This is a genomic window from Pedobacter sp. AK013 (assembly GCF_014205835.1).
Classification (GTDB): Bacteria; Bacteroidota; Bacteroidia; order Sphingobacteriales; family Sphingobacteriaceae; genus Pedobacter.
This window is the reverse complement of record NZ_JACHCQ010000001.1, coordinates 173,015-230,685: the sequence shown is the minus strand read 5'-3', so window position 1 is coordinate 230,685 and position 57,671 is coordinate 173,015. Positions and strand designations below refer to the sequence as shown.

Below are 57,671 nucleotides of genomic sequence, written 5' to 3'. Positions count from 1 at the left end.
GTTGAGGCGATTCTTTCTCACGAACTGGCCCACATTAAGCGTAAAGATTACCTGGTGAACATATTACAAAGTTTTATCGAAATCGTTTTCTTCTTTAACCCAGCGGTACTTTGGGTATCACAATTAATAAAAACAGAACGCGAACATTGCTGCGATGATTTGGCCATTGCCTGTGTAAGCGATCGCAAAAACTATGTTCAAGCCCTCCTATTCTGCCAGGAGTTTAAGCAGCGTGCACCTGCTTATGCCATGGCAATAACGGGTAAGAAAGGTAGCCTGTTGCATAGGGCAAGCAGGATGTTATTCAACACCAATTCAACTTTAAACAAAATGGAAAAGACAATATTAACTATCGCTCTGGTATCTGTAGTGGTTTGCAGCGCTGCGTTCAAGAGTGTAGGCAATGCAAAAACGGTTACCAGAAAAGAAATATCCACTTCAATACAAGTTTTACAGGATACAGCGAAAAAAACTAAACCTGCTGAAGGGAAGTCTGGCGATCAATTGGAAAAAGAGATCAATTCGAAAATGGATCGTCAATTGAAACAACTAGCAGAAAATAAGAAAATTAAGCACAATGAAACAGCAGAAGATGTAAAAGCGAGAATTGCTGATGAGCAAGCTAGAAAGGATGATGCTGGAAGGGCAGCAGCAGATGAGAGAACGCGGAAAGAAGATGCCAAAGCCCGGATTGAAGACGAAAAACTTAGGCTAGCAGACGAGAAACTGGCTAAAGAAGATGCAAAGTGGGCCAAAGAAGATGCTAAATGGGCAAAAGAAGATGCAAAGTGGGCACAGGATGATAAAGAAGGCAGGGGTAACCGTACACCAAGAGCACCACGTCCGCCCCGCCCACCTAGAGCGCCAAGGGTACCCCGCACGGCATACGCTGTACCGCCAGTGCCACCATTACCTCCAACCCCGTCAACTCCAACTAATCCACCAGTTCCACCTACGCCCCCAGCACCCCCGGCTTATAACCAAAGAACAAGCACCAGAACAGGTGTACAGCGTACCGTTACTTCGAAAACCGTAACCAATGGAGATGGGCATGATTATACCAATGAAATCAATCAGGAATTGATGAAAGACGGCATTATTACGAGCACCAATAAATTGTCGTACAAACTCAATAAAGATGAGCTGATTGTAAATGGTATAAAACAGAATGCAGATGTTCAGAAAAAGTACAAACAACGGTTTTTGAAAAACGATAAGCATTCGCTGATGTATAACTTCCTGATTGAAAACAACAAAAACTAAATTCTAAAAACGCTAATCCAATCAACACCTCATGAAATTTAAGATCATGGCTTTTTTAGTCCTATGGATGAATATGGCCCTTACTTTTGCTCAAGCTCAAACTCCTCAATCCAGAATTTATGGCCGTGTATTGGATGCCGAAGGAAAAAATATAGAATTTGCAACAGTTGCACTCCTTAAAGATTTGGCATTGGTTAAAACAACCTTTACTGAAAATGATGGAATGTTCAGTTTTGATAGGCTCGGTTATGGAAAATATTTGATTAAAATATCGGTAGTTGGATCGCCAATATACCAAACCGATACTTTGGTGCTGACTGCCACTCATGCCGTTATCGCATTGCCAGATATCAAGATCAAAGCTGGAGCAACCAATTTAAAGGAAGTGAATATTTCGGGGCAGAAAGCTTTTGTGGAGCGGAAAATAGACCGTACTATTGTTAATGTTGATGCTTTGATTTCGAATGCAGGCACAACTGCACTGGATGTGCTAAGCAAATCGCCAGGCGTAAATGTAGATCAGAACGGGGCAATTTCACTGAAAGGCAAAAACGGGGTGGCCATTTTTATTGATGATAAACCAACTTATTTGTCGGGTGCCGATCTGGAGAACTACCTGCGCTCGCTGCCTTCCTCTTCGCTTGATCAGATTGAACTGATGACTAATCCGCCCGCCAAATATGATGCTGCAGGAAATGGAGGAGTTATTAACATCAAAACCAAGAAAACCAAAACTGCAGGATTTAATGGTGGGATTAATGTGAGTTTAAACCAAGGTGAATTAAGTCGCTCGAACAACAGTTTTAATTTTAATTACCGTAAGGATAAGATTAACGTTTTTGGTAACCTGAGCTACAACCTCAATAATAGTTTTACCGACCTTGATCTGAACAGGAAATATAAAAATGCTGATGGTAGTACCAAATCCTACTTTAATCAGAATTCTTATTTTCGCAGGCATGGCAACACCTTTAATTTGAAAACAGGGCTCGATTATTATGCATCAGACCGTACAACCTGGGGCGTGGTGCTTACCGGAATGAACCGGATTTCGAAACAGGTAAACAATAATACCAGTAACCTATCTAATGCATCGATGCAGTTAGACTCGGTTATTAGGGCTGAAAATATAGATCAGATCAAATACCAGAATGCCGGTGCAAATTTAAATTACAGGCACAAATTTAAGCAGGCTGGACGGGAATTAACCTTTGATGCAGATTATCTGCTTTACCGGAACAAAACCGATCAAACTTATTACAACTTCAGTTACCTGCCGAGCGGAACATTAAAATATCAGGATATTTTAACAGGTAATTTGCCTTCGAATATAGATATCTACACCGCTAAAGCGGACTATTCACATCCACTGGAAAATAAGTGGAAGCTGGATGCAGGTGTTAAAACGGCTTATACCAAAACCGATAACATTGCCGATTACTTTAATACCGCAAACGGAAAAACCAATGCCGATTATGAAAAGAGTAATCACTTTTTATATAAGGAGAATATCAATGCGGTTTACCTAAACATGAGCAGGGAAGGAAAGCGGTTTTCGCTCCAGGCCGGCCTGAGGTATGAAAACACTGTCTCTAACGGGCATCAATTGGGGAATCTGATTAAACCCGATTCGAGTTTTAAAAGAACCTATAACAGTTTGTTTCCAACGCTTTATTTCTCTTATAAGCTGGATACCGCTGGGAATAACCAACTGGGACTTAATTACGGAAGAAGGATTGATAGGCCATATTATCAGGACCTTAATCCGTTCTTTTCTCCGTTGGATAAGTTTACCTATTATGTTGGTAATCCTTTTTTAAAGCCTTCTTTTACACAAAGTATAGAACTATCGCATATTTTTAAAAATAAGATTACCACCACGTTTAGTTATAGTTGGGTGAGGGACGAAGTGAACGAAACCATCGAAATTTTAAACGGCACCTATTACAGTAGACCTGCAAATGTGGGTAAAACAAGGGTAGCCAATGTTTCGGTAAATGCAGAGATCGATCTTACCAAATGGGCAAAATTAAATGCCTATATGGAGTTTGGTAAAATAGTTTCAAAGACAGATTTTTATACTGGTTTTTTGGTTACCAATGGCAGTTATTTTAGAACAAACCCCAATGTGCAGTTTAAAATCAGTCCGACATGGAATGCAGAAATTAACATGAGCTATCAGAGTAAACTTTCTAATGTTCAGTTTTTACTGGGTTCGGTGCATGAGTTTGGCGCAGCTGTACAGAAAAAACTCTCGGCAAAAAGCACTTTGAAATTAACGGCAAATGATATTTTCAGAAACCGGATATTTAATGGCGTAATTAATAACCTTGCAGCTACAGAAGCCAGCTGGACAAATAAGCAAGATTCGAGAAACTTTGTTTTGAGCTATAGCTATCGTTTTGGAAAGGCATTTTCTTCGCCAGCAAAACACGAATCTTCTGGTGCCGATGCAGAAAAGAGCAGGGTGAAGAATTAAGATTTTATATATTTTCGTCATTGTGAGAAGGAACGCCGAAGCAATCTATACTTATCGCTACTAAGCGGCCGCTTAAGATTGCTTAGTCGGCTGAAAAAGCCTTCTCGCAACAATTCTTGCTCAGTTTATCGTCATCCCGACTGAAAGCGCAGCGAAATGGAGGGATCTATAGCGTTGACTATTTTTTTGAAAGCAGTACCTGTGGTACTTTGGTTCCGCTAGTCCCGTCCTTTGCTTAATCCTGATAGAAGGAATCAGGATAACGCTGTCGGTCGGGTTTATTTTACCCTGGATAGTAGTACTATTTAGGCCTGCCAAACCTGATCGGAGCGGGATGCCAATTCCTTCCAATTGGCAGAAGCGGGAGCGGGACTGTTTTAGCTTAAAAGCTGCTATAATTGCTTTCCAAAAAACAATACAAATGATAGGTCATCATCCTGACTGGAGCAAAGCGTAATGGAGGGATCTTTGAGCTTAATTTAAGTACAATAGGTAGATTTCTCGGCTTCGTTTCACTCCGCTCGAAATGACGGAATCGCTATACAAACTGATTTAATACCAGCACTCCAACAAGCCCCAAAACAGAAACCAAACTTTCCATCATGGTCCAGGTGCTAAAAGTTTCTTTCAGGCTTAGGTTAAAGTATTCTTTAAACATCCAGAAACCTGTATCGTTTACGTGTGAAAACATTAAACTTCCGGCGCCGACTGATAATACCATTAGCTCTGCGGGTGCTCCGGCCCCAATTAAAGGGAGTACCATCCCGGAAGCGGTTAGTGCGGCCACCGTTGCCGATCCCAGTGTTACTCTAAGTGATGCCGTAATTAACCATGCGAGTAATAATGGCGATAAATTTAGACCACCAGTAAGTTGTTTCACCGTTTCGCCCATACCACTATCAATCAAAATCTGTTTAAAGGCACCACCAGCTGCAATTATAAGGATAATCATGGCGATGCTTTTAACCCCTTCGGCACACGATTCCATAGCTTTTGTAATAGAAGTTTTTTGAAGTGCCAGCGCAGTAATAACCGAAATTAAAAGGGCTGCGGTAGGATCGGCTAAAAATATAAACAGCGGTTTACCAACATAATCTATCTTGAAACTGCTCCCAACGGTTCCGGCGATGATTAAGAATACGGGCAACAATGCAGTAATAAAACTCCTTGAAGCAGAGGGAAGGTTTTCTTCTTCACTAATGCTGAAGTTGTGAACCGTTACCGATTGATCTCGTTTGAGGATTAATCGCGGAAAATAGATTCCTGCAATAATCGCAATAGGTATGCTTAATGTTAATCCATAAATTAATGTTTTACCAATATCGGCATGGAAAATACCAGCCAGTGCAACCGGACCAGGATGAGGTGGTAAAAAACCGTGTGTTACCGAAAGGGCTGTGGCCATTGGGATACCAATATATAATTTTGATAGCCCTGTTGTAGCTGAAATGGCAAAAACCAAAGGGATTAAGACCACGAAACCAGCATTGTAGAATAAAGGAATTCCCACCAATAACCCTGTTAACAGCACAGCCCATTGGATGTTCTTTTTACCAAAAGCGCCAATTAAAATGAAAACGATCTTTTTTGCAGATCCACTATCTTCAATCAGTTTACCCATCATCGCGCCGAGCGCCAAAACCATTACCATACTGCCCAATGTGCTGCCTATCCCGTTGCTAATGGAAGTCATCACTTTGGTAGCGGGCATCCCTAATAAAAGCCCTGTAATAATCGCCACAGCAATGAGGGCAATCATGGGGTTAATCTTTTTCAAGATCAGTACAAAAAGCAACAGGATACCGAAAAGCAGGATAAGTAATGACATTTAGCTAGGAATATTAGGTAATGTGATTAAATATAGGTTTTTAATTAACTATTTTTTAACGGTAATGGTTCTACCGGTAACGAGGTTAAATTCGTAAATCCGATATAAGCCATCGTCATTAACTTCTATGCTTTCTACAATGCCCGTTTTGCTGAAGGTATCGGTTACCATATCGCCAATTTTTACATCCTGAAGAATATCGCTTGGCGTATCGCTGTTTAATCTGATCATGATGTAAAAGTATTATAATTTACCAAAAGCTGTATAAACAGTTTTCAGTTGGCAATTAATAGTTTTCAGTTATATGCAAATTGGCAATTGAGCACTTAAAACTATCAACTGAACTCACTTAACCTTCAGTCCTTAAAATCTTCAACGGTGGTTGGTTCAAAATACTTCTCGTACTTAACACACCTGTAATTACCACAAGTAATACAATCGAACCAAACAACAATAAGGTTGGTACAAGTGGAGGCATAAAGGCCGCATCGAAAGTGAATTTAGCCAATGCCCAGCTTCCGCTGATGGCTAAAATTAATCCGGCACCGGCTGCAAAAGCCCCTAAAAAGAAATATTCAATCGCATTTATCGCTAAAATCTGTTTTCTGCTTGCACCCATGGTTCGCAATAAAATACTTTCTTTTATCCGCTGGTTTTTACTAGTTAACACTGAAGATATTAAAACAATCCAACCGGTAACCATACTAAAGCCGGCCATAAACTGAATCACAAAACCGATTTTGCTTAACAACTCATCCAAGAGTTTTAATACCAGATCTAAATCGATGACAGATACATTTGGGAATTTTTGTACCACCTCACCCTGGAAACGGGCTGAAACTTCGCCCGATGGCACCTTGGTCATCAATACATGAAACTGCGGCGCTTCTTCTAATACCCCCAGCTGGAAAAACAACTCTGAAATTGGTTTGCATCCTGCTCCAGTTTACTTCCCTTAAGCTTCCAACAACCGTTGGGATCATCATCCCCTGGACATTAAAAAGGATTTTATCATTTAGTTCGACATGAATCTGTTGGGCATAACGCTGATCCAGTGAAACATAAACCGTTTCGTTGGGTTTTATTTTTCCTATCCATTTACCTGATGTAATTTTCTCTGCAACGGTTAAAGTGTCCTGATAGGTAGCCCTGATTTCATTGCGATAAGCCCTCATGTTACTGGTATCTGCACTGGCTTTCTTACCGTTAATTTCTTCAATGCGCATAGTAACTACAGGCACCTGATTCATTAATGGCAATTTGAAAGCTTTAGTTAAACTATCCAATCCTTCTTTTTGCGTATTCTGGATATCGAACATCACCATATTGGGTTGGTTGCTGCCAGATGAAAGTGTAACACGACTCATTAATATCCCCTGAACAAAAAATAAGGTGCAGATAAATGCCGTTGATAAGCCTATAGAAACGGTAAGCATCAAGGTTTGGTTATTCGGACGGTAGAGGTTTGCAAATCCCTGTCGCCATAAATAAGGGGATGAATTAGGCAAGAGTTTTCTCACCAGAAACATCAAAAGTTTAGACAGTATAATCAACAGCGTAAAAGCGATGGCAATACTGGCGGTAAAAGCGAGTGTTTGTATCCATGTTTTCATCTGCAAGTGCGTAAAAGCTGTAATAAAGACCGCCATAAGTAGATACACCAGCCAGGTTAGCGGATCTCTTTTTCCACCTGCTTTTTCGAAAGATATCCGGATGGCATTTAAAGGTGAAATCCTTCTAACGGATAGGAGTGAGGGAAGGGCAAAAAGGACCGAAATAATCAGTCCCAATAAAATACCCTGACCAACTGCCAGCCACGAAACCTGCATGGTAATCTCAATCGGCAGAAAATCTTTTAACACCAGGGGAAGCAAAAATTGTATGCCTGTGCCTAAAGCTGCCCCTAAAACAGCCGCAATTAAGCCAATAAAAAAGACCTGGATGAGGTAGATTAAAAAGGCATGACGAGATTTTAATCCTAAACACCTCAATGTGGCAATAGCACTTAATTTCTCCTGGATGTACACATGGATAGCGCTACCAACACCAATACAGCCTAATAGCAAAGCAATAAACCCAGATAAAGCCAGAAAACGATTTACATCTTTGAACGATCTTCCTGTCTGTTCTTTTCTCGATTCAACTGTATCGGCATCGAAGCCTTCTTTTTCTAATCTGCTGTTCTGTTTTTTTACCCATTCATCTATTTTGGACGGATCGTTGTACTTGAAATAAAATTTATTGTTGATTCGGCTTCCGGTTTTAATCAGATTGGTTTTATCGAGCGTTTGTAATGGAATATAAACTGTAGGGGCGATACTTGCACCAATACCGGTTTGCCCTGGTGCTTTGGTTAAAGTACCCATGATATTAAAAATGAGATCGCCTATTTTTACCGAATCGCCAACTTTTGCGTTAAATTGTAGCATCAGGGTTTGATCTACCAATGCGTTTCTTCCTGATTGAAAATATTTTGCTGCCGCTAGCGGAATGGTTTCTATTGTACCATAATAGGGGTAATTTCCTTCAAGGGCTTTCATCTGCACCAAACGGCTGCCCCCACCTTTCTGGAAATAGATCATCGAAGCAAAGGTTTTCTCCTGCGATCGTTCATCGCCAAGTGTATCTAGCATTTTTTGCATGGCTTTGCTTACACCTTTCCGGCTGTCTAGAACCAGATCGGCTCCTGTAAGCTCTTTTGCCTGTGCATCAATATCCCTTTGCAGGTTATCTTTAAACGAATAAACGGCAACAAGGGCCGCAATACCCAAAACAATAGCCGAAATAAAGAGCAATAAACGCGCTCGGTTTTTCCTGCTATCACGCCAGGCCATTTTAAACAGCCAGGAAAACTTAACAGATTGTTTTGGAAGGCTATTGGGCATAAGTAGGGTTTTCGTCTGAAATGATTACGCCGCCTTTAATTTTAATGCTCCTTGCCGTTCTGGCTGCCAATTCAAGATCGTGTGTTACGATGATCAATGTGGTTCCTGCATCTTTATTTAAATCAAAAAGCAATTTGATTACTTTTTCGCTGGTTTCAGCATCAAGGTTTCCGGTAGGTTCATCGGCAAAGAGAATAGCAGGTTGGTTCGAAAATGCCCTTGCTAACGAAACGCGTTGTTGTTCACCGCCCGATAATTGTACGGGATAGTGATGCGAACGATCGGCAAGGCCAACTTTATCCAGTAGTTCTAAGGCGTGCGCGCTGATGTTTTTTGCTCCCCTCAATTCTAAAGGTACCATTACATTTTCGAGTGCGGTTAAAGTAGGCAACAGCTGGAAGTTCTGAAAAATGAACCCAACATATTGATTTCTGATCGCTGCCCTTTCATCTTCATTTAGCTTCTCTAAGGCAATGCCATTCAGTTCAACTGTTCCGCTGCTGGCGCTGTCCAATCCGGCACATAAACCAAGCAAAGTGGTTTTTCCACTTCCCGAAGGGCCAGTAATGGCCACAGTTGAGCCCGCTGCTATCGAAAAATTAATGTTATCCAAAACGGTGAGTTCCCGTCCGGCACTTTGGTAAATTTTGCTTACATTTCGGATGTTCAATATGCTTTCCAATAGCTGAATTTTTAAGGTTTGCGTATAGGTTGTGGCCAAACATAACCAGGCGCCGCCTGTTAAGATAATGGTTTAAACAATAATTAGATATAGATTAATTAGATATGTTACGAAAACGATTGATGGGGCTATTTGTTTTGAGCCTTGTATTATTAAGCTGCGGAAACCAACAAAGTAAAAGCAATACAGATAAAACTTTAGATTCAACTGACCAAAAAAAGGTTGCTGTGGCTGTTGAACAAAAGAACATCCTCTTTTTTGGTACCAGTTTAACCGCAGGTTACGGGCTCGATCCGACGGAAGCTTACCCGGCATTGATCCAAAATCGGATCGATTCTTTACAAATGCCTTACAAAGTAATTAATGGCGGTTTAAGTGGGGAAACTTCTGCTGGTGGAAAAGGGCGGATTGATTGGCTGCTTAAGCAACGCGTAGATATTTTTGTACTCGAGCTAGGTGCAAATGATGGATTGCGTGGGTTACCTGTATCGCAAACGGTTAAAAACCTTCAAGCCATTATTGATCGTGTAAAAGCTAAATATCCAGATGTAAAAATGGTACTTGCCGGTATGCAGGTTCCGCCAAATATGGGCGCCAAATATGCTGCCGATTTTAAAAATATGTTTCCTGATCTAGCAAAGAAAAACCAAATGGCCCTGATCCCTTTTTTATTGGATAAGGTTGGTGGGGTCCCTAAGTTGAACCAAGCCGATGGTATACACCCAACTGCCGAAGGGGATAGGATATTAGCCGAAAATGTTTGGGTGGTGTTAAAAGATTTGCTATAATCACTTGAGAGATCACAAATGTTGATTAATAATCTCTGCCAGAAGATGATTGAGATTTTAGTTCTACATAAATCCAGTATATTGCAGGTAAATAATCGCCCTGCAATGAAAGCGCCTGTTGTAAAAATCTTTGTTCCTTTTTTAATTGCCCTTTCCTTTGGTTGTGGAGTTAATACCGCAAATAAAAAAAATAGTGCAATTACTGATACCCTTAGCAAAAATATGCTTAGCGTAAAAAGCATGCGCGACGATTTTTCCTTGCTATGGTCGGCGATTAAGGAACTGCACCCGGGTTATGGATTTTATACTTCTCCTGTCGATCTGAAAAAAGCTTACGATAGTACTTATGCCTCAATTAAATCGCCGCTTACCGAAAGCCAGTTTATTGATCGGATTTATCCTTTTATGTGTGAGTTGAGGTGTGGGCATACACAGTTAAAACATGCTGAAGGATATAAACCTTCTATCAATGATAGGGCATCACATCTTCCTTTTAAGGTGCTGGTTAGAAATCATCATGCCTGGATAACCGCACATCAAACTATGGAGCTTACTACGGGTGATGAAATTATGGATATAAATGGTATACCCGTTTCAGCAATAATTGATCGTGGTTATGGCCTGTATTGTGGAGATGGTTATGGCGAGACATTTAAGGAACTATTTCTTGGTGAATATGATGGTTTTGAAGATGCCTGCAATAAATGTTACCATTGGAAAGGTCCCTATCAGATTAAACTACGCACCGCTAATGGAGTTATAAAAAACATAAATGTAAAACCTGCAGAGAGTGGGGCAGTAGCAACAGATCCAACGTTAAAGCCCGTTGATAATTTTGCCAACTGGACCGTTGTTAAAGGTATTTCTGATGCTAGATTGAGATTTTTCAATTCATCATCTACAGCATGGTTTTCGGCAACTCCATTTGCCTATGCCGATACCCTTGTCTATAAAAAGGCTTTCGCTGCAATCAAACAAAAAGGAATTAAAAACCTGATACTGGATTTAAGGCATAATACAGGTGGCGATATTAGGGTGGCTACACAGTTGCTGTCTTACCTTGCCGATGGGCCTTTTAATGTGGTGAAAGAAGTGAAATCAAGAGTTCCCGACCTTGCCAACAACCGTTTTGCAAAATATTTTGACAGTACCATAACGCAGGGGTTTATTCAAGGGTATAAAACGGGCAGCAAAGCCGGCAATTGGTATTGCATTGAAGCCACACCGGCGTTCGGCCAGATTTATGGCCCTTTTCAATTGGTAAAAAAAGATCATTTTAATGGGAAGCTCCTTGTTTTAATCGATGGTGCTACTTTTTCATCCGGAGCGCTGCTTACTGCTGCTTTAAAGGCTCAACGGAAAGGTATAAAATTTATCGGAAGAGAAACCGCAGGAGCGGAAGAAGGCTGCAATGGGGTAACGCTTCAGCATTTAACCTTGCCCAATACTAAAATAGTAGTCGATTTTCCATGGATGCGCGTAGTTTCGGTAGCTAAAGACCCTGTTAGAGGACGAGGCATTATGCCCGATTTTAAAGTGGATTACACTCCAGAAGATGTGGTACACAATAACGATGTAGATTTAAGAAAGGCAATGAGTTTGGTTAGATGATACGAATTGATTTAGAAATCAGACTCAACGTCTTACTGAACTTGTTTCAGCGTCATTTATTAATGGAGACCCTGAAATAAATTCAGGGTGACGACCTTAGATATCATTCTTGCCTGAAGTTCTTTAGCGTTCCATCATTGTTAAACTGGATATCGAAACGCTCACGGGTACCATTGATGGTCCCAGGAAACCAGCGCATACCGTTATCCCAAATAGAAATGTAGGCCGTGGTGATGGGCTTTGCACCCTCAATCTCAGCTACCTTTTCGTTATAGATTTGTATCACTTTTTGTGCAGCTGCAAAATTCATTTTACTTAAGGGAAATGTTCTGCGTTCGATGTTTCGGGCCAGTACTGGCTTTGGTCCAGACCAGGAACCATTTTTGTACTGGTAGGCATCTACATATTTAGGGTTTTCGGGATGCTGTAATGACAGGTTAATGGAGCCATCTTCATAAAAATGGACAGACTCATAAACTACAATTTCTTTGTTGTGGTACTGTGGCAGTTTTCTTAGTTTTTCTTCTGCGCTTTCCAGCTCTTCAGTACTTAGTATTCCTTTTCTGGCTTTTATTGCTGGTTTTTCTGCATCAATATTTTTTACCCCGGTTTGCGGAAGCTTCATATCTTTTAAAAATTGGTTTACCCTTTTTTGGATTTCTTTACTATTTACCGGACCCTGCTTCTGCTTTAATAATTCGATGTCATGAAACATCTCTTTTGCCTTTTGTTGCAATTCAGGCGTGCTAATCGTGTCGCCGTTTATAACTACAGTTTTTTCCTGCTGTTGCTGTAAGGTTGTTGTAGTAGATGTTTTAGTGGTTCCGGTATATTCGCCATCTGGTCCGATACGGTTTTCTTTATTATATTTTCTAACTAAAGAATCGTTTGGATGAAAGGTTTCATCTACACTTTTGGTGATCTGTTTACAACCAGGGCAAAGGAAGAAGCACATCATCACCAGACAGAAAATATTGTTTAAGTTCTTCATCAGAATTCTCCTTTAAGTTCGTTTAGGTCTTTTTCAAAGGCAATTTTTTGCGGATCTTCTTTGAGGTAAAAAATAGAAAAATATTCTTGTCTAATACTATCCAGATCGAGCAGGTCTACCATCTTTTTGATGTTTGCCCGATGCTTTTGGTAAAACTGATCTGCAAATTCAAGGTCAAAACTGATCATCGGCCGCTCGTTGATATAAGTTCCGGTTTGGTTAACTTTTATCAACCTGGCTGTAGTATGCGTACCTTTAAATTTAATCAGGAACAATTGATTAGGTTTATCGGTAACCTTTTTAAATATATTAAGTATAAAAGTGTCGAAAGCACGGTAAATAAGCAGCATAAAAGCACAGGTTAATAACGGATGGCTAATCCCCATAAAACGCCAGCCCGCGTCCCTGCTTTCTAAATGATAAGAATAAATATAATACCCAACAACAATGGAGGCAAAGGCTAGCCAGGCCAGGTTGGTAAGAAATATGATCGTCTTTTTAATGCTTACTTCTGTAGTAGCAAAAATAAAATAAGGGGCTTTGTTTACGGCTTTATCTAACAGAATACCGACAGTTTTGCCCACTTCGTAACGGCGTTCATAAGGTTTTGCATCATTTACCATCGTTTTTTGCATAACCGGACTGCCCGCCAGATTTTTAAACTGTAAGGTAAGTTCGTAGGTATCGTAAGCTGCACCTGTTTGAGATATTTTTGCCGATTCTAATATTTTAGCTTCCCGTGGTTCGCCTGTGGTTTTAAGTTTTTCTATGTTACGTTTAATCGAAAAGGTTCGGATAACCCATTTCTGGTAATAACCGATTAATAATACGGTCCATAATAGTATAGATACAGCAAGTATTGCAAGCGAATACCAGGGATTTTCGCCCATCAGGTTAGGCACGCTATCGTCTTTGGTGTTGTAATAGATCAACATGGGGAACGGAATAGCGAAAAACAGCATGTAAATGATCCAGAATATCGAAAATCCTCTCATGTTTTTAGGTTAGGTAGGTGAATCTTTTTATCTTTCCTTTAATTGTAATGTTTGAGATTTCTTAGTTTATCATAAGCTGCGATGCGTTATTTTTTCAATTTCTGTTAACACTTCTGTTTCAAATTGCTCCTGTCTTGCCTGGCTTTTGCGGTTGGTACCAAATGGCTGGCTAATGGCGAAGCTTTTACCATATTTATTTTGTTTGTGCGATAAAGCGTAATGCAACAGGCCATCTTCTTGTACATGAAGGATATGTACATCTTCGAAAGCCATAATTTTACGGGTAAATAACCCCGGGATTTTTTTGTATACCTGCCTTGTGTATTGATCGAAAATATAGGTAACATTAAAATGGAAGATAAAATCGTAAACCGCCGTAAGTGCCGATACCAAACCTATGGCCATTACGCCCCAGTATGTATTATGGTAGAGATTGAGCATGGGCGTAACTACAAATATTCCCGCTGCAAGGAGGGCAAAAAATAAAATCTTGCCTTTGTAATCGCGCTCGGGCTGAAAGCTAAGTCTGCCGTTTTCTATTTTTAAATGATATGCTGCCATATTTTTATGAATCAATATTAAGTTCGTTTAAGTCACTTACAAAGGCAATCTTCATAGGTTCTTTTTCCAGGTAAAAAATAGCCACTTCATTTTGTCGGGTACGATCTAAATCTAACAGATCTACAATTTTTTTTAGGGTAACGCGATGTTGAAGATTGTTGTGATCAGTAAATTCGAGTTCGAACGCTACCATCGGTTGTTCGTTTATGTATGTACCCGTTTGCCATGTATTGATCAGTTTTGCGATGGCTGGCAATCCGTTGTATTTGATTAAAAAATCATTTTGAGGATTTTGATTGGCCAAATAACCAAAAATCCTTTCTATAACATTCGCGTTCCCTAACAATAACATTAAGGCGCAGATAATAAAGGGATGGTAGAAGGTAACAAAACGCCAGCCCATTCCCTCATTTTCTGTTTGGTATGCAAAATAAAAATAGCCAACAACCAGCGCTACAACAATTAGCCAGGCGAGATGAAGCAATAAAAAAGTGCCTTTTTTAATACTCACTTCGAAAGTGGAGAGTATAACAAACGGATAATCTTTGGGATTTTGATTAATTATTACCTCAACATGATTACCTTCCTTAAACTTACGTTCGTAGGGTTTGGTATCATTCACGGTGAGCTTTTGTTCGATGTAAGCACCAATAAGATTTTTAAAAGATAAATTTAACTCGTAGGTATTGTATCCTGCATTTGGAATAGATTTGTCTACACTTGCCAGAATTTTGGCATTACGCTTTACACCACTGTTTTTAAGTAGTTCGATGTTTCGCTTTATGACAAAGGTGTTTAATATCCAGTTTTTGTAATAGCTTGCTAACAAAATAACCCACATGATAATAGACACAGTTAATAAGGCTAGTGCAATAAATGGATTTGCCGCTGCCAGATTTGGCGGGTTATCGCCCTTTATGCCATAATATATAATCATGGGAAAAGGGATCGCATAAAACAGGCTAAATAGTCTCCAGAATATCGACATCTCGTATAGGTATTAAAATGGCTCCGGTTGGCATGTATAAATAATGCCATAGCTGCATATTTTTAAGTTTGTGGCAAGCCCATTATCGTACTTATTTCTTCACTAAGTTTTTGAAGGGGTTTTGCCGTAAATAAAGTTTGTGCCAGTAAAATATGTCTGGTTTTATTACCCTTTCTCATCACCATAATGGCCTGGATACTCACTGTAATAAAATAACTTTTTTGCTTTGATATGAGAAAATGGTCAAAATCGTCAAAATTATAGTTTACAGGGGCACTGAAGAAAAAACGTTTACGCTGTATCTCACGGCTTTGGTTATTAAAAGCAATAACGCCTGTTGTACGCAATATGGCCAATACCCCTACAAAAGCAAAGAAAGCAACGTATAAAAATGTTGCCTTACTGGTGCTATATATCAATATGGCAATGATGGCAGCAATACAGCCCAAAGTAATGGTGTAAAATAGCCCTTTTTGCACCTTCAATTTATAGGTGTTGCCTTCCTGTTCGAAATATTTAAATGTTTCCATTTTATTTTAATTTCTTGAAAATGAGTTTAATATATCGTAATGTTCATGGTTCTTTAGGCTTCATTAAAGTACTGTCTAAACCATTTATCGAAATTCTCTTTGTATTTCTCCTGGGCGGTTTTAATCAGGATGTTTGGTTCTTCAACCTGGCTGAGGTTATAATCGCCCTTCATCCATTTTAAATATGCTGCTAAACCGTCACTTTCTTCGTAGCTGTTTTTATCTTTAAAGAAATACGCTTCATCAACATCCACCCAGATTTCCGTGTCGTAGGTAAGTAGATGTAGTAATTGCAAAATATTTTCTGCAACAATATGAACGCCACCCTCATCTCCAAAAACCACAATGGGCATCTGGTTTAAAGTTTTATTGGTACCATCATTCCAAATGGCATAAAACGAACCCGTACCGTTTGCCTGGGCAAAGGGACTCAGTTGCTTTAAGAAATTTTCATCTTCACTCCAGCTGCGTAACCCTGATTTATCATCGATGAAAACACCAAAACCTTGACTGTAACCTTCAAAAGAAGAAATATTGTTTTGGAAATAAATCAGTTTTTGGAGTTCGGGAGGGACTTCGTTTAAATCTAAATTTTGTTTAAAATCGCTTATGTTTATCATTGCAGGTTACTTAAATAAATGAAAGAATTACCGGATGATTGCGTTAAAGAATACGTTCAATTATTATATTTTCATTGCCTTCATCGTCGGCTTCCAGGTATAAATTCCAATTTAATTTTTCAGCTATTTCTAAAAAAGCTATTATATATGCCTGCTGATCTATATTTTTTCCTTTGCTACAAACAATATCAATCAGATTAATAAAGTCTGTTTGCTTTTTTGATGAAGAAAAACTTCCTTCTTTTGCTTCCGCCAATGTAATGCAGGCCCATGGGAAATGATCGGCATTGCTTAAGGTTTGATGATCTTTCTGCACAAAATTTCTTGTCTGTAACAGCACATCTATTACGCTTTGAGTTGCTGCCTTCTTTTTGTGTTGCAGGTCGCTTTTAATGCTGTAATAATTGTACCTATCGCTCCACATCAGTTTTTTATTAATTAGAACTTAATGATCGGTTTGCTAAAAAGGCATTTTTTTTACTTCAATTTTATTCTCCTTGGCATATGTTTCTGCAAGTTTCCAGAGTGTATTGTACTTCTCTATAAATGCATCATACTGGCTGGCATCCAGTTCTGTTAAGGCCTTATTAATCTCTTGCTCGGGCTCATGTTGATCTATCATTTTGGCTATTTTAAGATGCTCGGCTTTATAGCTGGTTAAAACATAGTTGTGCAACGTTATAGATGCATCAAGCATGGGTTTCGCAGACGGATTTGGCTCCAGTTTTTTTACTTTTTCCAAATTCTTTTCAGCCCTGTCGATTGAATTTTTCAGGTATTCTTCGCAGCTGGTAACTTTGCCCGGACCCGATACAATTTTGAGGTATTTTTGATAACCTTGAAAATAGTATGTGCCAAAGCGCGATATATCATTCGTGTTTAGGGCAGCCTGGTCGAAATATTCTTCTGGGGTATTTACCGTAAAGTTGCATGCGGTGATGGTAAAAACCATCACCATTAGCATGACATTTTTGATGTTGAGGCGCATAAACTTCTTTTTAGTATTTACCAACAAATGAAGACTTGTCTTCGAACATTTTACCAATAAGCGGAATAGGTTTTAATGCACCATTAGCCGCATTGATGATTCCTATAATCCAAAGAATGATAAACGCATAACCCACAAATCCTAAAAAGGATAAACTAGGCACTACGCTGGCAATGATGGTAAAGGCTACGTTGAAAATAATACTTACAATGGCAAGTCCTAGCGATTGCCTTAAGTGATATTTAAGCAAAGTATCGGCTTTATCTTTTCCAGTAAAATAGGCTACTAACCAACCAATAAGCGTGATGTAAGAAATGATTGAAAGGGTTTTGTTGTCCATGATTTCTGTTTTTAGATTGAAAAATTATTTGATTCAAAATTGAGGTTAATCGGCAGTTTTTTAAAGTTTTTACCGCCTACAGAGTATCTACGGCACTTTGTAAAAACGTCTACAATGTATCTACAAAAATTATTAATGTGTTGTTTTACAGTTGTTTGTGTTTTTTATTTATTTTGTTTTTCGTCTACAACGTATACCCTAGCTTCAATATTTATGTTAATTTTACGATATGAAATACCTGGTTCTGAAAAGCATAACATTCTTAATGGGAATGTTTTTGATTTGTTTTATTGCCAATGGGCAAACTATGCTGGATAGTACAGCGCTCGGCAACCTTAGCGAAAAAGATAAACCTGTACTTCTTACCCAACTGGCAGAGCGGAGCAGAATTAACGGCGATTATAAAGCAGCAATACAAAAGGCTCAATTGAGTGCAACTTTAGCTTTAAAATTTAAAAATTTAACAGAAGCTGTAAAAGCCTATACCATACAGACAAGTGTATATGCCACCACCAAAGAGTTTGTTTTATCAAAAAAAGCTAGTGATACCACCTTGCTCCTTGCTCAACAATCAAAGCAGCCTGTTACAATGGCTTATGCTTATTATGCGCAGGCTCTATTTTATAATGCGATTGATAATTCTGAACAGATTACCAAATATTGCCGGCTTGCACTCAAGTCGTTGGAAAAAGTGTCCGACCCTTATCTCAGCGCCAAAATATATTACCAGCTTTATATGCTCAACTCACGTTGGGATGATATTAAAAATGTGAACAAGTATGCTCGGGCAGCTACGCAAAATGCTTTAAAAACCACAGATTATAACCTGTTGAGCAATTGTTATATCGCGTTATCTGTTGCGGCCGATTATAATTACGCCAGCACTAAAAATGGAGTGTTTCGCGACAGTATTATTTACTATTTAAATAAAGCCCAAAACCTTTATCAGCAATACCCTAAATATGTTGCCCGAAAAACTTATGGTATTGCCTGTATCAATAGCGCAGATTATTATTTGAGATATTTCGCCGATACTGATAAGGAAGCAAAAAACAACGCGATCCTTTACGCCAGTATGGCCAACGAAGTAATGAAAGGTGCAATAAACGGCGAAGAAATAAGGGCGAGTAGTTTAGGGATTCTGAGCGAATACGCCAGGAGAGATAAAAATCTGGTAATGGCCGAAGGTTATCTGCAAGAGGCCTATCATGTAATGATAAGCCAGAAAGTACCTTATTATTATACCCTGATTAATGTGGTAACTGCGCTTTCCAATTTTTATGAGCAGAATGGAAATTATGGAAAAGCACTTGAATTTCAGAAAAAAGCAACGGAATATGGTAACAAACTTTTTGATGAAAAACGGACATTAAATGCTCAAAAACTGGAGGTTCAGTATGAAGCTGAAAAAAAAAACAGTGAAGTTAAGTTATTAAAACAAAGCGAAAAATACGCACAGCAACAAAAGTACCTGTACATTGGTATTGCCATTGCTTCGCTGTTGGGACTTATATTTATGTTCCGCTCTTACCACTTCAGGTTAAGGTACTCCTTACAGCGCGAGAAGCAATTGCATTTAGAAAAACAGGATGCCGAATTGCAGATGAAATTCGAAAAAGAGGAGCAGGCGAGGTTAAAGGCTGAGCAGCTGTTGTTGGAAAGCCAACAGCAACAATTGCAGAAAGAAGTAATGGCCAGTCAGTTACAGCTCGAGCATAAAAAAGAAATGCTTTTCCAGATTAAGGAAAAACTTAGTGATAATCACCAGCTCAACATCAATAAAATCTGGAATGAAGAATTGCTATTGGATAATGATTTCGAAGAAGCCAAATTTCAGATCCAACAGGTTCATCCAGATTTTTTTTCTCTGTTAAATCAAAGGGCACAACAAAAACTCACGGCACTCGATCTGAAGCTCTGTGCTTACCTCCATTTAAAGATGGACACCAAAAAAATTGCCCAGCTAATGCATATCGAAGCCAAAAGTGTGCGGATGAGCCGCTACCGCGTTAAACAAAAACTGGGGCTTGACAAGGAAGAGGATTTGAATTTATTTTTGCGGAACATGGCTTAAAGCCAGTGGTTTTTTAAGTGTTTATTAGGGCGAAAAACAGGTTAACGCAAATGGTTAAGCAAATCGAACTGTTTTTGTACTTCGGCCAATACCTGTTCTTTTTTACTGATTATTTTGTGCATTTCCAGCCTCTCTCTTGATAATTGCCCATGTTGGCGCATTGCGGCATCCCGTATTTTTTCAGTATTTGTTTCATTTTGGCTGATCTGTTGCTGAGCAATAACTAAGCGGTCAAAAATTTCGGATTCTTTAATAGCTTTATAATAGTTGCTTGTTGCCGATTTTATTTCGTTACCATATTTAATATCTCCTGTTTCCAGTGCATTTATTTCATTGATGATTTTATTGAATGCCCGCTCCTCTTCGGATATTGCCTGTTGGGCGCATTTAAAATCGCCATCAATCAGGCACTTCAGTTTTTGTTCATTAGGGCCGTTTTTGCCCAGCATTATATTAAAAACAACCCGTTTCTTTTGCTCCAGGACTGTTTTTAAATGAACTGCTTTTTTAGATTGGCAAGAGGAAACAATCAAAATCAGCATGACTAAAAGGATATTTCTTGGTATCATAATGGTTTATACAGGATTTCTAAATTATTTTCTGCTAAGATCTGTAATTAACAGTGGATTGTCCTTTTTCAATTTTTCGATCAGTTCTTGTACAGCACCTATTGTAGGTTTTTTTTTCAAATCTTCTACTTCTGCATCGGTAATGCCTACTAATTGTAAAAAGCTTACTTCGCCATGAGGGGTGTCTATTTTTCCCAGTTCGGGATCTAAGGCAAAAACAAAGCCTGTTATTTCTGTTTCTGTATTTAATCTTATTGGCCCATTTGCTGGGATAAAATGATTTTCTTCAAACCATTTACCGCTTGAAAATACGTAGCGAGCCAGGTTGTTCATTACGTTTATAGCCCAAATGGGATCATTTTCATCATCTTTAAAAGGCGCCAATCTAAATGTAAACTCAAAGCCCCACTTGCTAAATTCCTCACCAGCTTTCTCTTCATTATAATACAGTTCGCTCATACCATAACTGATCATGTGCCGATGAAAAGTCTGGTGGTTGCTGTCGTAAATACTGGTCCCATCTATCGGGTCTGTTCCGCCAGCTACATAATGGAGCCCGCACAGCGGTCCATAATGGCGTGCTTCCCTATCACCATATATTTTTTCCAGCTCATTATCTATTGCCTGCCAGCCCGGTGTGTCATCTGTAGTAAATTGTTGTTTATATATTTCAGGGTTCATGATCATTTTACATTTTAAGTAAGTAACTTGAGTTTTGGAATATTATGCTTTCTGCCACTGCATCTATTCTGAAAATACCGTAGTTCCATCAATAGCCAGTGTTTTTACGTAAAAGCTTATCTGCGGTGAAGTACCATTTCCAGTAACAAAAAAGCTTTCTGACGAAGCTGCAAGCCGTCCGTCTGTAAATGTCATTTTACGGATTTTTTTTACGTTGTTCAAGGTTACCACCGTGATTTCACCTGATGTATTTTTAAGCTGCCCTGCCACCCACTTGAGTAAAAATTCATCAGGATCCTGGGCGAATTCTATATTAATGCTGCAATTGCCATTATTAATCAATTTGCCTTCACGCTCATAAAAAGGGTTGGTTAATGAATAACCAGCCCCGTAAAGCTTGTAGCTATGAATAGTATTGGTGGCCTGGTCAGACAATTTTAATTCAATTTCTGCCTGTGCCTCATTTTGTGCCAGGGCATTAAAGCTGCCTAGCAATAACAATAGAATCAGGATTTTGTTATACCATTTGGTTTTCATAATTAATATTTTATTTGATGTTAAGAAGCGAAATTGAACTTCCCTTCGAATATTTTTCCGATAAGTGGAACAGGTTTCTCCAGTTCGTTGCTGGCCGCGATGATACCAAGCAATAACAATACGAACGGAATTAATAAAATAAGATAAAAAATAGTACCTAAAGATGGAATAACCGCTAAAATAACACTGCTCAAAATACTTAAAACAATAGAGGTGATGATCAGTCCGAGCGATTGCCCGAGGTGGTAATTTACCAGTCTGCTTTTTTCTGTCGATTTTTTAAACTCCAGGTAAGAAATGATCCAGCCGATCAGTGTAATGTAGGCTACAATGGCCATTGTTTTCTGTTTCATGTGCTTTATTTTTTTTGTGAATTGAATAAATCAAAGCTATGGGCAGTTAAACAGTTGGCCAAGAAAAGGCAGACTACACAGCGACTACCCGTTTTTTAAATAACGTCTACAAGGAGTCTACAAAAGGCCTTTAAATGGCCAGATACCATTTATTTGTTGTAATTCTGCTTTTGTAAAAGCGTTTCTTTTCTATTTTTGAATATGCAGCTACCACTGAAAAACTTAACAGGCCTCTTTATCTGTCTTTTCCTTTTTTTTAAAAGTGCAGAGGCCCAAAAAATTTATATCGATTCCTTAAGCCGTTTACTTGTACAAAAAAGTACAAGCAATGAGCTACGCGTAAATTTATTGTGTAAGTTGGCAAAGGCCAATTTTGAGAAAAACCTTCCAATATCTTTCAAGTTAACCGATCAGGCGCTCCAGGTTAGTGCCGGGCTAAAAGATGGGAAGAGTAAAGCAATGATCTATGCAACACTTGTACATTTATATGTTTGGAAAAAAGACATGAAAAATGCTTATCAAAGCCTTGATAGTGCCATGTACTATGCCAGGAAAACGAAAGACAGGGTTACCCTAGGTTTTGTGTGGTTTAGAAATGGCTGGTTAGATCTGGTTAATGATGAAAACGATAAATCTATTGCCAAGATGTTTAAAGCACTCGATTTTTTTAAGGGAGAAAATACTTATGAATACGAGAGTACGATCTATCATTATCTGGCCAGTTTTTATGGATATGGAAATAACCCATCAAAACAACAAAAATATGCAGATCTATGCTACCGAACAGCAGTTAAAAGCCAGCAGGTTGATGCATTGAATAATGCTTATTTTACTATAGGACAAACCTTTTTTGACAGTTTTAAGCTGGATACCACAAAACGCAAGCTGCTTGATTCGGCTTTAAAAGTTTACAAAAAATCGCTTTGGTTCTCCAAAAAACAGGAAGGGCGTTTGCTCGTATACAGCAATACTGCTGCTGTAGCGCTAAACACCGCGAATACCTACTTTCAATACTTTCCGGCCAGTTATCGCGATAGTGCTGAAAAATATGTAGATGAGGCTATAGAAATTGCTACAAAAACGAATTTACAAGAGATTTTATTGAATTGTTACGGATTAAAAAGCGAATACTACCTGAGGGACGGTAATTATGAACAGGCCGAAAAAATATTATTGACAGGTTTAAGCAAAATTGAAGATGGAGTAGTTAAAATGCCCCTCACAAAGTCAAGGATATTTCAGGGGCTGGCCAATATAGCCGAGAAGAAAGGAGATAAAGGGGCAGCGCTAAATTATTTCAAACAATACGTTGCAAATTATAAAAAGGCATTCGACGAAGAAAAAATAAATAATACCGTCAAGATTGAGGCACAATATCAATCTGAAAAAAAAGAGCAGGAAATCGCATATCTCCATCAGCAGAGCGCTTATACAAAAAAAATAAATGTTTTCTACATTATTTCAGGCCTTACAGGGATAGTGGCCTTACTTTTTCTGTTGATTTCCTACAACTACAAGCTCAAAGCCTCGGTGAGGAAACAGGAATTAATTGATCAGCAAAAGGATGCTGCAGAGCTAAAAGCACAATTAAAAGAGACCGAAGCTTTGCAGTTAAAGGCCGAGCAGGCCTTACTAAAAGAGCGACAAGAACGCCTTGAAAAAGAGGTTTTGGCCGGTAATCTGCAGATTGAAGAGAAAAATGAACTGCTTGAACTCCTGTCTGATAAGGTAAACAGTGAGAGCCATCTTTCGCTTGATGAACAGATTAAACGGATTGTAAATCAGCAGAAAAGAATGGATAAAGAGTTTGAGGAGTATAAGGTAGATTTTGTTGATGCCAATCCTGCTTTTTTTGAACGCCTGCAAGAGAAAGCAAACCATACACTTACCCGCCTTGATTTAAAATACTGCTCTTATATGTTGATGGGTTTGACCAATAAAGAGGTTTCCATCCGCTTGGGCATCGAACCCAAAAGTGTGCGCATGAGCCGTTACCGGATTAAACAAAAGCTGGGCTTGGGCAAAGAAGACGACTTGAATTTGTTTTTGCAAAATATAGGCTAAAATATAACCTAAAATTAAGAGGCTGTCTCATAAACAACGTATCTAATAAATTAAATGTCGTCATTGCGGGAAGGAACGACGAAGTAATCTTTGCAGCAAGGATCGCTGGCATGAAAGATTGCTTCGTCGGCTGAAAAAGCCTTATCGCAATGACGATTTTTCGAGTAGATCAATGTCGTTGAATTCTCCTGTCGCCCATATTGGTTTTTATCCAATAAATTATTCTCAGGATGACAATTTTAAACTTATGATACAGCCTCTTTCGTATTAATTTTTGACAAGTGTTGCGTTCGGGCGGTAATAATACTCCTCCTCTTCCAAATCTTCGTCTGGTTTATTCTGAATAAGGGGTGCAGGAGTCGGTTCATCTAACCTCACAACCGGTCCATCTTTTGCCAGTTCGCTACCAGCCACTTTCGATTTAAATATTGGCCACAATAACTGCGCATACCATTGGTCGCCTTCATAATGTGAAATGCCGTAAGCTTTAGGGTATTTTCTGGTAATTAAAGCGGTACCAAAAATAATATCCCATAAAAAGAACATATTGCCAAAATTACCTTTATAGTAACCCACGCCATCATCTGTTGTTGCTGCATGATGCGCATGGTGCGTAGCAGGTGTAGAGATTGTTCTTTCCAATACCCACGCCAGAGGGTGCAGGATCTTGTATTTATAGAAAGGTTTATCCCATGGAATGCTGGAGTGCGCCAGGGTGGTAATGGTACCTTTAATTCCCCTTACCACGATGGCAGGTATGCCTAGTCCTAAATATACCAACGCTGTGGTAAGGTAGGTTTGCGAAAAAAACAGAGTATAAATAGCATTCTGTCTGCTGGCCATGGCCATGCCCATATACGGTGCCGAGTGGTGCGTACGGTGAAAACGCCATAACCAGGGAATTTCGTGGTGCAGCCTATGGTACCAATACTGCGTAAGGTCATCTGCAATGGCTATAATAATACAGCCCCAAAAGAAAGGTACCCACTCGAAGGTGTTTTTTAAGCCAGGTAGCACGGCTGGTAGAAACTTCAAACCGAAATAGGCCACAACAGGCCTGATAACCAATCTTGGTAGGGTAAAGCAGGCAATATCAACAAAACGTTCGTTTTTCGGCCACTTGCCTTTATACAATCCAAAAGAAAATTCGAGTACGCCAAGAAAGAATACTAAAAATGGGAAACCGAAACCATTCAGGTTTTCGATTACGCTTTTGATAAAATTAATCACTGGTTCCATTGCTTGATGAATTTTTAGGGTTTACAGATTTAGTTTTTTCAGCTTTATGCTGTTGTTTTAGCCAGGGCCTTTCGCCGGTAATGTAAAAGGTTACAAACATTAAGACAATGGGCAACACATAGATGAAGAGGCTCAATACCGCATTTCTAATAATTTTTTGTCGGGTTTTTTCTTCGAGTTTCATGGTTCATGATTTAGTTTTTGTGAATAATCTGGGTTGATGGCTTATTGCCCAATAAACGCTGGGTAAGGTAAAGACCACCGACAATGATGATAAAGGGGATCAGCGTTACAATGATGCCCACCAATATCTTTTTGCCTAAGATGTTAAAGTCTGATACTGTCATTTTTTTCTTTCGTTTTTATAAATGAATAAATTAATTATATCCCGGATTTTGGGTAAGCAGCGTATTAAGCTCTCTTTCAGTCTGTGGAATAGGGAACAAGATATTTTTTGAGGACACAGCTGATTTTTCAGGAATTTTTTTGAGCGCATCTACATAAACATTTCCGCCCTGCCGTACCAGATCGAACCATCTATGCCCCTCCTGGATAAATTCTTTTCTGCGCTCCAGGAAAACCGAGTCTCTAAATGCATCGGCAGATAAACCAGGTGTTAAATCTGCAATTTTTGCCCTTGCCCTTACTTTGTTAATGGCATTGTAAGCATCGGCAGTTGGCCCGCTAAGGTTGTTTACTACTTCTGCGTAAAGCAACAATATATCTGCATACCTCATTACCGGGTAGTTTATCCCGCTCTGGGCCTGGGTATTTAAGGGAGTCAGCGTATAATCAACAAATTTGTTAAAATAAGGGGTATAGGCATTTTTAAAAACCACATACTTGCCAGTTGCTGCATTGTAAACCGAATCGTAGAAGGTGGTTTCGCGCCTGGTATCGGCTGCAGAAAAAAGTGCATAAACACTTTTATTGGCTGGCACATCGATTGGGAAGGTTCCGGTATTAAATGAGGTAAAACTCTGACTAAGGTTTTGTACCACGTTTTTTGCCCCGAGATTGCTTTCGAACTGTACAGAAAATATATGTTCGATGCCGTTTTTGGTGGCTTTTTGAAAAACATCCTTATAATTGGAGAATAAGGCATAACCGTAACCACCATTAATTACGGTGTTGAGTTGAGCAAGTGCATTTGGCCATAGTTTTTGTGTAACATACACCTTTGCCAGCAGCGAATGGGCTGCACCTGATGTTGCCCTGCCCAAATCTGCATTGCCATAACTTTTTGGTAAGTTGGTGGCATCAGTTAAGTCGGCAATAATTTGCTGGTATACAGTTGCAGTAGCAGTTCGCTTAACCAGTAAATCTTCAATGTTTACGCTTTTAGGCTCGTGGAGGATCAATGGTACATCGCCATATAACCTCACCAGGTTAAAGTAAAGCAAACCTCTTACAAATCTGGCTTCGCGCACCAGCCTGTTTTTTAAAAGGGTATCGGTTGCAACATTAGGGATATTATCAATCGCAATATTTGCCTTATTGATGCCATAATACAGCTGTTGCCAAACTTTTTGTATCCTGCTGTTAGAAGGGATATAGGTTGATACGCCAAGCGCCCTTACATCGGGGTTGGTATTGCTTGGACTAAAAATCTGGTTATCGCTTGCATTTTCGACCAATAAATTGAGTTGTCGGCCATACAAGGGGAAATCGCCGTTCGGATCGCTGTTCAAAGAACTATAAACCGCATTAACCGAGGATATGGCATCAGATTGCGTTTTGAAAAACTGCGAACTTACAATAACCGAACTTGGGTTTTCTTCGAGTTTTTTGCATGCCGCTGATGTAATTATTATGATTGCTAATAACCAGATTGTAGGTTTAGTGATTATCTTTTTCATCTGTACATATAATTTATAGGGTGATGGATAAGCCTGCCAAAAAAGTTCTGGTGGCCGGGTAAGTCCCAAAGTCGATTCCCTGTTTCGTATTGTCGTTATCGTAAAAATTCACTTCCGGATCTAGACCGGTATATTTTGTAATGGTGAACAGATTTTGGGCAGATATATAAAACCTTAAATTTTTTAGCTTAATCTTATTTGCCCATTCAGTTTTAAAGGTGTAGCCTAGTGAGACGTTTTTAAGCTTTAGGTACGAGGCATCTTCTATCAGACGGTCGGTTACCTGAGGTACAGGCGAATTGGTTACGCGGGGAACAACGGCACCTTGGTTTTGGGGTGTCCAACGGTCTAAAAGCGTGGCTGAAGCATTTTGGGTAAGCGTTGGCCGCTCTAAGCTCTGCTGCAATAAATTAAATACTTTGTTGCCATAAGAACCTTGAAAGAATATCGACAGGTCTAAACCTTTATAATTAAAAGTATTGCTTAAACTGCCGGTAAACTTCGGCTGCGCACTGCCAAGGCTATGTTTATCGGTTGTGGTTATAATTCCGTCCTGGTTGGTATCTACATATTTCGTGTCGCCAACCTGTTGCGGTACACCGCCCAATAACGGAGTGCCATTGCTAAGATCGGCACTGGTTAAAAGCCCGTTGGTATTATAACCCCAAAATGTACCCACAGGTAAACCCACCTGAACAATTACAGGCGATACCTGCCCGGTTGGTGCCACCGGAAAGAAACTTTTTACATTTTCGCCCAGGCTTAACACCTTATTACGATTGGCACTAAAAATTAATGTGCTTTTCCAGTTAAAACCAGGTGTTTTTATATTCTCGGTATTAACAGAAAACTCAATGCCACGGTTAGATACGCTTCCGATATTTTTTAAAGCACTGGCATAACCGGTATATAAAGGCAATGGTACATTAAGCAATAAATCGGTGGTTTTTTTACTGTAAACATCGAAAGTAACAGAAATGCGGTTGTTTAAGAACCCCAAATCCAAGCCGGCATTATATTGGGTGGTAGTTTCCCATTTTAGGTCGGGGTTCGCAATCTGTATGGGCGATATTCCCGTAACCAACTTGCCACCCAGGTAATAATTGCTGGGCGATAAAGAAGAAAGCGAACTATAGGGCGGGATTTCCGAATTTCCGGTTTGCCCTGCACTTAGACGGATTTTAAAGCTGTTCACGACATTTTGCAATGACTTGAAAAATTCCTCATCATTTACATTCCACGAAACCCCGACAGAAGAAAAGAATCCCCACTTGTTTTCTTTACCAAGCTTGGATGAACCATCGGCCCTTTCGGATAGGGTAATATTATAACGGTGCAGGTATGAATAATTAATACGTGCCAAAACAGAATTCAGGCTCGAGCTGTGTGCAGCCGAGCTGGGCAGGTTGGCAATGCCCGCATACGATAAATTATCAAATGTGGTTAAATCATTCGGAAACTGCTGCGCAGATGTGGTAAAAGATTTTCCGTTTTCGTATTGCGTGCTATAGCCTACAAGTGCATTTAAAAAATGTTTTTCAGCAAAAGTATGGTTATAGGTTAGGGTATTTTCGTTCAGCCAGCTCAGTGCATTGCCCGAACCGAGCGTAGCATAGCCTTTGGTAGCATAGCCGGTTGATGCCCCTGCTGGTGAAGCGGTGAAGGAAGGGGCGTAGTATTGCTGATTCGTATTCAGGATATCTACTCCGGCAGTCACCTTCAACGTCAGTTCTTTTGAAATTTTATATTCTGCAGCGGCATTACCCAATATGCGGTTTAAGGTATTTTGGTTTGTGGTGGCCGCTATATCTTGCAACGGATTGGTTGGCGTAGCATTTAAAGGATTACTGGTGTTATAACTACCATCGGTATTTTTAATCTGGGCAATAGGAGCAGTGAGGATTAAATTCGCATAGGCATTGCTAAAGTTAATGCTGTTGTAGGCGCTTCCTGCTAGCTTGTTTTCTATTGATCTACTCCCGAAAAAATTAGTGGTAACCTTAAATTTTTCAGAAATGTCTTTCTCATAATTTATCCTCGCCGAATACCTTTCATAACCCGAATTGATGATTATACCATCCTGCTTAAAATAATTGCCGGAAATTAAATATCTTGATTTTTCATCTCCCCCCGAAACGGAAAGCTCTTGATTAAGAATTGGTGCGCTACTTAATGCCGAGCCTTGCCAGTCTGAACCTGTGCCAAATGCAGCGATCTGCGCATCGGTGTAGGTTTTGGGTACACCATCGCTCGTGTTAATGTCGTTTATTAATGCCGCCCATTGGCTGCCATTTAATAAATTCAGTTTTCTGGCTACCCGTTGCGTGCCATAATAACCGTTATAATTTACATTGTTAACACCTTTCTTCCCTTTTTTGGTGGTGATGATAATTACACCATTGGCTCCTCTAGACCCGTAAATGGCAGTTGCCGAGGCATCTTTTAATACTTCTACTGATTCAATATCGCTTGGATTAATAGTAGAGAGGGCATTTGAGCTGGTGCCGATGGAGCCAACGTTAACATTATCGTTGTTGTTGTATACAATAAAACCATCTATAACGTAGAGTGGCGCATTTCCAAAGGAGATGGAATTACCACCCCTGATCCTCACCGTTGCTGTGCCACCTGGTTGCCCGGAGTTTTGTGTTACACCGATACCGGAAACACCGCCCTGTAACATATTATCAAAACTTGCTGCGGGCTGCGCCAGTAAATTTTTAGAAACCGAGGCTACCGATCCCGTAACGTCGCTTTTTTTCTGGCTGCCATAGCCCATTACCACAACATCATTTAGGCTACTTGTTTTTTCTACCAATAGGATGGTAATAGGGCTTCCATCAACCACAATCTGTTTGGTTTGATAACCGATAAAACTTACAATAAGGGTATAAGGGAATTTTTGACCGGTACGGAAGGAGAAGCTCCCGTCGGGTGCGCTGGTTACGGCATGCGTAGTTCCTTTTATGGACAAAACCACATTGCCTATAGGCTGTTTAGTTATCGAATCTTTTACTGATCCGATTAAGGTTGAATTTATAATTGGAGTGTTTTCTTGCTGTGCACTTGCATTTTTAGTAAGCATTGCAATGGCAAGAAATAACACCAGCCTGACGGCTAGTTTTTTTCTATGGATAGATTTTTCCATATATTTATACGGTTTTATTTAATGATTTGAATTGTTAGTAAAACTTGATGACCAGAAGTGATTGGCGTTACGCTGGTTATCGAATAATATCCGACAGGGCTTCCCTGTCGGTTTTGTTTTTTATGATAGACGCTATTTCATTTTGTAAGTTGTTTAAAAAAGGCTACACTTCTGCAGTTAGCCTTAGGCCAGTATTTTTTTATAGAAAAGAGGAGATGAGCGCTGCCTTATTAGCAACAACAGGAAAGATACACGCGCATAGAAAAAATAAATAGATCTGGCATCATATTTTTAGTAAGCTTTAATATTACTCAACATGTTTGGACAAATATAAAAATCTTTTTTAAAAAGGCTATAAAAACTATAGAATTTATAGTTTATTTTTTCACGGTGTATTTAATCTGAAATAAAGTTTAAGGTTTTCTTTGGATTAAAACTGATAGGGGTATTTATTCTAGGTTTTTAAGCCGCGGTGCTGAGGAGGATATTCTCACCTCTTTACGGTCTTTGGGAGAGGAGAACTTATAAAACAGCAGCCAATAAGTGATGGCCATAATCAACATACCTAAGAGCGCACTGATTACATCATTCCTTTTCATACACGCTTTGTAACAAAAAAGATGCCGACTCGGGCACGAAGTTCTTAATAATTGAAATCTGTTTTGTTTTTGTCAATTTCTAAACTTTCTTGATCGAGGATCGGAAACCTGTATTTTAGAAAAGTGTACAATGTGATTTTTTTTGTAAACAGAAAAGATAGAAATAATAAAATCAACTGTTGTTAAGGATCAGCAGTTTTCAATGCAATATCGGTCACAAGGTCTGAAACTAATTTTTAAGAAAGATAGGTTGACTCAATATGGAAGAGGTCTAGCATTCACATTTGATATTCAATAAGGCAAATTGTTTTATGAATTGGATAATTTTTATTCCAATAAATTATTATGCCATCGTTGCCGGAAGTCAAAAAATTATGAAAAAGGTAATTTTTGTTAAAAATTTGTGCGACATGCTAAGATAATATAATTTTGACTACTTATACTATAGATTATATATGCTTTATGCTTGTCAAAACCTTCGTCCCTCTCCCTATCTCAATATCCCAGATACAGTCCTACCTAAATTGCAAACAAACTCTTATTCAAACTAATGTGTAATAAAATGAGATAAAAAATTCTATTAAGAAAGGAGCGTACAAAACAGAAGATACTTACTGAATATATTAAGGGGAAATGCATTGCTGCATCCTCCCCAGATTTCGACCATTTAACCGGAGATCAATTGGCGTTGCATCCGGTCAATTTATTTAATGATCATGTTAAATTTATGAATTCTACATGGAATTTTTCATAATAAGTGGAAATAAACCATTGTAATTTCATAATTGACATAAACTAATATAATTATGAAAATAAGCGGAAGGTCCTGGAAGGATTCTCACATCGCAGCTTTATCGAAAACATTTTTGCGCACAGGATTAGCCGGAATCTTTCTGATTTCCGCTATTTTACAGGTCTCGGCAAAAAATAAAGGCAAACATTACCATCTCCACCATCATACTCTTTCTGGCGTAGCCATTATGGCGGCACCGAAAACATTTAATACTGTCCCTACAAGATTAACCACCATAAAAGGAAGGGTAACAGATGAAAAAAATCTTCCTCTGCCTGGTGTAAGCGTCAGGCTTAAAGGAACAGCCCAGGTAGTATCTACAAATCCTGATGGCGAATTTCAGGTAGCTACCGAACAGCGCCAGCCCACTTTAATTTTTACCTATGTGGGATATAGGACACAAGAAGTACTTTACAAAGGAGAGGTGCTTTCTGTAAAACTTGAGCCCGACCAAAGTAAGCTAGAAGAAATACTTGTGGTAGGTTACGGAACACAAAAGAAAAGTGATGTGTTGGGTTCTGTGGCCACATTTAATGCCAAGGCTGTTGATGAAAAACCGATTTCGAGGATCGAACAGGCGCTAATTGGACAAATGGCAGGCGTGCAGGTAAGGCAACAAACCGGTATGCCGGGAGCAGGATTGAGCATTCAGGTACGTGGAGCAGGATCAATCACCGCTGGTAACGAACCGCTTTATGTTTTAGATGGCTTTCCTTTGGATATTGCCAGTCAAAATGCTGCGGGAGGTATCTCAAACAGCCCCCTCGATAACCTTAATCCTAATGATATTGAAAGTGTACAGGTATTAAAAGATGCAGCCGCAGGGGCTATTTACGGTTCGCGTGCCGCTAATGGCGTTGTGATTATTACTACAAAGAAAGGTGTTGCCGGAAGGCCCAAAATTAGTGTAAATGCAAAAGCAGGAACCAGTTCTGTATCAAGAAAGGTGGATATGCTAAGTGCTGATGAATGGGTTGCACAGGCAACAGAACTTGCCAACTCGGTCTGGGTAGCTTCGGGTACTGGTAGAACCGCCAGCCAGACTAATGCCGAAAGGGCTGCGATACTTGGACTTGCTGCCGGAACAATCAATACCTCATACATGACTGATCCAAGATGGGCGCAGGCCGGACACCCCGGACTTGATTACGTAGACTGGCAGGACGCTGTTTTTACACAGGCACCTTATCAAAATTATGAAGCCTCGGCAAGTGGAGGTACCGAAAATGTCAATTATTTTATCTCAGGTAATTACCTGAATCAAAATGGAACACTGCTCAATTCTAATTTTAAAAACTACGGATTAAGGGCAAATGTGGAGGCCAATGCGAGTAAAAAGTTAAAGTTCGGCATTAATCTCGCTCCATCATATTCCGTTAATAATGCACCACCTGCTGAAGGAAAGGACAACCAGCTGATGAATGCATTACAGATGGTACCTGTTGTAGAAAGTTCGGCCGGACTCAACACCGGAGCCTATGGAAACAGCACCTATACCTGGGCAAGTCCAAGACTCATCAGTCCATATGCTTATCTGGAAACCGCAATAAATAATATTAAAACTTCGCGGTTGCTGGCCTCCGTGTATGCAGATTACCAGATTATCAGGGGGCTCTCCTTAAGATCGAGCGTAAACTATGATAATGTAGACAGAAATACATCGCAATATACATCTGATCAGGTAACTGTGGGTGCTGCATCGGCCTTGTTAACCAACCCCGGACTTTATTCAACAGGCGCTTATATTGTAAACAAGAAACAAAATTTTTTAAATGAGAATACTTTGAGTTACTCGACTACTATTGCCGGTGTGCATAAAATTTCGGCTATTGCAGGGGTATCTTATAATATTGTACATGCTGAAGGCGTAAGACTCGCTACAGCTGGCGGTTTTGCTAACGATATTATTAAAACATTAAGTAATGCAATTGCCAATTCGGCAGGGGTAACTACTACCGGAACTTCTACAGCCGCTAACAACACACTGTTTTCTTATTATAGCAGGCTTCAGTATGCTTTTAAAGATAGGTACCTGTTATCCGGGACCATTAGAAGGGATGCCTCTTCTAAATTTGGCACGGAAAACCGTTGGGGAACCTTTCCTTCGGTATCTGCAGGATGGAAAATTTCAGAAGAGTCTTTCTTAAAGGATGTAAAAGCAATTAGTGAGCTAAAACTTAGACTCAGCTGGGGTAAATCTGGTAATAATAACATTGGCGATTACAATGCAATCAGTACACTCGTAAATTCGAATTATGTTTTTGGCGGCAATACACCTACAACCGCTACGGGCCAGGTAGTTTCCGGACTGGCCAATAAGGCACTAAAATGGGAAACTTCAAGCACCTACGATCTTGGTTTGGATTTGAGCTTGCTCGCCAACCGGATCAATTTCACTTTTGATGCTTACCATAAAAAAAATAGTGATCTTTTACTTAATCTGCCCGTGTTATCTGCAAGCGGTTTCAGTACAAGTTTGCAAAATATTGGGGCGGTAGTAAACAAAGGTCTTGAATTTGGCCTGAATACCGTAAACCTAAAGACGGCACATTTTACCTGGGCAATGAGCGCCAATATAGCCTTTAACAAAAATACGGTTACAGATCTGGGGCCAACGCGTGCAGATATCGAGATTGCTTCTGCCTACAGTGGCAGCAACGCACCTTATCTGTTACGGGAAGGGCTTCCTGCATTCAGTTATTATATTACCAAAACGGATGGCATTCTTACAGCTGCAGATATTGCCAATCCGAGTGTAGCAAAAGTATCTGGACAAAAAGTCGGCGACGCCAAATATGTTGATAATAATGGAGATGGAAAAATCAGCGCAGCCGACAGGGTAGTGGGCGGGCAACCAGCTCCTAAGTACACCTGGGGTTGGACCAATACCTTTAAATATGGCGATTTTGACCTCGGAATACAGCTGTATGGCCAGCATGGGGGCTCCATACTGTCCTATCTCGGTCGGGCAATCGATTTTTCCGGCAGCACCACGGCAAACGTTCTTGGGGTTTGGAGAGATCATTGGTCGGTTTCCAACCCTGATCCAAATGCACCAAGGGGCAGGTTGGGTGCAAGTTACACCTATCCAAATGTAACATCCGACTGGGTGTATTCTACTGATTTTCTGCGGGTACAGAACATCACACTGGGTTATAACCTTAAGAAATTATTTAAAACCCCTGCAATTTCTTCAGCAAGAATATTTGTGTCGCTGGAAAATTATTTTTCTCATGATAAATATAAAGGGGGGGCAAATCCAGAGGCACAGAATACCAATGTAAGCGGCGATGGCAGCTACGCAATCTCAGGCGACTACGGATCGATGCCGTTGAGTAAAACAGCTTCAATAGGTGTAAATATTGGCTTTTAATAACGATACAAGATGAAAACGAAAATATACTTAATACTGTTCTCACTATTGCTGTTATTTGGCAGTTGCGAAAAACAGTTAAATCAAACTCCGGTGTCAAGTTTGGCAACGGATAACTTTTTTACCAATAATAACGACTTTCTTCAGGCCGTAAATGGGGTTTATTCGCAATTGAACAATTACCCAAGTCAGGCGTTGTTCCTTAGTGAAATGCGCAGTGATAATATAAATGCAACCTCTGATGGTAACCGCGACTGGGATGGCATCAACAACTTCACACCAAGCATTGCCACTACAGGATTTATTGCTACCGCCTGGAAAGCCAACTTCAACGGAATTTATAATGCCAATACAGTTTTGGCCGCACTGGAAACAAAAGGAAGTGTACTGACCAGTGCAAATGCGACACGCTACACTGCAGAAGTACGGTTCTTAAGGGCCTTCTATTATTTCTCGTTAGTAAGAACTTTTGGGCAGGTTCCATTAATCTCGTCAGTGAAGAGTGCTGTTGAGGTAGCAAGTATACCGCGTAGTCCTGTGGCCGATGTTTATGCCCTGATCGAGTCCGATCTGCAGTATGCAGCTGCAAATTTGCCTGCTGCTTTTACCGGACCTGATTTGGGAAGACCGACTTCTTATGCCGCAAAGGGGCTTTTGGGATTGGTTTATTTAACCAAATCCGGACCAACCTATGGTATTAATGGGCCAGGTCTCAATAGCAATGAATATGATAAGGCTGCGGCATTGTTTGAAGCCGTAATTACCGGAAGTCCATATAGCTTTATACCAGATTATGCCTCGATTTTTTCGTATGCAAAAGAAAACAATAGCGAAGTGGTATTTGATATCCAGTTTGCTTCCAGTTTAAACGGTGCAGGTTTTCCATCGCACCTGGTGCCAGTAGCCTACTGGACGAGCAACGGTATTTCCAACAGCTTTGGGAATGGTTATGGATCAAGCACATTCCCTGTATCGAAAAGTTTAGTGACCTCCTACACCACGAATACGGTAAGTGGAACAGATATCCGCTATCCTTTTAATGTGGCCACCACCTATACCGCTGGCCCTTTTATCAAAAAATATATCGATGTAACCAAAAAGGGGTTGTCAGGGAAAGACTGGCCAATTAATTTTATTGTATTGCGTTATACCGATATCTTGCTGATGAAGGCAGAATGTATTCTCCATGGAGCACCGGGCACCCAGGCAGATGTTGATGCGATCGTTAATAAAGTGAGGGCCAGGGCCGGGGTTGGTGCACTATCTAATGTAACCATCCCTATACTGATGCAGGAACGGCAGCGAGAATTTTTAGGTGAAGGGCTCCGTTGGAACGACCTGGTAAGAGAAGGTTTGGCCGTTTCGCAGATGAATGCCTGGAGAACTGCCGATGCAATAACAAAAATTAACGAAATTGTACCAAACTATGTAATTTACCCGGTTCCGGCAGCAGAAATTCAGACCGCACCTGGTCTGTATGTTCAAAATCCTGGCTACAATTAGGGGATATTTATTGAGATTAAAAATCAAAAGAATAAGTGATGAGAAGGAAGTTATTAATAATTGGTTTTTTGCTAACCTGTAACGCAGCAATTTTTGCGCAGCGGGCGCCTGGACAAAAGCCTAATATCGTTTTTATTTTGGCTGATGATTTGGGTTATGGAGATGTTGGTGTTTATGGACAACAAAAAATCTTAACACCCAACATTGATAAACTTGCAAAGGAAGGGACACAATTTACCGATTTTTATGCAGGGGCTCCGGTTTGTTCGCCATCCCGGGGCTCGATCCTTACTGGACTCCATACCGGGCATGCCACCATTAGGGGCAATGCCACCGAACAGGGAGGAATTGCTGGGAAAAAAGGTAAAAATGTAGTGTACAGGGCTAATCTGACCAAAGATGATTACACCATTGGAAACCTGTTACAAGATGCTGGATACAATACTTCGCTGGTAGGGAAATGGCATGTTGATGGATACGATTCTTTAGCTACGCCTTTACAGCGGGGTTTCGATAAGTTTTCGGGTTGGCTGATTAATATTCCTTCTACTTACACCAGTATCTACTGGCCCGATCACCGTTATATAAATGGAAAACTCGTAACTGTAGTACCAAATACCAATGAGAAAAGAGGTTACTATGAAACCAATATGTGTACTGATGAGGCGCTAGCTTATCTCAAAACTCAAAAGGATGGCAAGAAACCTTTTTTCCTGATGTTGAATTTCAATAATCCGCACTCTCCGCTTGATGTGCCAGACCAGGCCATTTATAAGCATATGAACTGGCCCGAGGATATGAAAACCTATGCCGCCATGGTTTATTATATGGATCAGGCCGTAGGCAAGGTTAAAGATTATTTGATTAAAAGCGGCTTATCGGAAAATACGATTGTTTTTTTCGCCTCTGACAATGGACCCAGATCTGAACCCACAAGCCAACTCAAGGCTGTTTCAGAATTTTTTGATTCAAACGGAAAATTAAAGGGATATAAACGAGATATGTACGAGGGAGGAATCAGGATTCCGTTTATTGCATGGGCTCCATTTCTCAAAAACGTACCCAAAATAAGTAATGTGCCAGGCTATTTTGCCGATATTATGCCAACTTTTGCGGAGATTGCCGGCAAAACCAGCGGATTTAAAACTGATGGGCTGAGTATTTATCCGGCTATTAAAGGCGAAAAACCTAAAAAAGACCGTTTCTTATATTGGGAATTTTTCGAACTGGGCTTTGAACAAGGGATACGCTACGGGCGATGGAAAGGAGTGAAAAGACACCATAAACTGGAACTTTATGATCTGAAGACAGATATTGGTGAAACAAATGATGTAGCAGCAAGCCATCCTGATATTGTTAAGCAGATTGAGGATTATCTTTTAACTGCAAGAACTGACTCTCCATATTGGACTGTGAAGTAGCATTTTAATATGGAGGGCTACCGTTTTTCTGAAATTCCTGTTAATTTAGCTTTTATTTTTTGTGAACCGGGGTTTAATGTAAGTGCCTTTTTGTAGCAAGTGGATGCTTTTGAACGATCGCCCTTTTTTAGGTATGCATCACCTAATTGGCTAAAAGCAGTTGGCGATGTAGGATAGTTTTGAGTATTCATTTCAAGTAAATCTATTGCATTATCAAGTGCTCCAGGCTGGCTTATTAAATACATGGCCATGTTGTTAATGCTTACTTCCGTTGGTATAACAGGATACCCATACCGTTTAGAAAGTTGCTGATAATGTTGCTTTACAGCGGCGGCATTCAATAATTTTGGATCCATCTGTGGTAGGTCCCATTGCTTGTAAATAAATCTTAAAGCATCGTAATAGGCCTTTATCGGTTCCGTCATGTGTATCTCTTCAGGATAGTAAACATATTTATGGTCTAAACCTGTTATCTTTTTTTGGGTTACTATAGAATCGAATTTTAAAAGAGCTGTATGAAAGGTTGATTTCGGTCCGCCTTCGTTCGCATCACTGTAAAAAACCATTTTATTTATAATCCGGTTGTTACTTAGCTTTTTATCAGCGAGGTTAAGTAAATATTCCTTATCCCACCAAAATGAAGGGCTTATGGCTATATAAGCACCAAACATATCTGGTTGTGTTAGTAAGCAATTTATTGTGGCGATGCCACCGAATGAGTGCCCCGCAAAAATTTTAAAAGTCTGTGTTTTGTAGTGGGCATCAACATAAGGGATCAGCTCACTACCAATAAACTTTAAAAAATTATTGCCACCACCACTTGGCTTAAACCGCGAATTTGAACTCGTATCAGGCTTTCCATCATAATCAAAAATGCTATGCGTTGGGGTAAGATCTCTTGTGCGGTTGGTATTGGGGATGCCAACTATAATCATCTCTGGCATAACATTTACATCTAAACGACTAAGGTAACGGCAATATTCTGCTATCATGCTAAAATGATTATCCCCGTCAAGTACGTATAATACCGGGTAACGCTTAGCGGGTAATAATGTATCTGCAGGGGGTGCATAAATATAAATTTTCCGGTCTTCACCCAATACTTTGGAGGGAAGTTTGATGATATCGGCCGATATAGGCTTGAAAACCGGATCGGTTTGGGCAAGTAAGCTTTTGGGAATTAATAGTATAAAAAAAATATATACCATGTTGTTTTTAAAATAACGCTTTAAGTAGTTGTTGTAAATCATACCGTTGAGTTTATTGGCCCGCAATTGAAATTACTATATTTTTATAAATAAAGAATTATTAGAACGCAACATTTTACTATCGCGTAAATAATGAATTTGTTGGGGGTATAATAAAAACTAAACTACTAATTTATTACCTAATGAACATTTGACCTTAGATTCGGTAAAATTTGATCCTCAACATCCATTATCCACAGCTGCTACTTGAAGCATTGTCTAATTTTCGGAACATTTTTTTGATTTTTTTTGTATGGAATAAATCAATATAACCAATAATAAAACTTGCTGGTGCTATATCTATTATACGTTGGTTTAAGGATATGTCAGAATATTATTCGCCTTTAGCTTGCTGTGGTTATGGCTGTGGGAAGCCCATATTTGCATACTAAGCTAATATTTAGTTAATTTGTCTACTAAATCCATAGAATTAATAGGTAATTAATTATGAAACAATTTTTATTCATCCCAACCTCTTTAACAAAGGTCATCAATTTTAGTCAGGAAACCATGCACTCAGCTTCTCTCCGGACGTGTTAAAAACTTAGGCTACTAAGAACCCGAGGCCAAATAAGGCTTTATATCTTTTAAATTTTAATTGTTCCTAAATGCCTGAAAAAGGCTTTATGGAATTGTTTTGCCCAAACATTCTAAAATCAAAAATGAAAAAAATCTATAAAAAGGGGGTTTACCTGTTTTTGTGCATCCTTTGGTCTACCGTGACCCTTGCCCAGGTAAATCCGACCATTAAATCGCAACTCAACGGTACCGTGGTTGATGCTGCTACAAACCTCCCTTTACCTGGCGCAGTGGTTAAGATTAAAGGGACTACCCACACTGTTTCTACAGATACCGATGGCAGGTTCAGCTTTGTAACCGGACAGAGTTTTCCTTATACCCTGATTGTTAGTTTTATCGGTTACGACCAGAAAGAGCTAACAGTAAACGGTAGTCCCGTTACCATCCGTCTTCAGGAGATCCAGAGTCAGCTGAATGATGTAGTGGTAACCGGTTATAGTACACAGGAACGTAAATATATTGCTGGCTCGATCAGCAGTGTAAGTGGATCAGTGGTACAGAACCAACCTTCAGGTGGTTTTAATCAATTACTGCAAGGTAAAACAACTGGTGTTCAGGTTTCTTCCAATTCTGGTGTTCCGGGTGGAGGCATAACTTTCCGTGTCCGTGGTAACAACTCAATCAATGCCTCGGTCGATCCACTTTATATCATCGATGGGGTATTTGTAAGCAATGCAGATCCGATTACCGCAGGGCTTGGTAACCAGGCAGCATCAAACCCAATTGCCGATCTTAACCCATCTGATATTGAAGATATTCAGATTTTAAAAGATGCCAATGCCACAGCTATTTATGGATCATTGGGGGCAAATGGGGTAATCATCGTAACCACAAAAAGGGGTAAACGAAATACCAAAGCCAATATTTCGCTCAATACTTTCCAGGGCTGGTCTACGGCAGTGAATAAATTCAAAGTGGCCAATGGGCCCGAAGTTGCACTTCTGACCAATGAATCGCGTATCAATACCGCTAAAGATAACGAACTTGATCCTTCAACCGTGGTACTTCCGTTCCCAAATCCTGAAAACCAGCCGACTTACGATCGGATCAGTGGGCTTTTCCGTACGGCAAGAAGTTCAAATTATGAAGTTTCTACCGTAGGTGGAACCGATCGCAGCACTTATTATATCAGCCTGGGTTACCTAAATCAAGAATCTATCGTAAAACCATCAGATTATACCAGGTATTCTGCACGTTTAAACTATGATACTTACCTTACCGATAAGTTAAAAGTAGGTACCAGTGTTAATTTTACCCGTTCTGACCGGAATCTGAGCGGAAGTGACAACAACCCTACTGGGGTAATCAATTCGGCACTTTTCCCTCGATCGTATCTGCCTATTTACAATAATGATGGCACATATGCCCGCTACGGAAGTTTTGACAATCATTTGGCACTGATCGAAAATCTGGATAGTAAAGCCGTTGGCTGGAGAACAATAGGTAATATTTATGGTGAATATACTTTTATCCCGGGATTAAAACTTCGCAGCAGCTGGAGTATAGACAATAGCAGTGAATATGATAACAGTTATTCGAGTACCCTGATCAGCGCAGGTTTTCCAACAAAAGGTGCTGCTTCTTCTATCGAAAACAAGAACCTGGTATTGACCAATGAGCAGGTATTGAGTTTCGTAAAATCATTTGGGGAAGGCAAAAAGCACAATATCAATGCTTTGGTTGGGAATACCTTGAATACCGTACTGAATGAGAGCACCTCCGCTACTGGAACAGGCTTTGCAGCTAACAGTTTGAGATCAATATCAGTTGCAGCTACGCGCAGCGGCTCGGCCTCTCGTGCAGAATCTAAACTGGTTTCATTTTTTAGTAAGGTGAGTTACACTTACGATGGCAAGTACACTATTGATGGGAGTATCCGTGCAGATGGGGCATCTAAGTTTGGAACCAATAACCGTTGGGGATATTTCCCATCCGGAGGGATTGCATGGAGATTAAGCCAGGAAGAGTTTATTAAAAACCTTAATTTTTTCGACGAGTTGAAGGTAAGGGCGAGTTTGGGCCTTTCTGGCAACCAGAACGGGATAGGGGCCTATGCAGCACAGGGATTATGGTCTTCAGGTGCCAATTATCTGGAACAGCCTGGTACAGCGCCATCGCAACTGGTTAACCCCGACCTGACCTGGGAAACGACCAGGCAGTTTAACATAGGTACAGAATTTGGGATTTTTAAAAACCGTTTAAGCATTGTAGCAGATTATTATAATAAATATACCTACGATCTGTTATTGAATGTCCCGGTACCTTATCGCTCAGGTTTTGCCTCTTACCTGCAGAATCATGGTGCAGTAAGAAATAAAGGCTTCGAACTTGGCATCAATTCAACTAATATCGAAACCGACGCTTTCCAATGGACAACCAATTTTAACATCTCTTTTAACAACAATAAAATCGAAAAACTGGCCTCTGATATTAGTCTGGGCGCGTCAGGAAGGAATATTTCTATCCTAAGACAGGGCTATGCCACCAATTCATTCCAGTTGTATAAACAGTTGTATGTTGACCCACAAACCGGTAATGCCGTTTACGAAGACGTAAATGGTGATGGTCTGATTACCTCTGCCGACCGGCAGATTGTTGGTAATGCCCTGCCAAAATATACTGGCGGATTGACCAATAATTTCACTTTCAAAGGATTTGACCTGAACTTTTTCTTTTATTTCCAGCAAGGTAACAACATCATGAACATGAACGACTTTTTTATGGTGCATGGTGGTACGCAGGCTAATATTGGTTTCTTACCCCGTCAGTTAGATCGCTGGCAAAAACCTGGAGATGTGACCGATATCCCAAGATTGACTACCTATAGCGGAAATCCTACACAAAATGGTGGTGCAGCCAATAACTATGGTGGTAATGTAGCCAGTCTTTCTTCACGTTATCTGGAAGATGGTTCTTTTATCCGTTTAAAAACCCTTACGTTGGGTTATACCCTTCCTAAAAACGTACTGCAGAGAATAGGGGTGAGTAAGTTAAGGGTTTACGCACAGGGAACAAACCTGCTCACCTTTACCAAGTATGGCGGATTAGATCCTGAAGTAAGTTCACAGTCCAATAACCAAAATACCGTGGGTTATGATTGGGCCACTGTTCCTCAGCCAAGAACTTTCCAGATCGGAGCCAGCGTAACATTTTAAGGATTTAAAGTTTTAAGAAATGAAAACATCATATATCAGAAATGCAGTTTTTTTAGCCGTTGTATTGTTATCGGTTTCCTGCAAAAAATACCTGGAAGAGTTACCCAATAATGCGCTTCAAACCGAAAGTGCTATTACAGACGTTAATACTGCCAGGGCTGCCATTATAGGCGCTTACGACCGCCTGCAAGGTTATTATGCATCGAGTTATCCAACACTGGGGACAATTACAACCGATAACGTTGTTTTTAACGGAACATTAAGTGAGTACCTCCAGCTTGATCAAAATGCAATTCCGACCGATAATGTGATTACAGTATCTGCCTATCAGGGTATATACCGGACAATAAACTCTGTTAACAGTGTCATTGCCGCTGTGCCTTCGATAAGTGATCCGTTGTTAACGGCCACAGAAAAAAACAGCATCCTTGGAGAGGCCTACTTTATCCGCGCATTGTCTTACTTCGATCTGGCAAGGGGCTGGGGAGGTGTTCAGCTTCAGTTGAAGCCAACAACTGATTTAAGTGTATTAAAAGGGATTAAGCGCAGCACATTAGATCAGACCTACGATCAGGTTTTGGCCGATCTGATACAGGCCGAGCAGTTGCTGCCTGAAGATGCAACCACTAGAAACCGCGCACAGAAAAGTGCTGCAAGGGCATTGCGAGCAAGGCTCCATCTTTATCGCAAACAATGGGCAGATGCAGAAACTTATGCCACACTGGTGATTAATAATGCCAAATACACATTGGTAAAACCTTATAAATCGTTTTTTACGGCACCTTTCCAGACAGCAGAATCGGTACTGGAACTGGCCTACTCTGTGAACGACAGGAACAGTTATTGGAACCTATGGTATCCAAGTTCCTTAGGAGGGCAATTTACACTAAAACCTTCCGATGCATTAGTCGCCAAGCTCAATAACCCGGCAATTGGTGGAACCAGGAATAGTCTTATTGCGGGTAGTGGAACTGCTATTTATGGTGTGCTTTATAATACTACGGCTACCAGTATAGATCCTTCTTATCTTATCCGTATCGCAGAACTTTATCTTATCCGGGCAGAGGCCAGGGCGCAGCAGAATAAGCTTTTAGATGCGGCTACTGATCTGAATGCGGTAAGAGCAAGAGCAGATGTAGGCCCAACCAGCGCCACAACACAGGTTGCATTGCTACAGGCCATTGAAGATGAAAATGGGGTAGAATTTGCCTTTGAGGCGCACAGGTGGTTTGATCTAGTTCGTACCGAAAGAGCAGGCGCCGTGCTAGGTATAAACAATAAAAACTTTTGGCTGTTCCCGATCCCATATTCAGATATACAATCAGATCCGGATGTAACCCAAAACCCAGGATATTAATTTTTTTAAAGATAAAAATGAAAAGAAACCTTCATTTGTTTAAGTTAATCATCGTACTAACGATAATCAGCATTCAGCAGGTAGTTGCACAGAACAGTTATTTCTTTCCGAAAGCGAAAGCACTCGACCCTAAAATTCCAACTCCAGAAGCTTTTCTGGGTTATCCTATCGGAACTTACTTTACACGGCATGACCAAGTGGTTTCCTACTTCCGTGAACTGGCAAAAGTATCGAACCGCATTCATGTTGAAGTGATCGGCAGGACCTATGAACAGCGTGAACAAATCATTGTAACAGTTACTGATCCATCAAATTATAGCAGGTTGGAACAGATCAGAACGGAACACCTCAGTCAGGTTGACCCATCTAAACCAGTATTGGGCAGCAATTCGCCTGTAATTATTAACCTGGGTTATGGTGTTCACGGAAATGAGACCTCCAGTACGGAGACAAGTCTTTTAACGGCTTATTATCTGGCTGCCAGCAACGATGCCGAAACGCAAAAATGGCTTTCTCAAGCGGTAATCTTTATCGATCCGTCCCTTAACCCCGATGGAAGGGATAGGGCGGCAAATTGGCACAATGCCTATCACTCTTTTCCGGCGGTTGGAGATCCACTTGATAAAGAACACCAGGAAGCCTGGCCAAATGGAAGGACAAACCATTATTTTACGGATCTGAACCGCGATTGGCTTAATCTTGTACAGGTAGAGAGCCGTAACCGCCTGGCATTTTTTCATAAATGGTATCCTAATGTACAGATCGATTTTCATGAGCAGGGAACAAATGCAACTTACTATTTTGAGCCAACGCCTAAGAATCACGAAAGTCCGATAATACCACAGTTCTTGTACGAATATCAAGTGATATTGGCTAAATATCATGCAAAAGCCCTTGATGATATCGGATCATTTTATTTTACGAAAGAGAATTATGATAATCTTTCCCCAATCTACGGATCAACCTATCCTAAATTCTTCGGGTCGGTGGCTGCCACGTTCGAGCAAGCCAGTTCGCGTGGAATTCTTCAGGAATCGAGCAATGGGCCATTAACTTTTGCTTTTACCATCCGCAACCATTTAACTACCAGTTTTTCAACTATCAGAGGCGCAGTAGAAGAAAAAAATGGGCTCTTTAAAGTTCAAAAAGATTTCTTTAAGTATGCCTTGGAACAAGGGCAGAAAAATCCTGCAAAAGGATTTGTATTTGGGGATAAGAATGATGTAAACCTGACCCAGAAGTTTTTAGGGCTATTGCTCCAGCATCATGTAGATGTTTATGAACTTCAAGACAACCTGAGCCAGGAGGGTAAAACTTTTGAAAAAGGAAAATCTTATGTTGTGCCTGCCGCACAGCCTAATTTTCTGATCGTTCACTCCATTTTTGAAGAGAATGCCTTAAAGGACAGCATATTTTATGATAATACAGGATGGAGTATCATTCATGCCTATGGCCTTAAATATGCCAAACTAAATGGGCCTTTTTCTAAAGGGGCTGTTGTTAAGGCGCCAGTGGCTGCATCCTCAAAAGTAGCGTTAGAGCGTTCAAATTATGCTTACCTCATCAATTCAAGTGATTTCAACTTTACCAAAGCCATCTATCAGTTACAATTGAAGGATATTTTGGTAAAAACAGCATTTAAATCATTTACGGCAAATACCTCTTCTGGTAAAAAGGCTTATCTGCCAGGAGCATTAGTTATTCCTGTAGTGGGCCAGCGTGTTTCTACCGATTCACTGTATTCGGCCCTGAACAGCGTTGCCAGAACAGCTAATATCGAAGTTAATGCCGTTTCCAGTGGTTTTAGTGCTGAAGGGATAGATCTGGGAAGCAGCAATATCCGTACAGTACGCAAACCGGAAGTTGCGCTGGCCTTTGGTCAGGGAGTGGCTGCTTCTGAGGCGGGTCAGGTATGGTTTCTGTTAAACCAGCAGCTCGATCTTCCAGTAACCAAACTGGATCTGCAGAACTTTGCAAAGGCGCCGCTTAACCGATATAATGTTCTTGTGCTTCCGGGTGGTAATTACAGCGCATGGGATAAAGCAACAGTGGATAAGATCAAAGCTTGGGTGAATGAGGGTGGCACTTTAATTACTTTCCAAACCGCAACGGCATGGGCAGTACAACAGGAAATCGTTAAAGAAAAACTTGCTGAAACAGATGTTTTTCAGAGAAGGGGTGAACTACCTGCGCAAGTAACAGCTCCGAAAACAAAGCCAGATGATGAAGTAAAAAAAGACCAAAAGATTACAGGTCCAGAATCTGTTGCAAAAACTGTAAAACCACTTAGTGAAAGACTCGACTATGCAAGGCAGGAAGACGTGGAAAGTTCAAAGCGTATTAATGGTGCAATATTTCAATCCGATCTGGATATTAGCCACCCAATCTCTTTTGGTGTAACCTCACGCAAGCTTTTTATCAATAAGAACGGGCCAACGTTACTACTACCAAGTGCTAATAAATACGCAACAGTTGCACAATATATCTCCAAACCTTTTATAAACGGCTACTCATCAAAGACCAATATTGCTAAGGTTGCCAATTCAGCAGCCATTATTGCAACAGGGGTTGGAAGTGGCGAAGCTATCCTTTTTGCTGATGATCCCACTTATAGAGGATATTGGCTTGGAACAGGAAGGTTGTTTTTAAACGCAATATTTTTTGGCGATTTACTGAACAACGGATATAGGTAATGTTTAAATTATAGGGTGCTGATTAATCTCCTGTACCTGATCGGTTTAAACCTATATTATCTTACTGTGGAAGTTTTGATCTTTGCTCAGTAATATGCTTTAAAAGAAGCTTAAACAAGAAACGTTTTAAACGTATGTTTAAAACGTTTCTTGTTTATACATTGGCGGAGCGCGAGAGATTACATGCGCTGCGTTCCGGTGATCTCCAAATGGAGGCTTCACTAAAACGAAGCATTATGAGTACAATCTAACAGACCATTTGGGTAATGTAAGGGTTACATTTTACAAAAACCCAACCATCGGACAATTGGAGGTGTTACAACGTGATGACTATTACGCATTTGGTTTGAGGAAAGAACCTGTTATAAAAGCAGGAACAAATAAGTATCTTTACAATGGCAAGGAGCTGCAAGAGGAGCTTAATGAATATGATTACAGAGCGAGGTTCTATGATCCGGTGATTGGAAGATGGAATGTTGTAGACCCACTTTCGGAGGACTTTGATAATGTTTCGCCTTATAATTATGGTTTAAACAATCCCATTCGTTTTATTGATCCAAATGGAATGTCTACGGAAGATTTTATGAAAGAACACGGACTCACAAGCGATGATGTGGAAAATGTTTATAAAGCCCCTGGGGAGCAGGATACTGAAGAAGAGCAAGAAATTGAAGAAGGAAGAAATGCTGTTAATGTGCCCGGAACTATTATTCGTAAAACCAAGGATGGATATACACTTAACCAGGTTACGAAAGGGAACATAGCAACAAACCAAGTTCTTGATAAGTGGATGAATTATGGAATGAGCCTCAGTGGAGTTGGCAGGTCTGTCCTAATATTGAAAGCGGTTATGAGTGAGGAAGGAGATCCTGAAGATTTATTAGGTATATCGCTTTCAATGCAACAGCGGTCTGCTGCAAATTTTAAATTTAATATTCCTGTTCAATTTACGGTTAACCCGAGTAAGTTTGAATATTTTTTTGGGAAAGTAGTAAGTGGGAATACAGATAACATTAAGCGATCTGCACAGAATTTGAAGGATTTAACAACTCTTGGAATTACAAGTGAACGCCAACTTAAAAGTGTTTTCAGCCAGGCTTTTAATATGCACCAACCTCAGCTATGAAAACAACTAACTACGGAGTCACGATAGTGAAAACGATCAATATCTCAAATAAAGGAAGCATCAGTGTTGGGTTCTTTTATAAGGATGGGAATATGGCATCTACCCCTTCTGTTTCTTCAATAATTCCTAAAATTTTTAAATAATTATGAATATCAAATTTAAAGAATTATCAGAGTCTGAGTTTCATAGCCAGAATATACCCATTTTGTTTGAGGACAAATTGGCGGATAGAAATTTTGGTTTAATTTCTGGTAAAACATATAGCTATAAATTTGGTTGGCAAAGCACAGCGATCAAACCTGTAGTAACAGAAATTGACGAATTTCGTTGTTCGATAGGAGTTGATTTAAATTTTGTAGTATTAGAACTGTCAACAGGAAGAATGCTAGCCACTATTTCTCTGGATTATTTTTTCTATGAAACGAAATTAATTGATGGATTTATTTATGTGATTACTGAACTTGAGATTATTAAAATCGATGCTAGTACCATTAAAATCAACGCTAGATATAATTTACCCGATTATTTTGAGTACATGAAGCTGACTGAAGGTGCCATTGTTGTTAAATGTGTTAATGGCGATGTAATAAATATAGATTAAGTGTTCCCTTATTAATGCGAATCTTAATGAGATGGCAGCTGGATGGATGACTTTCCATTCACTATATTTAACTAGCTGAGATTTTTTATAAAGATACTGTATTGATTAACGAAAGCCCAAGTCAGGATTTTACTAAGGCCGTGGGCGCTAAGACTTGCGCTAGATAACGATAATACAAGGCGGAAAAAGAACTACAGGCAAATATAAAGGTCAAGTTCCATCACCAATAGTTATTAAAGTAAGTTATGATAAAAATAATATTAACAGGCTGGAGGGAGGGCCTAGATAAAGTATCTTTGACAAAATTGCAAATGGAAATGTTGGGGAAATCGCTAAAAGAATCAAAGTTAAATGTAGATATTCTCTTAGATGATGAAGAAGTCCTTATAGAGATTCCCAATTTGGATTTAGCAAGTGAATTTTTGAAAGAAGCCGAAAAAATTGGGGTAAATTGTATCCTATCATAGATTAGAAGGTATTACTTGTTGATCGTAATTCACCATCCTCTCGCTTGCTCTCGCCTATAGACCTGTGGGAAATAAATAGATTTGTTGCAACCTTGAGGTCTAATTAAGAACTAGTTGATTGGCTGTTGTTTTGTCGAGGATAGGTTGATACATGCAAAATAATGGATACAGAAAATAAAATTAAATGCGCTTGTTGCAATTTTTATACGATCGAGAAAGATGCGATTTCAACGATCTGTCCGGTTTGTTTTTGGCATAAAGATTTTTATCAAGAGGAGCATATTGATGATGATGGGGGACCAAATTCAATTTCTTTGCGAAAGGCAAAAGTGAATTTTAAGTCTTTTGGAGTTACAGAGATGGAATTTTTGCATTTTGTAAGACCACCTGAAGAAGATGAGATCGGAGAATAAGTTAGTTTACTGTTGAATACAAGAGATATTTTACCAGTTTTTAAGTTGAGCTTCAGGAAACCAGAATACCGTGAGATATTTCGTTATAGATCGGCTGTTCAGTGATAAAGTGATAGGCTAGGAGGGTCGTGCTTTTGCAAACGAAAAAAGCCTGAAATCTTCCAATTTCTGGCTCTAGTTCTTTTGGGCGAAGAGCGAGGAATTACCTGCGCTGCGCTCCGGTGATCCCCAAAGAGGGGCTTCACTAAACGAAGCATTTGTTGTGCTCATCTTTTTGTTTCCCGGTTTTCCATTTAAGGTTGCGCCTTAGTGAAATTCCGGAAAACAAAAAACCGACTATCGTCGGGTTTCGTTTTTGTGCGGAGAGCGAGGGACTAACGCTAATTATTTAAGAGTCTGATTTTTAGTTATTTGTATCGTCTTTTGTCTTGCGACTACACGATAGACGCAAAAACTCCTAAGTTATAATTTTACAAGTCTGAGACCTATACTTGCGGCCTACAAATTCTATACATCCTGATACTGAAATATGCATTTCCTTATCGAAGTAAAGATAATAATTTCATCGTTTTTTAGCAAGCAAAGTTTGAAGGATTAGCTGCATAAACCAATTTTATTGACCTCCTTTTGTTAATTTTAAGATATGGGTAAACTATCTGAAAAACAGTAAGTTATTATGTGCTTGTTTTTGATGAGATGGGGTCAACGCTTTCTGGTTTATCCACTTTACCAACAAAAATAGAGAAGAACTCCAAAGTGATCACCTCTTTCGGTCTAAGCTGGCCGCCAATTTGATTGCCGGGCTGTTATCCCGTCTTGAAAGTGCTTGTCGTTGACCATCAACTTAAGTTATTTTCCAAATAGCAGCAAAAAAATAAAATTTATTTGCAAAAATGAACAATGTTCATTTTCTTTGTGCTGAAATTAATTATATGGGAAGCAAAGAAAGAAAAACAAGAGAGAAGGAAGAACTGAAGGCACTTATTTTAAAAGCTGCCCGTAAGTTGTTTGTGGAAAAAGGCATTGGGCAAACCACCATCAGAAATATTGCTGATTCCATAGACTATAGCATTGGTACTGTATATGTTTATTTCAGGGATAAGAATGAAATACTCCATGCATTGCACACACAAGGTTTTGTTGACCTTGGCGGCCAGTTAAAAATATTATTTAGTGTAACAGATCCGATGGAACGGCTAAAGGCAATGGGCAAGGTATATACCAATTATGCCCTGGATTACCCGGAGATGTATGACCTGATGTTTACGCTTAAAGCACCTATAGAGTTCCTGGAAACAATCCAAAAAGATGAGTGGGATGAAGGGAAAGCAAGTTTTGATGTGTTAAGAACAACGGCAAAACAGTGCATGGATGCCGGGCATTTTAAAGGCCATAAACTGGAACCATTATGTTTTCTGATATGGAGCTGTCTGCATGGCATGTGTAGTTTGGAAATAGGTTCCCGTACGCAAAACGCGAATATTAAAAACGCAGAAACCATTGTAGCAGATGCTTATGATGAATTTTTGAAAATACTAAATAATTTATAAAATTTTTTTACCCTTAAATTGAACATAGTTCATTAAAATTATAACGTTCATTAAAATAAAACAGATGAAAAAGATATTCTCATTTCTCTTATTGTTATGTACAGGAAGCGCCTATGCACAAACACACTTAGAGCAGTACATTAACACGGCTTTGAGCAGTAATGAAACAATCCGCCAGCAACAATTTTTCCTTGATAAAAGCCTTTGGGCACTGAAAGAGGCTAAGTCATTATTCCTGCCCAATGTTGCGTTTAATGGAAACTATACCCTTGCAGGCGGCGGACGCACGGTGGATATTCCTGTGGGGGATTTAATGAATCCTGTTTACAAAACGCTTAACCAACTGACGGGCACTAATAATTTTCCGCAAGTAGAAAACCAAAGTGTACTACTCAACCCCAATAATTTTTATGATGTAAAACTGCATACTACTTACCCTATCATTAATGCGGAACTGGTTTACAATAAAAAAATAAAAAGCCAGCAGTACGACATGCAAAAGGTAGAAATAGCTATCTACAAACGGGAGCTTGTCAAAGAAATCAAGATTGCTTATTACAATTATTTGCAGGCTACAGCAGCCATCAGGATTTATGAAAATGTCCTTGCCCTTGTAAAAGAAAATGAAAGGATAAACACTTCTCTTTTTAATAATCAAAAAGTAAACCGCACGGCGGTGGTAAGGAGCAATAATGAGGTAACAAAGACCACCGCACAACTGAACACTGCCATATTAAACCAGGATAATGCCAGGTCTCATTTTAATTTTTTGATCAACCAACCACTAAACACTCCCCTGCTGATTGATTCTATAGCGGGTGTTCCCGACCCGCACATTGTAAATGATATTACTGTAAACAAAAGGGAAGAACTAGTAAAGTTAAATACTGCCGCTGCCATTAATAAGAATCTTATTGGCCTTGCCAATTCCTACAAAATACCAAAACTTAGTTCCTTTCTTGATGTAGGGTCACAGGCTTTTGACTTTAAAGTCAATGATAAATCAGCTTATTATTTTTTCGGGGTCTCACTTGGCTTCGACATTTTTTCAGGAGGCAAAAATAGATACAAGGTAAAGCAGGCGAAGGCGGATGGTAAAGCGATTGAATCGCAAATAAGCAATACTGAGCAGCAACTGAAATTACAGGTTAGCATTGCTGCCAATTCATTCAACGCCGCTCTTATCAATTACAAGGCTGCTGTTTCGCAAGTGGCTTCTTCTGAAAAAAATTATAAGGACCAATTACGGATGTACAAAGAGGGCATTGCCCTTTACATAGAACTGTTGGATGCACAAAACCAACTGGTATCGGCCCAACTACAGGAGAATATTTCACTTTACGACATATTGATAAAGCAGGCCGAAATAGAAAGGGCCAATGCAAGTTTCATCATTCAATAAACAAACAAAAAGAATTATTATGAAAAAAATACAATTATTCGGTATTATAGCGGTAGTATCCGTTTTGTATTCTTGTAAGACAGAAGACAAGAAAAAAAATCTCTTGGGCGGGGCAGATGTTATCCCCGTAAAGATTTCTTCCGTATCTGCATTGGGATTACCCAAGAAAATAAGTGCTACGGGCCTTGTAAGCACAGAAAACGAAGCCAAATATTCTTTTAAAATAGGTGGCGTCATTAGCCATGTTTTTGTAGAGGAAGGTCAGTTCTTTCGAAAAGGCCAGTTACTCGCAACACTCAATTCAACTGAAATTGCTGCGGGCTTAATGCAATCCAACCTGGGCGTTGAAAAGACACAACGTGATTATCAACGGGCCGTCAATCTCTACAAAGACAGTGTGTATACCTTAGAACAGTTGCAAAACACAAAGACCGCCCTTGATATTGCTCATAAAGCAAAAGAAGCTGTTGCCTTTAACGCACATTATTCAAAAATATATGCCACCTCTGATGGCTTTGTAGCAAAGAAAATTGCCAATGAAGGAGAAGTAGTTGCGGCTGGTATGCCCGTCCTGCTCATTAACGAAACAAAGCAAAACAATAACTACCTACTTAAAGTCGGTTTAACAGACCGGGAATGGGCAGTGATTAATCCGGGGCAAACAGCAACAGTAACACTGGACGGATATGCGGATAAAAAATTTGATGCTTTCGTGTTTCGTAAGTCGCAAGCCGCAGATCCTACACTTGGTTCCTTTCAGGTAGAATTGAAGTTGAAATTAAATGACATCAAACCGGCTGTTGGAATGTTTGGCAAGGCAGAGATATCTACAAGTCAGGATCAAAATGTAAAGGTCATTCCGTATGCTTCTTTGGTAGAAGCGGATGGTGATAAGGCATTCGTATTTACTCCTGATGGAACCAATAAGGTCAGAAAAATCCCGGTAACGATTTCAAGGTTCGACAATCAACAGGTTTATCTAAAAGAAGGACTTAATGGAGTGAAAGAAATCGTGGTATCGAATAGTGCCTATCTCAACGAAAAATCTACAATAAAAATCATCAGGTAATAACAGGTAAATACTAACAGATATGAAAATTACAAACTTTGCCGTTAAGAACTACCAGTTCACACTTATCATATTCCTGCTGTTTGCAGTAGTTGGCGTGCTCGCCTTGTTTACAATGCCCCGTTCGGAAGACCCAACTATACATCCGCCTGAATATCTTATAACTGTGATATATCCGGGCACAAGTCCTAAAGACATGGAAGAGCAGGTGGCAAAACCAATTGAAAATAAAATTTATGGCCTGGAAAACATTGACAAAATCCTTACTACAATTGAGGATGGTGTCGCGGCCATCCAGGTGAAGTTCAAATATGGAGTTGATATAGACAATAAATACCAGGAAATATCAACAGAAATAAATGCGCTGAAAAACAGTGAACTTCCTAAGGATATCTATCAGATCAAAACAGAAAAGATTTCTTCTTCCGATGTAAAAATTTTACAGGTGGCATTGGTTTCAGATAATGCCTCTGATAAATTACTGAGGGATGAAGCTGATAAACTAAAAACCCGTCTTGAAAAAATAACAAACCTTAAAGAAGTGAAGTATTCCGGCATGCCGGAACAGCAGATCCGTGTTGATCTACAACTGGATAAACTTGCGCAACTGAAAATTCCGCTTAACATGGTTGCGGGCAGTTTGCAAAGTGAAGCAGCAGATATTCCCGGAGGAAGCGTCAATCTTGATAGCAAGGTTTTTAATGTAAAGACCAGCGGCAAGCTTAAGAACGTTGAGGATGTTGCCAATACCGTTATCTATAACGCCAATGGAAAGATTGTTTATTTGAAGGATGTGGCTGATGTAAGTTATAAAAGCGAAATGGTCAACCATATTACACGGGTGAATGGACATCGCTCAGTACTGGTTACCGCAGCAATGAAAGACAATGTTAACATAGCGAAAGTGCAGCAAGAGTTTCTTCCGATACTGGAAGATTTTCCTAAAAGCTTGCCTTCTAATATTCAGCTTGTCAAAACTTTTGATCAGGGCACTATGGTTTCCCAACGTTTGGGACATCTTGGATTTGATTTTGCCTTAGCCATTGTTTTAGTAGTCATTACCTTATTGCCTTTAGGATTCAGGGCATCGATAATCGTAATGGTTTCTATTCCGCTTTCTTTAGCGTTAGGGCTTACTGCATTGAATTTATTGGGATTTTCATTAAACCAGCTCAGTATTGTTGGGCTCGTTGTGGCTTTGGGATTGTTGGTAGATGACAGTATAGTAGTTGTAGAGAATATAGAGCGATGGCTTCGGGAAGGGCACTCACGAATGGATGCCGTTCTGAAAGGCACAAAACAAATCGGTATAGCAGTTGTAGGGTGTACAGCCACTTTGGTAATTGCGTTTTTGCCTCTTGCCTTCCTGCCTGATGCAGCTGGTGAATTTATGCGCAGCCTGCCTATGGCTGTCATCACCAGTGTGCTGGCGTCAATGATCGTGGCTTTAACGCTGGTTCCTTTCCTGGGAAGCCGGATATTGAAAACGCATACACATGGAGAAGGTAATTTTTTCCTGAAGCAACTTCAAAAATTCCTGACTTATAGTTATCGGGGTATTATGCCACGAGCTTTAAAATATCCTAAAACAACCATTGGAATGTCATTAATACTTAGCGTGCTGGCTTTTTTCTTATTCACGCAAACAGGGTTTAAGCTTTTCCCAACTTCCGAAAAGCCAATGTTCCTGATCAATATCAAACTGCCCTTACAGGCAGACATCCCTGAAAGTGACCGTGTGACCAGACTGGTAGAAAGTGAACTGAAAAAACACAAAGAGATCGTCTATTACACATCCAACGTAGGTAAAGGCAACCCCCAAATTTATTACAACGTGCATCAGCAGGACATTAAGCCTGACTTTGCACAGATTTTTGTACAGATGGATGATGAGGCTAATCCTGACTCTAAAGTAGCGTTGATTAAGCAGCTAAGAGAGAAGTTTAAAGCTTTTCCTTATGCCAAAATTGAAGTGAAAGATTTTGAACAGGGACCGCCGATAGAAGCCAACATCGTTGTAAGGGTTTTTGGTGAAGACCCGGACACGCTGCGTAAACTTTCCTTTAAAGTGGAGGATATTTTACGCAATAACCCAGGTACTGTTTACATCAATAACGAATTAAATACTTACAAGTCTGACGTTAAAATAACAATAAACAAAGAAAAGGCCCGCACACTGGGTGTGCTTACAAGCGATGTTGATAAGGTAATTCGAATGGCGGTAGCAGGATTAACTGTTGGTGATTATATAGATGACAGGGGCGATGCCCGCGATGTTGTCCTGACACTTCCCAGGGATAAATTTTCAAATTTAGATGCATTCAAAAATCTTTATGTAAACAATATACAAGGTGTTCCTGTGTTGGTTAGCCAAATTGCAACTATAGCATTCGAAACTTCACCTACAGCCATCAATCATTTTAATAAATCCCGTTTCGCAAAAGTTACTTCCTTAACCAAAGAAGGTGTATATGCCAATGACTTATTAAAGGACATTGTTCCGCAACTGAACCAACTTAAGATGCCGCCGGGTTACTATTACAAGTTATCAGGGGAAGCAGAATCGGAAGGCGATACACTTGGTGGAAATTTCCTGTCGGTTATCCTGTTAAGTACATTCCTTTTCATTGGCGTTCTGTTACTACAATTCAAAACGTTTAAAGGTATCATCATTGTGCTCTCTATTATTCCATTAGGGATTTTGGGTGGCGTGATCATGCTGTTGATCACCGGCCATCCCATGTCAATAGTTTCTATTATTGGTTTCATTGGTTTGTCCGGCATACAAGTCAAGAATTCGCTGTTACTCGTTGATTTTACCAACCAGTTGCGGGCTGAGGGATACAGCATAGACGATGCAATTAATAAAGCAGGAGAAACCCGTTTTTTACCCGTTGTACTAACGTCCCTAACAGCTATTTGCGGATTAATTCCACTTGCCTTGAATCCCAATCCACTTATCGCTCCATTAGCAATTGTATTGATTGGCGGATTAATTAGTTCAACTATTCTTTCCAGAATCGTAACACCGGTAATGTATAAGTTAATTCCTCCTAGTATAAAAAACGATTAATCTTTAAAATTAAGTAAGATGAAAAAAACAATTTTAATAACAGGTGCATCTTCAGGCTTTGGCTTGATGTTAGCAAACAATTTACATCAACAAGGTTATCGTGTAATTGGTACAAGTCGTAATCCGGAAAAGCTGCAAGCCACTGTTCCCTTTAAAGTATTGGCTTTGGATATTACCGACGAGAATTCTATAAAAGAATTTACAAAGCAGCTTTTTGAAACCGTAAATCAATTAGATGTTTTGGTTAATAATGCGGGCTATATGCTCACTGGAATAGCAGAGGAAACATCAACAGAAGAAGGGAAACTTCAATTTGAAACTAACTTTTGGGGGACAGTAAATCTGACAAAAGCCATATTGCCATATTTCAGAAAACAAAAGTTTGGCCAAATTATTACCGTTGGCTCAATGATGGGGCTTATAACAATACCTATGAAATCGATGTATGCTGCATCTAAACATGCCTTAGAAGGTTACTTTAAAACACTACGTTTTGAGGTAAGCCAATTTAATATCAAGGTTAGTATGATAGAGCCAATGTGGGCAAAAACAAATCTTGGCACAAACATGATTGCTATTGATGGAAATATAGATGAATACAAGAACTATAAAGGGCAAGTAAATAAGTATATCAAGAATGGTATGGCAGAGGGGGACGATCCTTCTATAATAGTTGACAAAATTATTAAAGTGATAAACGCCAAAAAACCAAAATTCCGAAACATCGTAGGAAAAATGGCAGGAATGGTACTATTTCTTAATAATTACGTCTATCCAATGTTTGAAAATGCCATTCATAAAAGTGTAAGATCTGCAAAATAAAATATATTTATATATCCAAAAAATGGTCGAAGAAAAAAAATATCAAGACGAGAACTAATTAAAAAAGGGGGCTTGCTTTGTCAGTTTTAGCTTTACCTTTTCCATTAATAACCTTTTCAAATTTTAACGACATGACAGATAACAAAAATTTTGATGTAATTATAGTTGGAGGAAGCTACGCAGGACTTTCGGCAGCGATGTCTTTGGGACGGGCTTTAAAAAATGTTCTAATCATTGACAGCGGTTTGCCCTGTAACAGGCAAACGCCTCATTCACACAACTTTATTACGCAAGACGGAGAAGAACCAGGCGTTATTGCAGAAAAAGCAAAAAAACAAGTGTTGAAATACAACAC

The 57,671-nt window shown here is 39.7% G+C and carries 46 protein-coding genes (2 of these 46 running past the window's edge); 22 read left to right on the top strand and 24 right to left on the bottom strand.

Features of this window, described 5'->3' with window-relative positions; genetic code table 11:
• Both HDC90_RS00935 and HDC90_RS00930 read left to right on the top strand, forming a co-directional pair.
• Positions 1–1,263, top strand: the 3' portion of a protein-coding gene (locus tag HDC90_RS00935) for a M56 family metallopeptidase (RefSeq protein ID WP_184462923.1). Its footprint begins 639 nt before the window's first position; only the last 1,263 of its 1,902 coding nucleotides appear in the window; its start codon lies off the left edge, out of view; it ends in the stop codon at positions 1,261–1,263.
• A gap of 31 nt (positions 1,264–1,294) precedes the next feature.
• Positions 1,295–3,742, top strand: a complete 2,448-nt coding sequence (locus HDC90_RS00930) for an outer membrane beta-barrel family protein (RefSeq protein ID WP_184462921.1) — start codon at positions 1,295–1,297, stop codon at positions 3,740–3,742.
• Positions 3,743–4,280: 538 nt separating this feature from the next.
• Here the strand turns inward: HDC90_RS00930 and HDC90_RS00925 are convergent.
• The 5 genes from HDC90_RS00925 to HDC90_RS00910 all read right to left on the bottom strand — a co-directional run bounded on the left by HDC90_RS00925 (position 4,281) and on the right by HDC90_RS00910 (position 9,137).
• Entirely contained in the window at positions 4,281–5,570 is a 1,290-nt protein-coding gene (locus HDC90_RS00925) for a gluconate:H+ symporter (RefSeq protein WP_184462918.1), read from the bottom strand.
• A 48-nt stretch (positions 5,571–5,618) separates the two neighbouring features.
• Positions 5,619–5,801 carry a hypothetical protein gene (locus tag HDC90_RS00920; RefSeq protein ID WP_184462916.1) on the bottom strand — a complete coding sequence of 61 codons (183 nt, stop codon included), beginning with the start codon at positions 5,799–5,801 and terminating at the stop codon, positions 5,619–5,621.
• 118 nt (positions 5,802–5,919) lie between these two features.
• Complete coding sequence (locus HDC90_RS25430) at positions 5,920–6,435, bottom strand: FtsX-like permease family protein (protein WP_255497431.1); 516 nt, start codon at positions 6,433–6,435, stop codon at positions 5,920–5,922.
• Positions 6,389–8,455: an ABC transporter permease gene (locus HDC90_RS00915; RefSeq protein WP_255497430.1), complete on the bottom strand. Its 2,067-nt coding sequence runs from the start codon at positions 8,453–8,455 to the stop codon at positions 6,389–6,391. The genes HDC90_RS25430 and HDC90_RS00915 overlap by 47 nt, the downstream gene beginning before the upstream one ends.
• Positions 8,445–9,137 (bottom strand): ABC transporter ATP-binding protein, encoded by a 693-nt coding sequence (locus HDC90_RS00910; RefSeq protein ID WP_184462914.1) that lies wholly within the window; start codon positions 9,135–9,137, stop codon positions 8,445–8,447. Before HDC90_RS00910 ends, HDC90_RS00915 begins: the two co-directional genes overlap by 11 nt.
• Before the next feature lie 104 nt (positions 9,138–9,241).
• Between HDC90_RS00910 and HDC90_RS00905 the strand changes: the two genes are divergently transcribed.
• Positions 9,242–9,925: an arylesterase gene (locus HDC90_RS00905; RefSeq protein ID WP_184462912.1), complete on the top strand. Its 684-nt coding sequence runs from the start codon at positions 9,242–9,244 to the stop codon at positions 9,923–9,925.
• A gap of 105 nt (positions 9,926–10,030) precedes the next feature.
• Positions 10,031–11,536, top strand: coding sequence for a S41 family peptidase (locus HDC90_RS00900; RefSeq protein ID WP_184462910.1), 1,506 nt, complete (start codon positions 10,031–10,033; stop codon positions 11,534–11,536).
• 103 nt (positions 11,537–11,639) lie between these two features.
• On the opposite strand, the gene HDC90_RS00895 is transcribed toward HDC90_RS00900, so the two are convergent.
• The 9 genes from HDC90_RS00895 to HDC90_RS00855 form a co-directional block, all read right to left on the bottom strand.
• Complete coding sequence (locus tag HDC90_RS00895) at positions 11,640–12,527, bottom strand: hypothetical protein (protein WP_184462908.1); 888 nt, start codon at positions 12,525–12,527, stop codon at positions 11,640–11,642.
• Complete coding sequence (locus HDC90_RS00890; protein WP_184462906.1) at positions 12,527–13,522, bottom strand: hypothetical protein; 996 nt, start codon at positions 13,520–13,522, stop codon at positions 12,527–12,529. Before HDC90_RS00890 ends, HDC90_RS00895 begins: the two co-directional genes overlap by 1 nt.
• A 69-nt stretch (positions 13,523–13,591) precedes the next feature.
• Positions 13,592–14,083, bottom strand: a complete 492-nt coding sequence (locus HDC90_RS00885; RefSeq protein ID WP_184462904.1) for a hypothetical protein — start codon at positions 14,081–14,083, stop codon at positions 13,592–13,594.
• Between the two features lie 4 nt (positions 14,084–14,087).
• Positions 14,088–15,020 (bottom strand): hypothetical protein, encoded by a 933-nt coding sequence (locus HDC90_RS00880; RefSeq protein WP_184462902.1) that lies wholly within the window; start codon positions 15,018–15,020, stop codon positions 14,088–14,090.
• Between the two features lie 113 nt (positions 15,021–15,133).
• On the bottom strand, positions 15,134–15,601 hold the full coding sequence (locus HDC90_RS00875) for a hypothetical protein (protein ID WP_184462900.1): 468 nt from the start codon (positions 15,599–15,601) through the stop codon (positions 15,134–15,136).
• A 53-nt stretch (positions 15,602–15,654) separates the two neighbouring features.
• Positions 15,655–16,221, bottom strand: coding sequence for a hypothetical protein (locus tag HDC90_RS00870; protein WP_184462898.1), 567 nt, complete (start codon positions 16,219–16,221; stop codon positions 15,655–15,657).
• 43 nt (positions 16,222–16,264) lie between these two features.
• Complete coding sequence (locus HDC90_RS00865) at positions 16,265–16,645, bottom strand: hypothetical protein (protein WP_184462894.1); 381 nt, start codon at positions 16,643–16,645, stop codon at positions 16,265–16,267.
• Between the two features lie 36 nt (positions 16,646–16,681).
• Positions 16,682–17,209, bottom strand: a complete 528-nt coding sequence (locus HDC90_RS00860; RefSeq protein WP_184462892.1) for a hypothetical protein — start codon at positions 17,207–17,209, stop codon at positions 16,682–16,684.
• A 10-nt stretch (positions 17,210–17,219) separates the two neighbouring features.
• Positions 17,220–17,549 carry a DUF4870 domain-containing protein gene (locus HDC90_RS00855; protein ID WP_184462890.1) on the bottom strand — a complete coding sequence of 110 codons (330 nt, stop codon included), beginning with the start codon at positions 17,547–17,549 and terminating at the stop codon, positions 17,220–17,222.
• Between the two features lie 229 nt (positions 17,550–17,778).
• Between HDC90_RS00855 and HDC90_RS00850 the strand changes: the two genes are divergently transcribed.
• Positions 17,779–19,623, top strand: coding sequence for a hypothetical protein (locus tag HDC90_RS00850; protein ID WP_184462888.1), 1,845 nt, complete (start codon positions 17,779–17,781; stop codon positions 19,621–19,623).
• A 41-nt stretch (positions 19,624–19,664) separates the two neighbouring features.
• On the opposite strand, the gene HDC90_RS00845 is transcribed toward HDC90_RS00850, so the two are convergent.
• The 4 genes from HDC90_RS00845 to HDC90_RS00830 all read right to left on the bottom strand — a co-directional run bounded on the left by HDC90_RS00845 (position 19,665) and on the right by HDC90_RS00830 (position 21,763).
• Positions 19,665–20,192, bottom strand: a complete 528-nt coding sequence (locus HDC90_RS00845) for a hypothetical protein (RefSeq protein WP_184462886.1) — start codon at positions 20,190–20,192, stop codon at positions 19,665–19,667.
• Between the two features lie 24 nt (positions 20,193–20,216).
• The gene (locus HDC90_RS00840) at positions 20,217–20,873 is read right to left on the bottom strand and encodes a suppressor of fused domain protein (protein WP_184462884.1); all 657 of its coding nucleotides are present in this window, start codon (positions 20,871–20,873) and stop codon (positions 20,217–20,219) included.
• A gap of 63 nt (positions 20,874–20,936) precedes the next feature.
• Positions 20,937–21,410: a type VI secretion system tube protein TssD gene (gene tssD, locus HDC90_RS00835; RefSeq protein WP_184462882.1), complete on the bottom strand. Its 474-nt coding sequence runs from the start codon at positions 21,408–21,410 to the stop codon at positions 20,937–20,939.
• A 20-nt stretch (positions 21,411–21,430) separates the two neighbouring features.
• Complete coding sequence (locus HDC90_RS00830; RefSeq protein ID WP_184462880.1) at positions 21,431–21,763, bottom strand: DUF4870 domain-containing protein; 333 nt, start codon at positions 21,761–21,763, stop codon at positions 21,431–21,433.
• A gap of 201 nt (positions 21,764–21,964) precedes the next feature.
• Here HDC90_RS00830 and HDC90_RS00825 point away from each other — a divergent pair, with 201 nt between their 5' ends.
• Complete coding sequence (locus tag HDC90_RS00825) at positions 21,965–23,827, top strand: LuxR C-terminal-related transcriptional regulator (RefSeq protein WP_184462878.1); 1,863 nt, start codon at positions 21,965–21,967, stop codon at positions 23,825–23,827.
• Between the two features lie 267 nt (positions 23,828–24,094).
• On the opposite strand, the gene HDC90_RS00820 is transcribed toward HDC90_RS00825, so the two are convergent.
• The 5 genes from HDC90_RS00820 to HDC90_RS00800 are packed head-to-tail and all read right to left on the bottom strand — an operon-like array spanning position 24,095 to position 30,073.
• A complete protein-coding gene (locus HDC90_RS00820) occupies positions 24,095–25,066 on the bottom strand; it encodes a sterol desaturase family protein (protein ID WP_221451767.1) in 972 nt (323 codons plus the stop codon).
• Positions 25,050–25,250, bottom strand: a complete 201-nt coding sequence (locus HDC90_RS00815; RefSeq protein ID WP_184462877.1) for a hypothetical protein — start codon at positions 25,248–25,250, stop codon at positions 25,050–25,052. The genes HDC90_RS00820 and HDC90_RS00815 overlap by 17 nt, the downstream gene beginning before the upstream one ends.
• Positions 25,251–25,260: 10 nt before the next feature.
• The gene (locus tag HDC90_RS00810; RefSeq protein ID WP_184462875.1) at positions 25,261–25,413 is read right to left on the bottom strand and encodes a hypothetical protein; all 153 of its coding nucleotides are present in this window, start codon (positions 25,411–25,413) and stop codon (positions 25,261–25,263) included.
• 30 nt (positions 25,414–25,443) lie between these two features.
• Entirely contained in the window at positions 25,444–26,925 is a 1,482-nt protein-coding gene (locus HDC90_RS00805; RefSeq protein WP_184462873.1) for a RagB/SusD family nutrient uptake outer membrane protein, read from the bottom strand.
• A 13-nt stretch (positions 26,926–26,938) separates the two neighbouring features.
• Positions 26,939–30,073, bottom strand: a complete 3,135-nt coding sequence (locus HDC90_RS00800) for a TonB-dependent receptor (RefSeq protein ID WP_184462871.1) — start codon at positions 30,071–30,073, stop codon at positions 26,939–26,941.
• 1,405 nt (positions 30,074–31,478) lie between these two features.
• On the opposite strand from HDC90_RS00800, the gene HDC90_RS00795 reads away from it, so the two are divergent.
• From HDC90_RS00795 to HDC90_RS00785, 3 genes are read left to right on the top strand one after another with little or no spacing between them, the layout of a single operon-like run.
• On the top strand, positions 31,479–34,838 hold the full coding sequence (locus HDC90_RS00795) for a TonB-dependent receptor (protein ID WP_255497428.1): 3,360 nt from the start codon (positions 31,479–31,481) through the stop codon (positions 34,836–34,838).
• A 12-nt stretch (positions 34,839–34,850) separates the two neighbouring features.
• The gene (locus tag HDC90_RS00790) at positions 34,851–36,341 is read left to right on the top strand and encodes a RagB/SusD family nutrient uptake outer membrane protein (RefSeq protein WP_184462869.1); all 1,491 of its coding nucleotides are present in this window, start codon (positions 34,851–34,853) and stop codon (positions 36,339–36,341) included.
• Between the two features lie 38 nt (positions 36,342–36,379).
• On the top strand, positions 36,380–37,762 hold the full coding sequence (locus tag HDC90_RS00785; RefSeq protein WP_184462867.1) for an arylsulfatase: 1,383 nt from the start codon (positions 36,380–36,382) through the stop codon (positions 37,760–37,762).
• Positions 37,763–37,779: 17 nt separating this feature from the next.
• Here HDC90_RS00785 and HDC90_RS00780 read toward each other — a convergent pair whose 3' ends face one another.
• Entirely contained in the window at positions 37,780–39,012 is a 1,233-nt protein-coding gene (locus tag HDC90_RS00780; protein ID WP_184462865.1) for an alpha/beta hydrolase-fold protein, read from the bottom strand.
• Positions 39,013–39,671: 659 nt separating this feature from the next.
• Here HDC90_RS00780 and HDC90_RS00775 point away from each other — a divergent pair.
• From HDC90_RS00775 to HDC90_RS00715, 13 genes are all read left to right on the top strand, one after another.
• Positions 39,672–42,743, top strand: coding sequence for a TonB-dependent receptor (locus HDC90_RS00775; protein WP_184462863.1), 3,072 nt, complete (start codon positions 39,672–39,674; stop codon positions 42,741–42,743).
• A gap of 19 nt (positions 42,744–42,762) precedes the next feature.
• Positions 42,763–44,100 carry a RagB/SusD family nutrient uptake outer membrane protein gene (locus HDC90_RS00770; RefSeq protein ID WP_184462861.1) on the top strand — a complete coding sequence of 446 codons (1,338 nt, stop codon included), beginning with the start codon at positions 42,763–42,765 and terminating at the stop codon, positions 44,098–44,100.
• A gap of 17 nt (positions 44,101–44,117) precedes the next feature.
• Entirely contained in the window at positions 44,118–46,793 is a 2,676-nt protein-coding gene (locus HDC90_RS00765; RefSeq protein ID WP_184462859.1) for a M14 family zinc carboxypeptidase, read from the top strand.
• Positions 46,794–47,052: 259 nt separating this feature from the next.
• Positions 47,053–47,919: an RHS repeat-associated core domain-containing protein gene (locus HDC90_RS25640; RefSeq protein ID WP_221451766.1), complete on the top strand. Its 867-nt coding sequence runs from the start codon at positions 47,053–47,055 to the stop codon at positions 47,917–47,919.
• Positions 47,920–48,064: 145 nt separating this feature from the next.
• Positions 48,065–48,520: a hypothetical protein gene (locus HDC90_RS00755; protein WP_184462857.1), complete on the top strand. Its 456-nt coding sequence runs from the start codon at positions 48,065–48,067 to the stop codon at positions 48,518–48,520.
• A 245-nt stretch (positions 48,521–48,765) separates the two neighbouring features.
• Complete coding sequence (locus HDC90_RS00750) at positions 48,766–48,987, top strand: hypothetical protein (RefSeq protein WP_184462854.1); 222 nt, start codon at positions 48,766–48,768, stop codon at positions 48,985–48,987.
• Positions 48,988–49,148: 161 nt separating this feature from the next.
• The gene (locus tag HDC90_RS00745; RefSeq protein WP_184462852.1) at positions 49,149–49,400 is read left to right on the top strand and encodes a CPCC family cysteine-rich protein; all 252 of its coding nucleotides are present in this window, start codon (positions 49,149–49,151) and stop codon (positions 49,398–49,400) included.
• Between the two features lie 932 nt (positions 49,401–50,332).
• Positions 50,333–50,950 (top strand): TetR/AcrR family transcriptional regulator, encoded by a 618-nt coding sequence (locus HDC90_RS00740; RefSeq protein ID WP_184462850.1) that lies wholly within the window; start codon positions 50,333–50,335, stop codon positions 50,948–50,950.
• 64 nt (positions 50,951–51,014) lie between these two features.
• A complete protein-coding gene (locus HDC90_RS00735; RefSeq protein WP_184462848.1) occupies positions 51,015–52,352 on the top strand; it encodes a TolC family protein in 1,338 nt (445 codons plus the stop codon).
• Between the two features lie 19 nt (positions 52,353–52,371).
• Positions 52,372–53,421 (top strand): efflux RND transporter periplasmic adaptor subunit, encoded by a 1,050-nt coding sequence (locus tag HDC90_RS00730; RefSeq protein ID WP_184462846.1) that lies wholly within the window; start codon positions 52,372–52,374, stop codon positions 53,419–53,421.
• A gap of 22 nt (positions 53,422–53,443) precedes the next feature.
• Positions 53,444–56,494, top strand: coding sequence for an efflux RND transporter permease subunit (locus tag HDC90_RS00725; RefSeq protein WP_184462844.1), 3,051 nt, complete (start codon positions 53,444–53,446; stop codon positions 56,492–56,494).
• An 18-nt stretch (positions 56,495–56,512) separates the two neighbouring features.
• Positions 56,513–57,316 (top strand): SDR family oxidoreductase, encoded by an 804-nt coding sequence (locus HDC90_RS00720; protein ID WP_184462842.1) that lies wholly within the window; start codon positions 56,513–56,515, stop codon positions 57,314–57,316.
• Between the two features lie 131 nt (positions 57,317–57,447).
• Positions 57,448–57,671: the 5' end (the start) of an NAD(P)/FAD-dependent oxidoreductase gene (locus HDC90_RS00715; protein WP_184462840.1), read on the top strand. It continues 685 nt past the right edge of the window; only the first 224 of its 909 coding nucleotides appear in the window; its start codon is at positions 57,448–57,450; its stop codon lies beyond the right edge, outside the window.

Excerpts from the sequence above, each read along its gene's own strand:
- HDC90_RS00930 (WP_184462921.1), top strand. The coding sequence starts at position 1,295 with ATGAAATTTAAGATCATGGCTTTTTTAGTCCTATGGATGAATATGGCC.
- HDC90_RS00925 (WP_184462918.1), bottom strand. The coding sequence starts at position 5,570 with ATGTCATTACTTATCCTGCTTTTCGGTATCCTGTTGCTTTTTGTACTG.
- HDC90_RS00920 (WP_184462916.1), bottom strand. The coding sequence starts at position 5,801 with ATGATCAGATTAAACAGCGATACGCCAAGCGATATTCTTCAGGATGTA.
- HDC90_RS25430 (WP_255497431.1), bottom strand. The coding sequence starts at position 6,435 with ATGACCAAGGTGCCATCGGGCGAAGTTTCAGCCCGTTTCCAGGGTGAG.
- HDC90_RS00915 (WP_255497430.1), bottom strand. The coding sequence starts at position 8,455 with ATGCCCAATAGCCTTCCAAAACAATCTGTTAAGTTTTCCTGGCTGTTT.
- HDC90_RS00905 (WP_184462912.1), top strand. The coding sequence starts at position 9,242 with ATGTTACGAAAACGATTGATGGGGCTATTTGTTTTGAGCCTTGTATTA.
- HDC90_RS00900 (WP_184462910.1), top strand. The coding sequence starts at position 10,031 with ATGAAAGCGCCTGTTGTAAAAATCTTTGTTCCTTTTTTAATTGCCCTT.
- HDC90_RS00895 (WP_184462908.1), bottom strand. The coding sequence starts at position 12,527 with ATGAAGAACTTAAACAATATTTTCTGTCTGGTGATGATGTGCTTCTTC.
- HDC90_RS00890 (WP_184462906.1), bottom strand. The coding sequence starts at position 13,522 with ATGAGAGGATTTTCGATATTCTGGATCATTTACATGCTGTTTTTCGCT.
- HDC90_RS00885 (WP_184462904.1), bottom strand. The coding sequence starts at position 14,083 with ATGGCAGCATATCATTTAAAAATAGAAAACGGCAGACTTAGCTTTCAG.
- HDC90_RS00880 (WP_184462902.1), bottom strand. The coding sequence starts at position 15,020 with ATGATTATATATTATGGCATAAAGGGCGATAACCCGCCAAATCTGGCA.
- HDC90_RS00875 (WP_184462900.1), bottom strand. The coding sequence starts at position 15,601 with ATGGAAACATTTAAATATTTCGAACAGGAAGGCAACACCTATAAATTG.
- HDC90_RS00870 (WP_184462898.1), bottom strand. The coding sequence starts at position 16,221 with ATGATAAACATAAGCGATTTTAAACAAAATTTAGATTTAAACGAAGTC.
- HDC90_RS00865 (WP_184462894.1), bottom strand. The coding sequence starts at position 16,645 with ATGTGGAGCGATAGGTACAATTATTACAGCATTAAAAGCGACCTGCAA.
- HDC90_RS00860 (WP_184462892.1), bottom strand. The coding sequence starts at position 17,209 with ATGCGCCTCAACATCAAAAATGTCATGCTAATGGTGATGGTTTTTACC.
- HDC90_RS00855 (WP_184462890.1), bottom strand. The coding sequence starts at position 17,549 with ATGGACAACAAAACCCTTTCAATCATTTCTTACATCACGCTTATTGGT.
- HDC90_RS00850 (WP_184462888.1), top strand. The coding sequence starts at position 17,779 with ATGAAATACCTGGTTCTGAAAAGCATAACATTCTTAATGGGAATGTTT.
- HDC90_RS00845 (WP_184462886.1), bottom strand. The coding sequence starts at position 20,192 with ATGATACCAAGAAATATCCTTTTAGTCATGCTGATTTTGATTGTTTCC.
- HDC90_RS00840 (WP_184462884.1), bottom strand. The coding sequence starts at position 20,873 with ATGAACCCTGAAATATATAAACAACAATTTACTACAGATGACACACCG.
- tssD (WP_184462882.1), bottom strand. The coding sequence starts at position 21,410 with ATGAAAACCAAATGGTATAACAAAATCCTGATTCTATTGTTATTGCTA.
- HDC90_RS00830 (WP_184462880.1), bottom strand. The coding sequence starts at position 21,763 with ATGAAACAGAAAACAATGGCCATTGTAGCCTACATTACACTGATCGGC.
- HDC90_RS00825 (WP_184462878.1), top strand. The coding sequence starts at position 21,965 with ATGCAGCTACCACTGAAAAACTTAACAGGCCTCTTTATCTGTCTTTTC.
- HDC90_RS00820 (WP_221451767.1), bottom strand. The coding sequence starts at position 25,066 with ATGGAACCAGTGATTAATTTTATCAAAAGCGTAATCGAAAACCTGAAT.
- HDC90_RS00815 (WP_184462877.1), bottom strand. The coding sequence starts at position 25,250 with ATGAAACTCGAAGAAAAAACCCGACAAAAAATTATTAGAAATGCGGTA.
- HDC90_RS00810 (WP_184462875.1), bottom strand. The coding sequence starts at position 25,413 with ATGACAGTATCAGACTTTAACATCTTAGGCAAAAAGATATTGGTGGGC.
- HDC90_RS00805 (WP_184462873.1), bottom strand. The coding sequence starts at position 26,925 with ATGAAAAAGATAATCACTAAACCTACAATCTGGTTATTAGCAATCATA.
- HDC90_RS00800 (WP_184462871.1), bottom strand. The coding sequence starts at position 30,073 with ATGGAAAAATCTATCCATAGAAAAAAACTAGCCGTCAGGCTGGTGTTA.
- HDC90_RS00795 (WP_255497428.1), top strand. The coding sequence starts at position 31,479 with ATGAAAATAAGCGGAAGGTCCTGGAAGGATTCTCACATCGCAGCTTTA.
- HDC90_RS00790 (WP_184462869.1), top strand. The coding sequence starts at position 34,851 with ATGAAAACGAAAATATACTTAATACTGTTCTCACTATTGCTGTTATTT.
- HDC90_RS00785 (WP_184462867.1), top strand. The coding sequence starts at position 36,380 with ATGAGAAGGAAGTTATTAATAATTGGTTTTTTGCTAACCTGTAACGCA.
- HDC90_RS00780 (WP_184462865.1), bottom strand. The coding sequence starts at position 39,012 with ATGATTTACAACAACTACTTAAAGCGTTATTTTAAAAACAACATGGTA.
- HDC90_RS00775 (WP_184462863.1), top strand. The coding sequence starts at position 39,672 with ATGAAAAAAATCTATAAAAAGGGGGTTTACCTGTTTTTGTGCATCCTT.
- HDC90_RS00770 (WP_184462861.1), top strand. The coding sequence starts at position 42,763 with ATGAAAACATCATATATCAGAAATGCAGTTTTTTTAGCCGTTGTATTG.
- HDC90_RS00765 (WP_184462859.1), top strand. The coding sequence starts at position 44,118 with ATGAAAAGAAACCTTCATTTGTTTAAGTTAATCATCGTACTAACGATA.
- HDC90_RS00755 (WP_184462857.1), top strand. The coding sequence starts at position 48,065 with ATGAATATCAAATTTAAAGAATTATCAGAGTCTGAGTTTCATAGCCAG.
- HDC90_RS00750 (WP_184462854.1), top strand. The coding sequence starts at position 48,766 with ATGATAAAAATAATATTAACAGGCTGGAGGGAGGGCCTAGATAAAGTA.
- HDC90_RS00745 (WP_184462852.1), top strand. The coding sequence starts at position 49,149 with ATGGATACAGAAAATAAAATTAAATGCGCTTGTTGCAATTTTTATACG.
- HDC90_RS00740 (WP_184462850.1), top strand. The coding sequence starts at position 50,333 with ATGGGAAGCAAAGAAAGAAAAACAAGAGAGAAGGAAGAACTGAAGGCA.
- HDC90_RS00735 (WP_184462848.1), top strand. The coding sequence starts at position 51,015 with ATGAAAAAGATATTCTCATTTCTCTTATTGTTATGTACAGGAAGCGCC.
- HDC90_RS00730 (WP_184462846.1), top strand. The coding sequence starts at position 52,372 with ATGAAAAAAATACAATTATTCGGTATTATAGCGGTAGTATCCGTTTTG.
- HDC90_RS00725 (WP_184462844.1), top strand. The coding sequence starts at position 53,444 with ATGAAAATTACAAACTTTGCCGTTAAGAACTACCAGTTCACACTTATC.
- HDC90_RS00720 (WP_184462842.1), top strand. The coding sequence starts at position 56,513 with ATGAAAAAAACAATTTTAATAACAGGTGCATCTTCAGGCTTTGGCTTG.